Genomic DNA, 45,099 nt, shown 5'->3' with positions numbered 1-45,099 from the left:
ACCGCGTCATCTCCTCGGCGTTGTCTGTCTCGGGCCGCGTGACCTTCTTCGTCCACGAGTACGCCACCCCGCGGCGCGATCGGTTGGGATCGTCGCCGCGGCCCGGGTCGCGGTCTCGGGCCCTGGGGCCCGGGGTCAGCGGCGGTTGGCGGACTCGTCGGTCGACTCGGCGGCCTCGTCCTCGGCCAGGTCGTCGTCGAGGTCGATGAAGGCGTGCTCGTCCAGGCGGTCGACGACGCGGTCGCCCTGGTTCAGGGTGAAGGGGCCGGTGCCGTCGTTGTCCTCGTAGGTCTCCGGGTCCAGCGGGGTCTCCACCTCGGCGACGATGACGACGCCGTCGAGGGACTCGAGCTCCGGGATGTCCAGGGCGCCGAGGGAGCCGTCGCCGGCCTGCATCAGCTCCAGGACCGCCTCGCCGACGGTCTCGACCGCGGAGCCGTCGCCGTCGCCCGGGTTGGCGCGGCGGGCGGCCTCGGCCAGGCGGAGCAGGGCGGCGACGCTCGGGACGCGGTAGTCGCGGCGCTGGCGCACCGAGATGACCTGCGGGTGGGGGTCCTCGGCCTCGGTGCCGTCGACGCCGCCGATGCCCACGCCGAGCTGGCGGTCGGCCTCCTCCGGGTCGATGGCCTCGACGTCCCACGGGGTGACCTCGCCGAACTCGTCCAGCAGCAGCTCGTCGTAGCTGTTGGAGGCGTTGTTGAGCTCCACGTAGGCGCGCCACACCTCGTCGTCGTCGGCCCGCCCGTTGGCGGCCTTGACCGCGGCCAGATGCTCGCGGGCCGCCGCGATCACGCGCTCGAGCGCCGCTTCGAGCTCCGCGTGCCGGTCGGTCATGATGGGACTCCCCCTGAGGTCGTTGAAGCGTTAGGACTGCTGCAGGAACCTGTCGAGCACTCGCACGCCGAACTGTAGTCCCTCGACGGGAACGCGCTCGTCAATGCCATGGAACAACGCGCCGAAGTTCAGGTCGGCGGGCAGGCGCACCGGGGAGAACCCGAAGCAGCGGATGCCCAGCCTGGCGAACTGCTTGGCGTCGGTGCCGCCGCTGAGCATGTACGGCACCGGGATCGCCCCCGGGTCTTCGGCCCGCAGCGCCGCCGACATCGCCGCGACCAGGTCCCCGTCGAAGGTGGTCTCCAGGGCCGGCTGGCGGTGGATGTACTCCAGCTCGATGTCCGGCCCGACGATGCGCCGCAGCTCCTCCTCGAACAGCTCGGACTGCCCCGGCAGGGTCCGGCAGTCGATCGTGGCGGAGGCCCGGCCGGGGATCACGTTGTCCTTGTACCCGGCGGCGAGCCGGGTCGGGTTCGCGGTGTTGCGCAGCGTGGCACCGATGATCATCGCGATCGGCCCGATCTTGCCGACCGCGGCCTCGGGGTCGTCGGCGTCCAGCTCGATGCCGAGGACCTGCGAGACCTGCTCCAGGAACTCGCGCACGGTCGGGGTGAGCACGACCGGGAACCTGTGCCGGCCGACCCGCGCGACCGCCTCGGCCAGCGCGGTGACCGCGTTGTCGTCGTTGATCATCGAGCCGTGGCCGGGGCGGCCCTTGGCGTGCAGGCGCAGCCAGTCGATGCCCTTCTGGGCGGTCTCGATCAGGTAGAGGCGCTGGTCGCCGCCGACGCTGACCGAGAAGCCGCCAACCTCGCCGATCGCCTCGGTCACGCCGTCGAAGTGCCCTCGGTGGTGCTCGACGAGGTGCTGCGCGCCATAGGTGCTGCCCGCCTCCTCATCGGCGACGAAGGCCAGCACCACGTCGCGCGGGGGCTTGCGGCCTTCGCGCTGCATCTGCCGTACCAACGCCAGGACCATGGCGTCGAAGTCCTTCATGTCCACGGCCCCGCGCCCCCACAGGTAGCCGTCCTTGAGCTCGCCCGCGAACGGGTGCACGGACCACTCCGACGCGTCGGCGGGCACCACGTCGAGGTGGCCGTGGATCAGCAGCGCGTCGCGGGACGGGTCGGCGCCCTCGAACCGGGCCAGCACGCTCGCCCGCCCCGGCTCGCTCTCGACGATCTCGGGCTGGAGGCCGACCTCGGCGAGCTTCTCCGCCACGTATTCCGCGGCGACCCGCTCCCCGGCGCTGGTGTCCAGGTCGCCGGTGTTCGTGGTGTCGATGCGCAGCAGGTCGCGGCAGATGTCGATGACCTCGTCGGTGGCGTCCATGGAGAAGTCATATCAGGCCGGTCCGACAGTTTCCCGGGTGGTCCGGCGGCGGTTACCATGCGTGTTCGCCAGACCACACAAAACTTCACTACCCGAACCCGGCCGCGTAGCCCACCGAGGCCAGGACCACCCGCCCGGACTCCCGGCAGAACGGCGGTTCCTCGCCAGATCACCACATATGGGACTACTGGACAGGAACCTGCAGTTTCAAGCATTGGGCGCTCGGGTACCCCGCCCGCATGAGTGAGGCCCACCTGCCCCCGCTACCCCCGGTCCCGGGCGTGCCCGACGAGGAGTACGAACCGGCCGGCCGCAGCATGCTCGAGCTGCTCGACGAGGACCACGCGGCGCTGCGCCGGCTCTGCAACCGCGCGGCCACCGAGCCCGCCGCGTCCGACGTGCTGGTGGCGACGCTAGCCCGGCACCTGTCGGCGGAGGAGCAATACCTCTATCCGGCGATCCATTCGGTACTGCCGGCAGGCGCCGCCATCGCCGAACGGGAACTCGCCGCCGACGCGGAGCTGCTCCTCGCCCTGCGCCGCCTGCACACCCAGGCCGACGACAAGGCCCTGCGCTCCGTCGCCGACCACGTCCGCAAGCACACGCACCGCACCACGACCGAGCTCTTCCCGGCCCTGCGCGAACGCTGCACCGACAGCGAACTCGTCCGGCTGGGCAACCGCGTCGAGATCGCCCGCAGCGCCGCCCCCACCCGGCCACACCCGGGCACGCCGTCGACCCCGCCGCTCAACAAGGTCGTCGATCCGGCCCTCGGCGTCGTGGACAAGGTGATGGACGCGCTCTCCCGCCGTACCACCTGGGAAGAGGACCTCTGAACGGGCTCATGTTTGTCGATCGGCACATTGCGGTACCAGACCTTCATGGCAACCATCCTGTGGATCATTGCAGTGCTGATCGGCATCGCCGGTGTCGTCGCGCTCCTGCGCCGGCAAATTCTGTGGGGGATCATCCTCATCGTCGTGGCACTGCTGATCGGCCCGGGCGGCGTCAGCATCTTCAACGTGTAGGCCACGCGGGCGACCGGCCCCTCCAGCCGCCCGCGGCACCAGGCCCTCGACACCCGCCGCGCCGGGGTCCGCCGCGTGTCGACCCCCCGATTCGTCAAGATCGCCCCAGACCGTGTAACCTATCGCAGGGCCGTTGAGGCGGGGTCGAAAGACACCACGTACAATGGTTCAGCCGGTCGAAGTGGCGGAATGGCAGACGCGCTAGCTTGAGGTGCTAGTGCCCGTATAGGGCGTGGGGGTTCAAGTCCCCCCTTCGACACAAACCCATAGCATCCCTGCGTCGTTTGACGCACCTGTGTTCGAGCGCGTTCGAACACGCCACCCAAGCAGCTGTGCTGGATTCAGGTGGACGGCGGTGCCGTCCATGACCAGCATCGTGCCCGCACTCGTCCCGGCCTCCCCCGCCGACGCGGCGAGCGGTCAGGCAGCTTCGAGACGACCCGTCCGTGGCCCGCTGCCGCTGCCGACCTTCGCCGATCGGCGGACCCGTCAGACGGTCTACGCCCTGCCGGCGATCGACTGCAACGGCAGGCTTGCTGATCAGGCCATCGTCCGGGTGATGGGCTGGAAGCCCGGCACTCGGTACGCCATCCAGGAGCACGGCGGCCTGCTGGTCGTCGACGCCAACCCTCGGGGCGTCTTTACGGTCACCCGGCAGGGTCACCTGTACATTCCGGCCGTCGTCCGGCGCCGTTGCGCAATCTCGCCTGCCGATCGGCTGCTTATCGCCGCAGAGCCGGAGGAGCGGCGGCTGGTGATCCATCCGCCGGCCGCCCTCGACGTGATGATCGGCGATCGTCACCGCGCCGTGCTGGGCGGTGACGCCACATGACTGCCGCACGTGCGGACATTGACGCCGCCCTGCTGTTGCTGGACCGTCTCGGCGTCTCCCCCGCCGACCTGCATCAGGCCGCACGGGACCGTCGGCAGACACCCACGTTCTCCGAGTACGTCCCTGTGGTGGCTGACGCAGTGGGGACCGGCAGCCGTCGCGCCTACAGCTCCTACTGGAAGCGGCTGGTGGAGCATTGGGGAGACCGGCGCCTGGACGAGGTGACCCCGTCCGAGATCGAGCGCCTGGCTCAGCAGATCAAGGCGAACGTCGTGGCACGGCGCAACGCGCGCGGAGGCCGCAGCGCTGCGGAGCTGTTCATCGCCGCATTGCGCTGCCTCTACAAGCGAGCCGTCGCCGACGGGTACCTGAGCGCTGCCGATGACCCTGCCCAGAAGGTGGAGAAACCTCGTCGGCTGCCCAGCACCCGCCGAGCGATCGCCGATACGCGCCTGACGGAGATCAACCAGGTCGCGAGCACAACGGGCGCCGATCCGAACCTGGACACGCTGCTGTTGCGTCTGCACACCGAGACCGCTTGCCGCCGCGGCGGCGCGCTTGCGCTGTTACCGGCGGACCTTGACTCGGAGCAGTGCCTCATCTTGTTGAAGGAGAAGGGCGAGACAGTCAGGTGGCAGCCGGTCTCCCCCACGCTGATGGGCCACCTGCTGCGACACATCGAGGAACGCGAGGCTGCACCAGGTACTCCCGTTCTCCGCTACCGCGACGGCCGGCCGATCTCCCGGCGCCGATACGACCATCTCTGGGAACGCATCGGACGCGCACTCCCCTGGGTGACCACACAACAGATCAGCACCCACTGGCTGCGGCACACGACGCTGACATGGGTCGAACGCCAATTCGGCTACGCAGTCGCGCAGGCATACGCCGGTCACATGAGCGGTGACGCCAGCGTCACCGCAACCTACGTCCGGGCGACACTCCACGAAGTCGCCGCTGCGCTCGCAGCGCTCACCGGCGAGCCACATCCACTTGCCCCATCACTGGCACCGGACTCGGCCGCTGCAGGCCAGACGATCACCGTTCGAGAACGGTGACAATAATGGCGATTGCCGACCGGGCCGAACCCACAACCTTCCGATTACAAGTCGATGGGTCCGCCAATCCTGGGCCCCAGCGCTCCAAGGACGCACTCCTAGTGGCTAACCCTGGCCAACTTCACACGACGAGTCCCATCGTCAACACTTCGAGCCGACCTCTCCCGAGCGAAGGAGTCACCCGTCGATGACGCGCTACGCAGTTCACAACGACCGGCATGAACTCATCTGCTGCTGGGATGCGGGCTACGGCGAGACGGCGCGAACGGTCGCAGTCCTGCCGGCAACAGCCCACTTGCTGCAGAGGCTGGTGCTGGCCGAGGCTTTGAGCCGCCTGTCGCGACAACTGTGGCGCTGCTACACCCATCCCGCTTCAGCGTTGTCCAGCACGGCACCGAACACGGAAGGGTGGAGGCGCCAGCAGACCCGCGACTCCTTCTCCCTCGTTCCGAAGGCGATTCGAGAGCCGAACCTGCCCAACGATGACGGCACCCTGATCGTCTCCTATGACCTGGTCGAAGAGGCCGCTCACCTCGTCGGCCGCGCCCTGTGCGACATTGAGGACGCCGACCTGACCAGGGCAGTCATCGCTGACGTCGAGGTGGAGCTCGCCGCCGTGGAGCAGGCGGAGTGCGGTGACATCACCGGACGTGCCCAACAAGCAGTGACCATGACCCGTGAAGACGTGTCACCGGCACAGGTCGCTGCGGCGGACCGGCTCCTTGCTGAGCACACCCTGGGATCCGACGAGCTGTTCCTGCACTTTGACCCGACGGCAGCGGCCGTCGCCGCGGCCCACTGGCTCGCTGCCGCAGCGGCAGCCGTCGAAGACCTCGCCGACATCCCGGCGATAGCGGCCGTACGCGCGGCCGACAAGATCGAAGCTCTCCCCCACACCACGCCGACCGCCGTTCTGGAGATGATTGACGACGGGTGGACACCGGCGAACGCGGTTTTGTCGTTGGTGCAAGAGGCGATGGTCATCGCGGACGGCGAACTGCCGCTCGGCAGTGCTGCTGCCTACGCCATCATCGAAGCTGACGCTGACTCAGGAATCCCTGGCCGGCCGCCCGCACCGTCGGCGATCCGGCTGACCCCGCTCGATCCCCGACGGCCGGCCCGAGACCTCCTCGAAGACCTTCTCGCCGGCATCCGCGGATGCCGGCTGCTATACAACAAGTATCACGAGTCTGACTCCACAGCGGGAGCGGATCACGTCAGTGCCGATATCAGCATCGCCTTCCGGAAGGCCGTCCGCGCACAGGCCCACGCCCATCAGGACCGGCTCGCGTAGATGCGGTTGAGATTCGTTCCGCGTCGCACCAGATGCTGGCTAACTAGATTCTGACGCAGATCCATGTCAACGTTCCAATATGGCACGAACGCCACGACGGCAATCGACTTCGACAGCATGGCGTAAATCACGCCACGACTATCGGCAATACGGCCACTTGCCGCAAGGTTCACGATGATTCCCGCGCTGAACTGGATTTCCTCTTCAGGAGACACATCACATAACCCCGCATCGTGCAATGAACTGCACTGCAGCGAGCCGCGCGTCGCAACAAATCGACCGATCGGGCTGCCGCTAGCCCAATTCCCCAACCGACTCAAACCGAGCACCAGCTACTCGGTCATGACTACCATCGACGTCAACGGCCGGCTCGCCGATCGATCGCCTCTGCAAGCGCTTGCGTGGGCTCCAGGCCTATCCATTTCGATCCGCCTGATGGCTCCGCTCATCGTGATCGTCCCCGACGCGGCCAGCCAGGAGCACGTCACCAACCAGGGGCACATTCGGCTATCGGCATCGGTCCGGCACGTCCTCCAGATCACCAGCGGCGACAGGCTCTACATGACTGCTGCTACCGGGGCGGACCAGCTGACGATCTGCCCGCCGTCAGTACTCGATGAATTCGTCAAGCGCCTCCAGCAGGAAACCACCTGGACGTAAATGACATGGGAGTCCACAGACAGACACCGGCAACCATCGACCTCGAGACCGCCCGCGTCGTGCTGCAACAGCTCGGCATCACCGCCGAGACATTGGGCGCTGCCACTCGTCCTCGCGACGCACCGACCTTCACCGACTACATCGACCGCGTGTCGGACGCCGTCTCCGCTGGCACACGGCGCGCCTACACCAGCTACTGGAGGCGAATTCGAGACGCCTGGGGCGAGCGGCGACTGAACGAGCCGACGCCCTTGGAGATCAAACAGCTCGCCGAGCGGATCAAGAGCAACGCCCGCGTAAGAAGCAACTCCCGTGGCGGCCGTACAGCAGCAGAGCACACCATCGCAGCACTGCGATGCCTCTACAGCCATGCAGTCGCAGACGGGTACATCGCCGAAAGCGACAACCCGTCGGCTCGCGTTCCCAAACCTCGACGCCTTGCAAGCACACGACGAGCGTTGTCAGACGAGCAACTTGCTCAGATTGTCGGTGCAGCCAGCGTCACCGGCAACGATCCCGACCTCGACACACTCCTGCTGCGCCTTCACACCGAGACGGCATGCCGTCGAGGCGGGGCGCTCGCGCTTCGTCCGATCGATCTCGACCCCGTCCAGTGCCTGATCCGCCTTCACGAAAAGGGCGAGACACTTCGCTGGCAACCGGTTTCACCTACGCTCATGCATCACCTCGTCTTACACCACCAAGAGCGAGACACCAACGGCGACCGACACGGTCCATTACTGCGGTACCGCAACGGACAACCAATCACCACCCGCCGCTACGACTACCTTTGGCGGCGACTTGGCATGCATCTACCGTGGGTGGCAACACAGCAGGTGAGCACGCACTGGATCCGGCACACCACGCTGACGTGGGTCGAACGGCGTTTCGGCTACGGTATCGCCCGGGCCTTCGCCGGGCACAACGGCCGATCGGACGCGGGCACGACATCCACATACATCCGCGCCTACCTCGACGAGGTCGCCGAAGCGCTCGCAACATTGACCGGCGAACCGCATCCACTTGCACGCGCACCACGAAACACCTGAGGTGCAACGCGGCCGTCGCCGGGCGTCTGGCAACTCGTGCGACCGGGGCCCTCGCGGCGGCGACCGGACAGCCATACTGACTCGCACCGCCCATCGACGGCTACCGGGTGATTAACACGGCCTTGAACACGCCTGAGTCGCCTCGCTCCGGAATTCCCCGGTGTTGAGCTCACGTAATTCCCCAGGTGGTGGGCCTCGGGTGTAGTTCTACTTGGTGGTGGTCTTGGTTGTCGAGGCGGCGCGGCCGGGTCGTTTGTTGGGTCGGTAGCTGGGTCCGTTCATGAAGATCTGGTGGCTGGTGTTGATGAGCCGGTCGAGGAGTGACTCGGCGACGACGGGGTTGGGGAACAGTGGGTACCAGTCGGTGGGTGAACGGTTCGAGGTGGCGATGAGTGATCGTCCGGCTTGGGCGCGTTCGGAGATGAGTTCGTAGAGGTCGTCGGCTTGTTGTGCGGTGAGTTCGCGCATGGCGAAGTCGTCGAGGATGAGCAGGGCTGGGCGGGCGAGTTCGGCGAGGCGGCGGGGCCAGGTGCGGTCGGCGTGGCCGCCGGCGAGGTCGGCGAGGGCGCGGCTGGTTTTGATGAAGCGGACGTCGGCGCCGCGGCGGACGGCGAGGTGTCCGAGGGCTTGTGCGATGTGGGTTTTGCCGACGCCGACGGGTCCGTGCAGAACGACGGATTCGCCGGTCTGCAGCCAGCGCAGGGCGGCGAGGTCGCGGATCTGCGCGGCGGGGAGTTTCGGGCTGGCGGCGAAGTCGAACTCTTCCAGGGTGGTGTTGTGCTCGAACCGGGCGTGGCGCAGCCGTCGTTGCATGCCCATGCTCTCGCGGCGGGTGATTTCGTCGTGGCAGAGGACCTGCAGGAAGTCCAGATGGCCGAGTTCCCCGGCCTGGGCCTGGGCGAGGCGGGCGTCGAGGGAGTGCAGCATGCCGGACAGTTTCAACGCGCGGAGGCTGTCGCGCAGGGTGGTGTCGATGACGGTGCTGGTGCTGGTCATGAGGTCTCCTGCGGTGCGTAGATGAACTGGTGCAGGGCGATCATCAGGTTCACTCGGTCCCTGCTGGTCAGGTACGGAAATCCGTGCTGCTGCAGCGTTTCTGCGATGTCGCTGAACAGGCCGTGGGTGAATCGGGGGTCGTCGACGGGTGCCGGTAGCGGGTAGGCCCCGGAGGGTGTTACGGCTGCTGCGGTGGGGTCGTTCATGCCAGCGCCGCCGTGTCGGGCGTGGCCCGTTCGTCGTCCCCGCGGCCGTCGTGGTCGGTGGGCTCGCCGCTCGTGCTGGACAGGTCCACGCCGGTGTCGGCGTTCGTGGTGGGCAGGGGGATGACGTTCGCGAACAGCTGCGAAGGGCCGTGCAGGTGCGCAGCGGCGCCTCCGTCACCCGCGGCGGGCGGCGGCGGGTCGGTCTCGGCGCCGGCGGCGAGGATGCCTTTGACGGTGCGGTAGGACGGGTCCCCGACCGCGATCGCCCGGTGACACGCGGCCTCGAGGCGGGTCGGGGTGTGTTTGTCGGCGAGGCCGAGGACGCCTTGGGCGGCGCGGAGCCGGAACAGGGCGTTGACCTGCAGCAGCCCGGCGATGACTTCCTCGACGGCGGGGCCGATCTCGGCGGCGCGGGTCCGGCACCAGGTCGGGGTCCGCATTCGGAACGCGATCTTCTCCGGCGGGTAGTGGCTGAAGTCGGTCTGTTTGCCCTGCGGTTTCCGGCCGTGTGTGGCGATCAGCTGTCCATTGTGGAAGAACTGGACCACGGTCGGGGTGGAGCGGGCGTCGACGCGTTGGCCCAGATATCGCCACGGGATTGAGTAGATGGTTTTGCCGACCTTGGCGTGGATGTCCGGGCCGACCATCGCGGTGGACCACACGGCGAGAACGAACGGCTTGCCAGGTAACGGTTGCAGCGTCTCCGCCTCGACTGCGGCGAACACTGCTGCGGGCGCGGCACCGGACAACGGTCGGGACGCCCGCCTGCCGGCGACGTCCCGGCACCAGTCCACCGCCGCGGACTGCATCTGCGCGACGGACGTGAACTGCCGGCCGCGCCAGAACGAGTCCCGGACATACGGCATCGGCCGTTCCACCCGGGCCTTGTCCCGCGGCTTGCGGGACCGGGCCGGGTCGATCAGCACCCCGTAATACTCGGCGAGTTCCGCATACGAACGGTTGATCTTCGGGTCGTAGAGATCCGGTCGGTCGACGCCGGTGCGCAGGTTGTCCGGCACCAGACGGCGTGGGACGCCGCCGAAGAACGCGAACCCGGTCACATGCGCCGCGGTCCACGCGGCCTGGTCCATGACGAGCACCGGCCGGACGAACATGTGCCGGGAACACGCCAGGACCATCACGAACGCCCACACCCGCCTGCGCAGCCCCGAGACCGGGTCGACCCAGTAGCCGAGGTGCCCGTAGTCGATCTGGGCCTCCTCCCCGGGCGGGGTGTCAGCCTCGTCGCGCAGGACGACGACCTGGTCGCGGCGGACGTCCTCGGGCAGGTTTGCCGCGACATACCGCTTCAGCGACGCCACGCTCGCGCCGAGACCGTGCTCGTCGCGGAGCCGCTGATGGATCGTCGCCTGGGTGACGCCGACCTTGAGCATCGCCACGATGTAGTCGTGGTGCTTGCCGATCTCCGGCCAGGTCACCTGCCGCAACGTCGTGTCCGCGAGTTGCGGGAACCAGCGCATGACCAGCGCCGCCCACTCCGCCTGGGTCATCGCCGGACCGCCCGGCGCCAGTCCCGCCGCGACCGCCGGCGCCAGGTACTTACGGATGGTCTTGCGGTCCACGCCCAGCGATACGCCCACCTCGCTGATCGAGCGGCCCGCATACCAGTGGATGAAGATCTCGGTCACATCGACCACGTTGAACGTTCTCCTCGCCATCGGCTCCCTCATCCATCACCCGGACGAGGGAGGACGTTGCATGATCGCGAGGACCCACCACCACCAAACCGCTCGTCATCTCCGTGGGGAATAACGTGAGCGGCCGGGTGGGGAATTACGTGAGCGGCAGACCGCTACAGCTGGGGAATTACCTGAGCGCCGACAGGCATAACCATGAGGTCCGCATAAGGGGGTGTCTCACTTGGTGAGTTTGATGAGTCGGCGGTGGCAGATGAGGATGGCTGCCAGGTCGGCGAAGGCCTGAAAATGCTCGGCTTTGCGTTCGTAGCGGCGGACGAGTCGGCGGTTGTTGGTGAACCAGGACAAGCATGACTCGACGATCCACCGGTGCCGGCTTAGCCGCTCGGAGGACTCCACGCCCTTGCGGGCGATCCGGACCTTGATGCCACGGCGGTGGACCTCCGCCCGGATCGCTCTCTGGTCGTAGGCCTTATCCGCGTGCAGCTTCTCCAGCCGGTGCCGTGGGCGGCCACGCCGCCCGCGGACGGGCGTGAACGCGTCCAGCAGCGGGAACAGCACCTGCGCGTCCGGGGTGTTCGCAGCGGAGATCAGCACCTGCAGCGGTATCCCGCGACGGTCGCACAGGACATGGATCTTCGAGCCCGGTTTGCCGCGGTCGACCGGGTTTGGCCCGGTCAGATCCCCCTTTTCACAGCGCGGACGCTGATCGAGTCGACGATCGCCCGGGTCCAGTCGATCCCACCCGCCACTTGCAGCCGGTGCAGCAGCTCGTGATGGATCTGTTCCCACAGCCCGGATTTCGTCCACTCGGTGAACCGGCGGTGCACCGTCGGCCGGGACACCCCGAAGAACACGGCGGGCAGCTTCCGCCACGAACACCCCGCCTGGACCATGTACGCGATCGCTGCGAGGACCGCTCGGTCGTCCGCCCGGCGCTTGCCGCCGCCCTGAGGTCGTTTCGCAGCAACCGGAATCAACGGCCGCGCCACTGTCCACAGGTCGTCCGGCGCCCACGTTTGGATCATGTCCTCGACCACATCCGCCACAAACAGCAGATCATGCCCGAGGCCACGAACTCACCAACCGAGACACCCCCTAAGTGCCGTTATGCCGAGGTCGGCATAACGGCACGAACCCGCACTGAAGCGACCCTGTCGCGACCAGCAGGGCGCCGTCACGTTCGAGGGTCAGGCACCGGGTGTTGGCGCGCATCCGCATCGGCGCGACCAGCCGCCCGGCCGGTGCGAGCTGGTCGGTCCAGGCGGGCGGGACGTCCCACATTCTCTGGGGCTCTTGCTCGATTTTGGGGCGTCGACTTCCGCATTCCCGCAGCTCAAGTGGCCTCTTTGCCGATCCCAGCGAACGCAACAGGTGTGCTGCAAGTGCCTGCTGATCGTGCTGGCGTGGCGGTAGTCAGGGGGCTTGCTCTCAATGGCGTTGCGGATGGTGTCGAGTGTGCTGATGCCTTGGCGGAGGCGTCCGGATAGTTCCGGGGCGTGGCTCCAGCGGTCGGGGGTGGACAGTCCGCCCTGCGTGGCAGGATCGAGCCATGGACGAGAAGACCGAAGGGCAACTGCGTGTTATCCGCAAGGTCGTCGCGGTCTTGCAGGCAGCCGATATCTCAGCTTGGCTGTTCGGGGGTTGGGGACTCGCTGCGAGGATTGGCCGGATCACGCGTGAGCACGGCGACGTGGAGTTCTGGGTTGAGCGCGTTCACGCCGAGCGATCAAAGGCACTGCTCGTAAGGGCTGGCGCCACCGCTCTGACAACTCAGCCGCCCGAGGAGGCATGCGAGTTCGTGTTGGACGATGTTCCGTTAAGCACCGCTTACTTTGATCGGTGGCCAGACGGGTCGTTCAGTCAGCCCTTGGGGCGGTTCTCTGACTGGCTGTTCCCGCCGGGATCCTTCGGCGACGAGCCCGTGACGCTCGATGGCACGCCGGTATTGGCCATGAGCGTCTCCGGCATGCTCGCCATGAAGGAGCAGTTCCCGCACCTGCGCAACGGCCGGCCGTGGCGGCAGAAGGACATCGCCGACTTGGAGATACTCCGAGGGCTGGCTTCCGCGGAGAGGACCGACGGCCACATTGGAGCGGCCTGAGCCGCGCAGGGGCGGCTGGCGGGCAGTCCGCTGGTGTCGCGGCTGCGGCGGTGATCGCGGCGAGGGATGAGCAGATCGCGGTGCTGCAGGCGTCGACCTCTGGCTTCGGCGCGAAGAGTTCGCCGCCCGTCAACGCCCGAGGCGCTGACGGGCGGCAAGCACTCACCTGGGCGCCCGGCCCTTGGCGTTGAACTGCGTCATGAGTTCACGGTTGTTGGCGCGGGCCGCGGCGAGTTCCTCTTCGAGGTCTTCCATCTTCAACCGCAGATCCGCGTTAGTCTCCTCCAACGTGAGGATCTGCCGGTGGAGGTCCTCGACGTCGATGGACGAACCCAGCCCGGATCGGCTCCAGACCTCCTCTCCGATCGCTGCGGACAGCCGCTTCTCCAAGAGTGAGACGTGGTCGGCCAGGCGTTTGCACCGGTCCTGGCTGTTGGCGAGATCGGCTTGTAGCGAGGCCCGGCTCGCCGCCGGTCCGACAACGCTGTCCCGCGGTTCGCTCGCCGCGGCCTGGACCGCGGCCAGCAGATCACGGTGTTGGGGACGGTAGAAGAACGAGCGATCGACGCCCGCGCCCGGGCGATCGCCGAGATGCTGACCTCTGCGTCGCTGGCCGCGACTGTCTGGAGGGCTTTCGCGACGCGCTGGCGGCGTCGCTGGGAGTCCGCCCGCCGGCCGTCAGCCATCGCAGCGCTGCGGTCGTTGGGGGTGGTCATGCGGATTGCTCCGGTCGCAGGTCGGGCAGCGTCGGGCGAATGCCCCGGAATGCCGAGCACGACCTGCCGGGTCCGACGCACGATTGTGATCGCTTCCCGGATCTGGATGTGCTCGGCTTCGGTGAGGGAGTCCAGGTCCTCTTTGACGCTTCGGATCAGGCGGCGGACCCGGTCTATCTCTTGCTGCGAGTGGGCTTGACCCGTTTTGACGGACAGGGTCGATGTGGTGGTTCAGGCTACCTTGCCGAGCGGTGGTTCGATTCTGCTGGTTTCGTATGCGGTTGGGCTTTGGTAGCCGAGGCTGGAATGGCGGCGGCGGTGGGTGTTGTACCAGCCTTCGATGTATTCGAAGATCGCTTTGCGGACGGTGGTGCGGGTGGGCCAGGCCCGCCGGTGGACGAGTTCGGTCTTTGATGGTGGCGAAGAACGATTCGGCGACGGCGTTGTCCCAGCATTGCCCGCGTCGGCCGACGGACAACCTGACGCCGTGTCGTTTGGCGAGTTTGGCGCGCTGGGTGCTGGTGTACTGACCGGTTTCAACCAGTCGTTGCAACACCACTGTCCTGAGTGGACGATAACAGGTCGTTGAGCGCTTCGCCGGGCGTCCTCCACCCGAGCGCCTTGCGTGGCCGGCTGTTCAATGTTGCGGCAACCGCCTCGAGTTCGCCGGTGTTCCAGCGGGCCAGATCCGTGCCCTTCGGGAAGTACTGCCGGAGCAGTCCGTTGGTGTTCTCATTCGTGCCGCGCTGCCACGGACTGTGCGGGTCGGCGAAGTAGACCTGCACGCCGGTGTCGATCGTCAACCTCGCGTGCTGGGCGAGTTCTTTGCCGCGGTCCCAGGTCAGCGTGCGACGCAACTGCTCGGGCAGGGCGGTGATCGTCGCGGCGATCGCTTCGCGGACCGCTGCGGCGAGCTCAGCGTGGATGCGCGGCACGCCGTAAGTGCCCTTGGAGGCGTCGTGGATCGCGATGATCTCGGCGGTGAGGTCCCGGTCAGTACGGGCCCGAGCGGACACATGGCTGCGACGGTAGTAGGCGGACCGGGAGACCTGCAGCAGCTCACACGCACGCTTGACGTTGTGCTTGCCGGCCTGCTCCGCCTCGATGAACGGGTACACGTTCACCGGGTCTCCCGAACGAAGAAAGCCGTTGCCCGCTTGAGGATGTCGACGTCCTCCTGCAACCGGCGGTTCTCCCGCCGCAACCGGGCCAGCTCCGCCCGCTGATCCCATGATCGAAAGCGCGGTCTCGGTCTTGGCGAGCTTGGCCTGCAGGCGGGCGTTCTCCCGCTGCAGCCGGGCAAGTTCGGCGTTCTCGGCCTTCTTCGCTGCCCGTGCGGCCGCTTGACGGCGGTCCGTCAGGCCGGCCGCGGCTCCGGCGTCACGGGCCTTGCGCCGTGTCCAGAATGTGTGACCCGTACAGCCGTTCCCGGCGCAGGATCGCCCCGCGAGCCGCCGCATCCGGCGCCGCGTCGTACTCAGCCAGAATCCGCGTCTTGAACTCTGCGGTGAATGTCCGCCGCTGGGGCCGGGCGTCCGGATCCGGGCTCGAACTGGGTCTCGACGTCATGCTGATGATCTCTCCTCACAACCGTCCAGGAAGAGTATCCCCTGGTAGACGGGCTGTCTCACATCAGCGTGACAGGGAGGCTTCGCCTTCCATGCCCGCAGGAACGGATCGATCAACGCCCCTTGCCCGTCGGTGAGATCAGTCGAGTACGCCGCACGCCCCATAACCAGGCCCAACGCACCGCCGGCACCCGCGTATCCGCCGGCCCGCAACGTTCACAACATCGAGCGATCACGTAATACCCGAAAACCTCCTGAAGACCAATTCAATCTTCTAACCAGGCATATGTGCACTTATAGCCCTTTGAGGAGACGGCGTGCGTGCGCCAGACGCTGCATTGCCTCGTCGATGGCCGCCGCTGCCGCCGCGCTCTGGTCATTGCGTGGGCTTGACTCAGGGTGCGCCACCACGAACACCCCGCGGCCGTGCTCGCTGCGCAGGTACCCCTCCTCGATGAGCTTCCGCTGAGCTTGCAGGACGGTGCCGAGAGAGCGGATCTTGTACTCGCGTTGCAGATCGTTGATCGTAGGAATCTGCTCGTCAACGTCCCACTCCCGGCCTGCAAGCCTGCGGCGTAGCGCGTCGTACACCCGTTGCCACTCGGTTCTCTTCGCCATGGCACTATTTTTATCATGTTATCAGTAGGAGTGAAAGACATAGGAGATGATGTGTTGCGCCACCTGGTGCCGACGCGCCCCTGGGCGGGAAAGTGAACATCGACAGTCGCGGCGACCGGACGGCAAGACACCCGCGGTAGACCGCAGGTCAGACGTGTCGGCATCGACTTCGTTTACTCGTCGTCCGCGTCGTGAGGACCGCCGATGTCGCGGGTGAGGGTGTAGTGCCCGGGATAGTGCAGGGTGGTGATGGTGGCCTGTGGGGCGTCCGGCCACGGCCAGGGCCGCGTGGGCGGGGCGGGCACAGGGCTTTCGCCGTCGTCGCCGTCCCACAGCCGCCCGTACGCATCGGGGATGACACCCCAGCCCCAGTACGGCAGGGGACGCTTCGGCGTCACGCCGAGTACCTCGGCGGTGTCGATCTCGTCGCTGGCGACCGTGCAGCGGTGTCGCCAGTTGTCGCCGAGATCGAAGGTGTACCCCAACTCCTGACCCGGCTGCAGGACTTCGGCGAGGGTGACCACGTCGGCGTCCAGTTCCCGTTCGGGGTCTTCGTCTCCACCGCTGTGGCGGAACTCGGTGACGGTCTTGCCGAGGTGGGGTAGCTCGAACTGGTGCAGATGGCTGCGGTCCCACCATGCGAACGCGTCGTCGATCGCCTCGGCGAAGACGTGAAAGGTGTGTCGTGGCGACACGGCGAAGATCCTGCCCGGAGTAGGCCACAGTTCACCGGAGTTCCCGCCGCCGAGCAACTCGACCCGTACTGACCACCAAGGCATTCGTCGACCTGCCACGCCGCATGTACGTGAAGATGATCTCCCCGGAGATCCAGGTGATGGCCCCGAGGCTCCTGGCGAACTACCGGTCGCCGTTCAACGGCCGCTCCGGACGCGAGCTGCCGGTCGTGTCGGCGGGGCTGGCGATCACGAACTCGGAGACCGGGTGCGGGGCGTTCTCCATCCAGCCGTGGGTGCGGTTCGAGGTCTGCTCCAACGGCCTGGTCATCAGTTGAGAACCTGCTGCGCCGCGCGCACCTCGGCGGCCGACTGTCCGACGAGGACGGCGTCGTGGAGTGGTCGACCGAGACGAACACGAAGGCCCTGGAGCTGATCACCTCGCGGGCCACCGACGCGGTGCGGGCGTTCCTCGACGCGGACTATGTCGCGGAGATGCTCCGCGAGTTGGAGACGGCGGCGGGCACGGAGCTGAGGGAGCCGGACACGACGCTGAAGGTCGTCGGCAAGCAGCTGCGGTTCACCGAGGAGCAGCAGGACAACATCCTGGCGCACTTCATCCGCGGCGGTGACATCTCCGCCGGTGGCGTGATGCACGCGGTCACGTCGGTGGCGCAGACCCTCGCCGACGCCGACGCCGCCTTCGAGCTGGAAAGCGTCGCGATCCAGGCGATGCGCCTCGCCGCCACGCACGCCTAACTGCAGCGCCTTGCTCGGGCTGCCCTGAGCCGCTGCCCTGAGCCGCTGCCCTGCAGCCCTCTGCGCCCGGACCACCGGCTGGTGGTCGGGCGCAGCCACATCCAACCCGCTTCCGTTCCGCTCGCGAAGTAAGAAGTCGCGTCCATGCTCCTCACCCCGTACCACCGTCATAATTCCTGGCCCGGCGTCCAGCCCGGAGTGCAACGGTGAACTGCAACCCGATCGTCCCGAGTCGCTTGGGTGGACCGCCCGCCGAGATGGCCCGCGCCACCTGCGGCCGGATCCTCAACACCTACCGCGGGCCCGGCGGGAGCGTCTCCCACCTGCACCCGGTCAGCCCTCGCGGCTACGACCACCGCCCGGTCCCCGTCCCCGCCGACCAGCTCACCGGGGTCTGCGCCGAGCTACGCAACCGCGGTGTCCGTGACGTCCTGATCGTCTGCTGCGACGGGCTGAGCGGGTTCACCGAGGCGATCGAGGCGACCTGGCCCCTCGCGACCGTCTAGACGTGCCTGGTGCACCTGATCCGGGCGGCGATGCGGATCGTGTCCTACGGCGACCGCAAGAAGGTCGCCGCCGCTCTCAAGCCGGTCTATGCCGCTCCGACGGTCGAGGCCGCCGACGCCGAGCTGCTCGCCTTCACCCAGTCGGCGTTGGGCCGCAAATACCCGGCCGCGGCGATGACCTGGCGCAACGCCTGGGACCGGTTCATCCCGTTCCTGGCGTTCCCCCGGAACTACGGAAGATCATCTACACGACGAACGCGATCGAGTCGTTGAACTACCAACTCCGGAAGATCATCAAGAATCGCGGGTACTTCCCGACCGACGACCTCGACGCCATCAACGCCACCATCGACGCGGTCCACAGGCCACTCGACACCATCAACACCGACATAATTTAGATCAACTTACACAGACAACTTGGCTCTGGTGCAGAAACGGGGGTCTGTCAACTTGACAAGCCCGTCTCCCGTCGAAGCGCTCCAAGGCACTGGCGGGGTGGGTAAGACCCAGCTCGCTGCCGAATACCTGCACCGCCACCGTGACGACTACGACCTCATCGTTTGGCTCAATGCCGAACGCATCGAACTGGTCCCGGCCAGCTCGCCGCTCTCGCTCCCACCTTGAACGTCCCGATCACCGACGACACCGCATCCGCGAAGGCAGTCATCACCGCCCTCGACACCACCACCCTGGCGTGGTTGCTGGTCTAAGACAACGCCAACCAACCCGACGATCTCCCTGCCTGGCTCCCCCACTCCGGCGCCGGGCACGTGATCGTCACCTCCCGCCAGACCGGGTTCGACGCCCTCGGCGCCCGCCTGGACATCGACGTGCTCACACCCACCGAAGCCATCACCCTGCTCCGCACCCGCCTGCCGGCCATCGACGACCACCTCGCCGGCCAAATCATCGAAGCGTTGGGACGGCTCCCGCTGGCGGTTGAGCAGGCCGCGGCCTACCTCGCAGAAACCGGCACCCCGCCCGACTACCTCACCCTCCTGCACACCCAAAGCGAAGCCTTGCTCGACCAGGGCTACGCCCGCGGCTACGAACACACCGTTGTCGGCGTGGATGGTCGAGCAGCTCGTGGTACACGGTGGCTGGCGCCTTGTCGACGAATTCTGTGCTGTTCAGCAGCGCCCGCACCGTGTCCCGGTCGGCCGCCGACAGCTCCCGCGGCTACGTGCGGGTGGACACCGGCCTCATGCCGCTGGGCGAAGCGGAGACGCGGATACGGACCATCGAGTGGGCGGTGGTGGAGAGCGCAACCCGCGACGTCCCGATGGCAGACCTCCGCCGGTACCTCGCCGACCGCGGGCAGACGGTGCTTTCCGAGGCGCGGCCAAACCGGTGACACACGCCCCGTTACGCCCGCGGGCCGCCTGTCAGATGCTTGCCCAGCTCGCCGATGGTGGGCGCGGACAGCAGCGTAGCGATATCGAGAGTCACCCCGAACTCCCTCTCGATATCGTCGTTCACCTGAAGGATCTGCAGCGACGTGAGGCCGAGGGTGAGCACGTCGTCATCGGCGGTAGCCTGCGCGAAACCCTTGTCGCGAACGAGCCGGACAAGCCGCTCGACCTCGCCGCCCCTGCCCGGTGCCGGTTCGTTCACCCCGTCACCACGCAACGGGAGAACAGGGCCGAGTTCATGCAAGGACTCAAATCCGGTACGAAAGTGGCGCTCACCCGACGACGGCCACTATTCATAGCATCAGACCTCCGGGCGCCAGCGTGACACGTTTCGGCAGGTGAAACATCTGGCCGGAATACTACAGGAGTCGCCCATAGGTATCAAGATGCTTGAATATGGGCGATATCACTGATAACTCGACTTTCGAGGTTATGCGGCGGCGAGTGCCCATGCGTGCTGCACCTGACGGATTTCCGTGTTGGTGGGTTGAGCTGGGCGAGAGCTCATAAAACGAGCGGCGATGATGGCGTGTCGCAGGGTGGTGAGCATGTCGGCGAATGACGGGTCAGTGTTTTCCGGGTACCACGGTGCGGACAGGCGACGCTGGGTGACGATCTCGGGTTTGTGGCCGTGCAGGGCGTACCAGACGACGACGAGGGTGTAGACGTATATGCCGAACGCCCAGGTGCGTTCCACCGCTTGGGGGACCCGGTTGCGGGCCTGGCCGACGCCCCCGAGGCGACGCTGCGCGCGCCGTGGAGGCACTCAGGGCCGCTTGCGTACGGACCAGATGACGTCGATCGGCCACCGGCTCGTCCACTCCGCCGGCCGGTCACCGAACGTGGTCCGGGCACCCTCAGCCGGCGGCTCCTCGACGAGCCGCTCGACCACGAGGTCGTGCTCACCGAACAGGCGAACCCACTCCCCGTAACCCAGCACGAAATCCACGGCCTCGGCCGCCACCTGCCGGGTGTGCAGCCCGAAATACCCCCGCTGCAGCTGCGTGGTGAGTGTCCGCGCCTCATGATCCCAGCACATCGCGAACAGCGGCGAGTTGGTGCAGAAGGCGAGCTGCCCGCCGGGCCGCAACACCCGGGCCAGCTCGGGCACAGTGCGGTACGGGTCGGCCCACGACATCCCGCCGTAGTCGGACAGGACCACGTCGAACGAACCGGCGGCGAACGGCAGCGCGTGCGCGTCGGCCTGCACGAGTGCCGGCGAGTCGGCGTCGCCGCGGGCGTCCCCGGCGGCGTGGCGCAGCTGAGCCAGCGAGATGTCCAGGGCGATCACCCGGCCGCCGCGCCGGGCCAGGGACCGCGCCCAGTGCGCGGCCCCGCAGCCCAGCTCCAGCACATCGCGGCCCGCGACAGGATCCAGCACGCGCAGCTCCGCCTCCGGGCGGCGCCACAGCCCCCAGGCCTCAGCGGCCGCACCGAGCATCACCCCGTGCTTGCGCTGATACCCGTCGCTCCACGCGTCCCAGGTGCGCCGGTTGCGGCGGGCCAGCTCACCCGCCGCGCGGGACGTGCTGATCACCCGGCGCCGCCGGACGCCTCGGGTTCGTAGATGACCGGGAAGTCGGCGTGTGCGAGGGGTTCGAACGCCTTGATGCCGCGCTCCGCGATCGTCGGTGACGGCACACCCATGTAGATCGCGTCGGCCGGGAAGAACGACGGACGGTACACCCAGCGTGGCCTCGTGCCGACGTTGGCGCCGGTGCCGTGCACCACCCAGCTGCAGTGCGCGATGACATCGCCAGGCTCGAATGTCAGCTCGTCGGACAACTCGCACGAACGCAACCGCGGCGCGAGCCGGTACGCCTCATCCAGGTCGACACACGCACCACCCCGCCACAGCGGCCCGAGCTTGTGCGAACCCGTCATGTACTGCACCGCGCCCTGATCCGGCGCCACATGGTCCAACGGGATCCAGAAGTAGATCCACGAGCGGTCGGTCGGGTTCTTGTCCTGGTGCCAGCCCAGCGGCTGCCCCCGGTCGCCGCGCTGGCTCAGCGGCAGCTTGACGAGCAGGATGTCGTCGAAGAACCGCGTCCCGCTGTTCCGGCCGAGCAGCAGCGACGCGTTGCGGCCGAGCTGTCGCGAGTGGACCACGGTGTGGAACAGATCGTCGATCTCCGACGGGCTGCGGAAGGACTGCGACGCCGGCGACGTCTCGAAGTCGAAGCCGAGCCGCTCCTCGTTGGCGTCGCCTCCGGGACCCATGAGCTGCTGCGCCTGCTGCAGCAGCGAACCGACCAGATCAGGGTCGATCAGTCTTGGCAGACGGATCCAGCCGTTCTCCCAGAACTGCTCGACCTCGTCCGGGGTGACCTCCCGGATACCCGGGACATCGGTACCGACAGCCGCGGCGGTGTCCGCGGCGAATGAACTGCTCATGGCGATTCCCCTGCGTGTCGTCGTCTTCGTCGCCGGCCGAGCCGGACGCTCAGAACTCCCGATGCGGTCCCTGCTGTGCCTTGTACTCCGGGTACACCCCGAACAGCCGGCGCAGCCCGAACCTGGTCTCCTCAAACGTCCAGAAGTCGTCCCGCTCGATCGACTCCGCCAGGTCCCAGGGGCGGTACCGGCCGATGAGCCCGCCCATCACCCGGAACACCTGGCCGGTGACCCAGCCGGCGTCGGCCGAAGCGAGGTACGCCGACAGGGTGGCGGCGTGCTGCGGTGAACTGGCGTCACCGGCGTCATGGGACTCGGTGGTGCTGGCGCCGACATGCCGGGCCATCCGGCCCCGCACATTGGCCGCGTTGACCGCGTTGACCGTCACGGCGTACGGATACATCTCGTGCGCCAGCTCCAGCGTCATGGCCGCGATCGCGCCCTTCGCGGCGGAGTGCGTCACACCCAGATCGGGCCGCCCGACAAGGCCGGTGGCGGCAGTGTAGGTGACCAGGGCACACGGCGACCCGGCCCGCTCCTCGCTGTTCGCACGCCACCGCCGGCAGGCCGCCGCGGCGACGAGGTACGTGTGCGTGGCATGGGATTCCAGGACGTTTCGCCAGTCGTCGATCGTCGTCTCCCACACCGGGCTGGTGCGAAGCGTGCCGGCAGCGGCGAGAACGGCGTCGACATTGCCGTGCGCCGCGAACAGGTCCTCGAACATCGACTCGACCTGATCCGGGTCGGTGACGTCGCAGAACCGGCCCTCGATGCCTCCCCGGTCACCGGCCTGGGCCGCGAGCCGCTTCGCCACGTCGGCGGCCACCGCCACGTCTTGGCCGACACCGTCGACACTCGTGCCGTTGTCGGCGACGACCACCGTCGCGCCGAGCTGCGCGGCCTGGACAGCGACGGCGGAGCCGATGTCACCGGCGCCTCCCGTCACCAGGATGACGCGTCCTTCGAGATCGACCGGTACGGACAGCGGCGACATCTTCATCCGTTATCACTGCACCTTTCTGAGACTGTGGCAGGTGGGCAGGAGCGTCACGGCTGCGCCGGGATCTCCACGGAGCCGTCGGTCCGGTACCACGTCTGCGCGCGGTAGGCGCCGAAACTCAGGCTGCGCGCGGCGAGACGCTCCCCCTCGGTGACGATCCCGGCGTGGTGGGCGATGTCGCTGTCGAAGAGGATGAGCGTGCCGGCCGCGCCAACCACCGCGACCCTGTGCTCGTGCAGCCCCTGCGGCAGCACCCGCGCGTCGTCGTCGCTCGGCACGACATTGCGGTCGCGGTTGTCACGCTGCAGATCCCGGGTCAGCAGATGCGACCCGGGCACGCAGTGGAACGGGCCGTTCGCCAGCCCCACATCGGTCAGATACACGAAAGATTTGAGGTGACGCATCTTGTCGTAGTGCAGCTGCTGCACCCGGGTACTGCTGCCCACCACGTCAAGAATCGCGTAGATGGTCCGGCTGAAGATGTACCCCTCCCCGAAGAACCCGCGCACCACGGACTCCAGCTCGGGCCGGGCGAACGCGCCGGCCAGGACCGGAAACGCCGAACCGTCCACATCGGACCGCTCCATGCGGACCGACTGACCAAGCGAATAATCCTCGTGGTGCGCCCACGGCGGAGTGCGCTCGAACAGCTCATGGCACTCCCGTGCCGCCGTCGTGATCTCCTCGGGGCTCAGATAGCCCGGTACGAGGACCACACCGTCCTGCTCCAGCACGTCCAGAATCTTCTGGACCTCATGGATGGCGGCATGCTGGATCGTCTGGTCCTGCTGTGTCGTCATGTCGATCCTCCGTTGCAGTGTCGCCGGCGCTCAGGTGCCGGCCAAACGTTCGATCACCGGGCGGACGAGATCCAGGTGCACGTCGCGGAACACGTAGTAGCTGATGCCGGTACGCGAACGGCGCTCCACCAGCATGTCCTCGAGCTCCTGCGCGTCGCGCCCCAGCAGGTGCTCCGGGGTCTGCCCGGCAGTGCCGGCACTCACCCCGCTCGCCGCGGCGTACTCGTCGAGCTGCCGCTGAGCGTCGGCGCCGGTGCCGGCCCGCACGACGAGGATGTGCAGTTCGACCTCGCCGGCCCGGTCGCCGAGGTGCTGACGCACCACGGCGGCCTTGCGTTCCGTCGACTCCAGTGACGCATCGACGGCGACCTCCCGGGCCGTCGATCCCGCCGACATGCTGCGGGAAAAGCTGACGATGTCCGCGGTGCGCGCCGCGAGCCGCAGCATCCGCTCGCCGCCCGCACCGACCAGCAGCGGCACCCGCGGACCGGCCAGCCCCTGCAAGTCCCGCACCGTGTAGTGCTTGCCCTCGAAGACGAACGGCTCGGCGGACCAGGTCTTACGGACGACCTCAATGGCCTCGGCGAGGCGGTCCACACGCAGCGGCCCGGGATCCATGGCCAGACCCAGCTGATGATAGTCGGCCTCCTTCCACCCGGCACCGATCCCCAGCTCGAACCGGCCGTCCGAGAGCATCGCCAGCGTCGTCGCGTCGCGGGCCAGCAGCGCCGGATGCTGCAGGTCGTTGGTGTGCACCAGCGTGGTCACGGTCAGCCCGGTCCGAGCGGCGGCGTCCGCGAGCGCCACGAACGGTGCGTACTGCGGAGATGTGTGCAGGGGCATGTGCAGCGCGCTGCAGCCGCCGTCCTCGGCCCGGCCGAGCAGCTCGAGCCAGGCTTCACGGGAAGGGGCGCCCTTGGTGAGCACGCCGAACCGGAACGGTCGTCGGGGTGGGTTCACAGCCGCCTCGTCTCGATAGACAGGTCCGCCGGCAACGCCGGCCCGGGATCGGCACCGGCCGGACGTAGCAGGTCCGCCGGTAGTTCCAAGCCGGCGTCGTGGAGCTCGCGCAGCAACGACCAGCGGGTCAGACCGTTGGCCGACAGGGTGTCCCAGGCGGTCGCGCCCCACCGCTCCCGGTAGCCGAGCAGCCGGGCCGGTCCCGGCCGCACGGCTGCATAGGCGGCCGCGAGATGATGTGCCGCCACCCAAGACGCGCAGACCGCAGGCACCGACGGAGGGCTGATCGCCCGCACGGCGCCGATCGTGCCGCCGTCGAGACGGCCGGGTTCGACCAGCGCCACGACCCCGATCCGCACACCGTGCGCGCCCGCCAGGTGCGCCGCGGTCACCGCCTCGGCCGCAGCCACGTCGCCGACGGTGACGATGGTCGCGTCGAAGCCGGCCGCACCCGGCGACCCGAGCAGGACCGCCTGGCCGCCTGGGTCCGGCAGATTCGGCAGCGGCTGCTTGGAGCAGCTCAGTGCCGCGACGACGTCACGCTGGTCGAGCAGGTCGTCCAGCCGGGCCCTGGCCGACGCGGCGCCGATCGGGAAGACCATGCGCACCGGGCAGTGACCGGCCCGGGCCAGCAGGACACCCGCGAGGTCGGTGTTCTGATGCGTCGGCGAGTTGCCCCAGCCGAGGCTGGTGAGCACCACGGTGAGGGGCGGCCGGCCGGCGGGCGGACGGGCGGTCAGCACCTTCAGGTACTGGGCGAGCTGCGTGGCCAGCAGCGGCGCGAACGCCTCGTAGGACACCACCGCCGCGGGTGTGCCCGCCTCGGTGAGTCCCCATGCCCAGGCGGAACACAGCTCCTCGGCGAGGACCTCCGTCACCAGCCCGGCGGCGAGACAGCGGTCGAGCCGGTTCGAGGCACCCTCGTCGGGTGACAGCACGCGAACCTCCCGCTCCACCAGCACCCGGTCGACCTCACCCATCGGCATGGCGGCCGCCGCGGACCCGGCGGCGGGCCGGCGGGCGACCTCCGATCGGGCGCGAACCGGCCCGGGGTCACCGGCGGCGGGCAGGTGCGTGCGGATGCGCTGCGCCAGCCCCCGCACCGACGCCCCGGCGGCGCCGGCCCCGTCGACCACCGGCGGATCGTTGAGCGACCCGAGCCAGCGCCGCACATCGCCGAGCAGCACTGGGTCTGCGAGGTCGAGCCCGGCCGGCTTGTGCGCGTGATGGCCGCTGAACGGCCGGCCGCCCAGCTCGGCCGGGGCCGGCCAGCCCTTCTCGGTGACGCTGAGCCAGACGACCGGTTCGCCGGACGCGGCCCGGTCCCAGGCCTGCCGGGCCGCCTCCGCCGCCTCGTCGCCGCGGTCGCCGCTGACCAGGACGTGGTGACCCATCCCCGCTAGCACTCGTTGCAGGCGCTGGGGGCTGAACCGGGCGGTCGAACCCATCCGGGCACCGTTGACGTTCACGACCGGCAGCCAGCACGACCCGCGGGCCGGAGGCAGCACGTCGTGGTGCGCGAACGCCGCCAGCGCCGCCGGCGTTTCGCATTCACCGTCGCCGATCACCACGGCGACGCGCAGACCCGGCCGGCCCGCGGCGATACCCTGCCCCACGCCCAGCGCCGGACCCAGCTCGCCACCGAGGTACGGCACGTCCGGCTCCCCCACCGCCTCCGACGGGTCTCCGCCCGGCGCTCCGTAGCGGCGGATGGCGGCACCGATCGCAGCCGGATCATGGCCGGCGCGCACCGCCTGATGCGCGAAGGTGAAACCACCAGCATGCCCGGTGCCGACGACGAGCAGGAAACCTTCGTCGCCGCCCTCCTGGGCCAGATGCGCGGCCGCCCAGGCGATGCCCGGATTGCAGCCCCAGTGCCCAGCCGCGCGGGAGCGCAGCGGCTCGCCGGGCGGTGGCCAGCTCAGCCCGGTCGCATGGCTGAACGCCAGCAGGCACACTGCCCGCCAGTAGTCGGCGGCCGCGCCGTCGGGGATGCGCGGCTCCGGTTGAGCCATGACACGGTGGATTGTGGTCACCCGGCGCCGCCTCCCCCGCGCCGGGCGACGATGACGTCGGTGTGTTCCACGGTGGCGAACCCCTCGTCCGGCACGATCTGCCGGAGCCGCCGGTCCAGTTCCCGGCGGAACTGTTCCAGCCGGTTGCCGAGCAGGTCTGGGGACGCGTACGAGGTCGACAGCTGCTGGCCGATCACGTCGTCGACCGTGAGCAGCCGTGTCGTGGTGAAGCGGCACTGGCCGACGGCGTTGAACGCGGAATCGGCCAGGACCTGCTCGTGGGTGAGCTTCGGATGGCTGTAGGTGCCGCCGCCGGCCCGGCGCTGCAGCCCGAGGAACTCGGTGATCACCTCGCGGGTTACCTCGACCCACTCCCCCTGCAGCTCCCCGTCGCGCGACCAGATGCTGGCCGACCCGGACAGCAACGCGATCCCGCCGGCGGCCTCGATGACCCGGTCGAGAAAGGCCAGCACGCCGGCGCGATCCATCCAGTGAAACGATGCGCCCATGGTGCACAGCCGAATCGGTGGCAGGTCGTCCGCGCGGAGATTTTCCGCCCGGCTCACCACCCAGCGCACATCACCGGTGAGCTCGGCGGGCTGGCGCCGGGTGCCCTCCAACACCATCTCCACGTCCGGATCCACCGCCCAGACCCGGCAACCGGCCCGGGCCAGCGGCACGGCCAGTTGACCGGTGCCGCAGCCGAGGTCCAGGACCGGGACACCGGCGCTGAGGTCGAACTCGTCCACGAGATGCTCGATGGACTCCGCTGGGTACGGCGGGCGGTACCGGGCGTAGTACGCGGCGGTACCGGCGAAGAGTTTCAGGTCGTATGCGGTGGTGTCGCGCCCGGTCATGTGACGTCGCCTTTCCTGCGATCCTTCAGAAAGAGCACCAGATCGGACATTCTCGCCGAGATCGCCGTGGTGGACCGCGCTTCCCGGATCATCGCCAGCGCGTGGCGGCGATCGGCGGGCGACAGAACGTCGAGTTGCAGGCCCTCGCGTTCGAGCAGGGCGTGCAGATTGGCGGGCACTTGATACGGCCGACGGTCCCGCGGCAGGTGCAGCCAGGCGAACGGTGGCAGCGAACCCGACGCGCCGACGACGGCGGGCGGACGGGACTGCCGACGCACCACGACAGCGGCGGTCGCGCCCGGCGCGTCCGAGGTGAGCCGCACCCGCGCCCGGGTGACCCGGACCACCAGGTGGGCCAGCTGCGGCGCGACCATGATGTCGCGGCCTGCCCATTGCTCGCGGCGGCCGGCGACGAGCGCGGTGGCCTCCGCCGGGACACGGCCGGCGGCCTGCAGCTGCCTGGTCAGCTCAGTGAGCCTGGCCGGGGCCGCGCCGTCACCGCGGACCGGACGCGTCTGCAGCCCGGCGAGCTCCGGGGCCTGTTGGTCGGCCCGCAGGTCGTCGCCGACGACCACGGCCAGGCCCGGGTCGACCTGCTCCTGCTCCACCAGCCTTGCCCAGAACCGCGGGTCGTCCTTGACCATGCCGTAGCCGCACGACTCGGCGACGGTGTCGATGTGCTGGGCCAGCACGGCGGGCAGCGGCGGGGTGCCCGGCCCGGCGTTCGTGGCGAGGACCACGCGCCAGCCCGACCCGGCCGCGGCGTCCAGCAGTTCCTCGGCGCCGGGCAGCACGACGGTGTCGCCGGGATCGGCGGCAAGCTCCGCGGCGACTGCGGCGACCGCCTTCGGAGGCAGCGTTTCGAACGTGCGCAGGCACGCGGCGACGTCCGGCGCGGTGTGCACCGCGGCGCGGATCACCGGTTCGGGCCGTTCGTCGCCGCCGGCCCGGGCCGCCGCGACGACCCGGCCGGCTAGACCGGGCCGGGTCCGGGTGATGAGCGTGCCGCCGGCATCGACGATGAGCACAGGCCTTCGCTCAGACATCGACGAGATCCAATCGCAGGTCGGCATGCAGATCCCCGCCCCATCCGGGCGCGGTTGGCACAGGCAGCGTTCCCGCCGGTGCGGCGCCCGGCCCGTCGGACCCGCCCGGCAGCGGCGCGCCGGCCAGGTGCAGGCTGCGCCGCGGCTCGAGCAGCAGGTGGAACTCCAGCACGTCGATCGGCGCACCGGTCACCGCCAGATGCAGCGCGGGCAGCAGACCGCCGCCGTGCGGAGCACACCGCGCCCCGGCGGCCCGCGCCGCGTGCACGATGCCGAGCAGGCTCACGAGACCGCCGCAGAACACAGCGTCGGGCTGCCACACGTCAACCCGGCCCTCACGCAACTGCACCGTGTCGGCGCCGCCGTAGCAGTGCTCCCCGGCGGCGTGCGCGACGCCGAACTCACCGGGCCGCGCGCGGTCGATCTCGTCAGGGTGGTACGGCTCCTCCACCCACGCCAACCCACCGGCCACCGGCGCGCACGCAGCCCGGACCCGGTCCGCCGGCCAGGCGCCATGGAAGTCGACAGCCAGCCGGCCGGGACCACGCCGCCGCACGAAATCGACGGTGACGTCGACAAGGTCGTCGCCGAGCACCGCCGGGTCCCACTTCTGCACGGTGTACGTGCCGGCCACCTCGTCCATGACAGCCGCGATCCGCGCCGCGTCGCCGCGCACACCGAAGCACGTCGCGTATGCTGGCATGGGTCCGGCCACGGCCGCCGGAGCGAGCAGCCGCCACACCGGCAGTCCGGCCCGTTTGGCCGCCAGGTCCCACAGCGCAAGCTCAACCGCACCGACCGCGACGGCAAGCAGACCGGTGTGCGCATGCCGGGTCGCACGGCGCAGCAGCCGGCCGAACCAGGCCGGATCCGCCGTGCCCGGCAACGGCAGCGCCGCACCCACCACGGCGGGCACCTGCCGGGCGACCGACACGTGGATCGGCCCCCAGAAACCCCAGCGATCACCGTCGCTCACGCCGACCAGCCACCCGCGGACCGGATCGGTCCGCGCATCGGCCCGGACAGCGGCAGCGTGAACCTCCGGCGGCGGGGCAGGCAGATCGAACTCGGCCAGCGCGACCCGGACGATCGGCACCGCCGTGTCGACAGCCCGTTCCGAGGCGGCACCGAGACCGACGACGTCACGAACCGGAATCACACCCGCGGTCCCGCCACCGGCCGGTCGGCGAACCGCGAATACCACAGCGGCCGGTAGTTCTCCCAGGAACGCGGGGCCAGACCGGTCGGCTCGAACACGGTCTCCAACGCGCCGCGCAGGCGCAGGAAGTAGCCGAGGTCCTCCGCGTCGCGGTGCCGCGCCCGCCGCATGTACTCGTTGTGCGCCTGATAGACCTGAATCCGCGGGAAGGTGCCGACGTGCGGCGCCAGGAACGACACACCCCGTACCGCGCTGTCATACGAGTCCAGACCGGCGACGTAGGTGAAGTCGGCAAGGATGTCCAGATCCCGGCAGTCGTCCATGATCTCGGCGGAGCGCTGCAGTGTCAGTGACGCCTTCGTGTCCTTCAGCAACAGTTGCCGGCGCTCGAAGCACTCCAGTGTCAAGGTCAGGTGGAACGGGCCGCACTCCTCACGCAGCCGGGCCAGGTCGTCGCGGTCCCGCAGGACCGACGACAGCAGGTGCAGCCGGCCCTGGAAGCCGAACCGGTCGGCGGCCCGCCGCAGCGACGACATGTGCTCGATGGCCATGGCCGGGTAGTGGAAGCAGCCGCTGCAGACGGTGATGACCTCGGCGTGGCTTAGGTCCGGCCAGTCATTGTCCGCCTGCAGCCACTCGAGCAGCTCGGCGAGCTGATCCTCGGACGTCAGGGTGTCGTCGGACGCGTCCTCGATGACATTGGGGCAGAACATGCAGCCCGTGCACCGCGACCGCGAGTGGGTGTTGAGCGTGATCGAGTTCCCGCCCGCCCGCAGATAGGTCAGCACGACATCGTCGTTCTCCAGCGCGACGACGTCGGCGACCGGCTCTCCCTCGAACCGCAGCGCACCGTCGGCGACCTCGAACCGGGAGTGCTCGTTGTCGAAGGGCAGGATGATCTGCCAGACCTCGTCAGAGCCGGCGGGCTGCAACTGCATGCGCGCCCGCGGGTAGTCCTGCAGCGGGCGGGCGCCCTCTGCATTGGCGGCGATCAGCATGACGTCCATGAACGGCACGTCGAACTGCTCGGACAACGCGCGCAGCCGTTCCACCGCCGGCCGCATCGCCATACTGGTCACCTTCCGCCTCCGATCGTCACGGCTTCTTCGATGTCGTCCACACCCGGGCGCTCCACCAGGGAGATGGCACCGAGGTCGATCACGACGCCTTCCAGATGACCGCCCGCGAACCGCGCGCTGCCCTTGACAGCGAACAGCTCCGCGTCGACGGCTGACACCAGCATGCGGTAGGCGTTGCGCGCGTCGGCCGGATCGAGCACGCACGGCTTCGACGTCGCCAGCGCGAAGCTGACCGGCCGCGGCGACGACGCCTTCATGTCCCGGGCCAGCACGTTGACCTTCTGGGTGAACGCCTCGTGGCTGGTCCCGGCTGCGGCGATGATCACCTCGTCACCGCCGAACGTGCCGCAGATGTGGAAGCCGACCTCCTTGAGCTCCGTCGCAGCCCACTCGACCGTCAGCGCACCCACCGTCCGCATGCACGCGTTCCCGGCGAGGTGCCCGAAGCTGTAGGGGTCCACAGCGCGCCGCTCCATCACGTACTCCCGAAGACCGTCGACATCGCCGATCGCGATGTGCAACTCGTCCGCGGCAAGCGTCGGCAGCAGATCGATCAGATGCTGCTCGAACGACGGATAGGCGACAAGTGAGGTCAGCGGATCGCAATAGAGCACGCCGGTCTCCCCGGCCTCGGGGGTCTGGCCGTAGCGGAGGTACCTGGTCTCATAACCGTTTGTCACGCCATCTCTCCTGGCCATCCGTCCAACGCGGGATTGCTTGCCCGTACGCCGAGGCGCTGCAGCGAGCCGAGGAGCGCAACCGCAGCATCGACGCGATCCCGCGGATCTGCCACATCCACAGGCAGCATGCCGAGACGCTCGACGAGCTTCTCGGCCCAGAGGTTCTCCTTGACCGACAGGCCTGGAACGAGCGGGGTGTGATAGTCCGACTGCCACAGCAGCAGCACCGCACGGTCGTTGCGCAGCCGCACCTCGTCGAGGGTGCGCCGATGCAGTTTGCGCGCGGTCGTGGAGTCCATGCCGACGTGGTCCCAGCCGGAGTCCGGATCCTCGAAGTCGTCGACCCGGATACCGAGGCGCTCCGCGTCCTGCCACACCGGCATGGTCTCGTCGGTCATCGAGAACACCGAGAGCATGAAGTGACCGGTGTACTCGCTGGTCAGGAAGTCATGCGTCAGCTCGTAGTCCTCGGGCGCCTCACCCGGGTACCCCACCATGAACGAGCAGCGGTACTTGACCGGCCCGTCCGACAGTGCCTCGTGCGCCGTCCGGTTGTGCTCGGCGCGCACCTGCTTGTGCATCAGGTCCAGCGATTTCGGGCTCATGGACTCGAAACCGATCGACAGCGTGGCGCAGTGCGCATCGGCGAACTGCTGCACTGTGTCACGACCGGTCAGGACGTTCGCGCGGGTGTAGGCCTCCCAGGTGACGTCGACGGCCGGCAACAGGTCCAGCAGTTCCCGCATCCGCCGCGGCGGCACGGTGAAGGTCGAGTCCATGGCCCGGATGTGCCGGGCCCCGTTGACCTCGCGGTAGCGGGCCCAGTCCGCCGCGATCTTCCCGGCCGACTTGTACCGCCACTTCGGCGACGCCATCGGAAACGAACAGAACCGGCACGAGAACGGGCAACCGCGCATCGACTCGTACGGCACCACCGTTCGCTGCAGCGTGCCGAACCCGGGCGACGGGTGCTCCTCCAGGTCGATGTAGTGAAACGCCGTCTGCCGGTATGTCCCGGGCCCGGTGCGCACGACCAGATTCGGCACCTCATCGAGGTCACCGCCGTCGTCCAGCGCCCGCAGCAGCAGCGGGATCGCCGCCTCGCCGTCACCGCGCACGATGATGTCCACGTCAGGGTACTGGTGCATGATGCGGTCGAACTTGAGGTTGCTGTACTGCCCGCCGAGCACCACCGTCGCCCCGCCGAAACGCTCGCCGATCCAGGCCAAGGCCCGGCCGAGGGTCCGATTGTCGCAGATGAACGTCGTCGACAGGAACACCACATCGTGCCGGCCGGCCGGGTCGCGCTGCAGTTCCCAGACGTCGAGCAGGTCGAACACCTCGAACGGGCGCTGCGCGGCGAGGAGAATCGACTCCAGCGTGTAGGACGTCAGGTGCGGCACCGCACCGCGTTTCGGCCGCAGCAGTGGGTGAACGCCGGTGCTGTCGTGGTATCGCAGGTCGGTCAGGCGCAGCCCGCTGAGGGGGTGCGTGGAGTATTCCGAGGCCAGCGGATACGTCGCGCCACGGTCGAACATCGTCCCGTGGTAGTACGTGCTGTTCTTGAAGTACGGCCCCTCACCGGCGAGAACCAGGACGGACCGCATCGTCGTCGCGTGATGCGCGCGTGTCTTCAAAACTCACCAACTTCGTCGGTCTTCGCCCCCCGGTATGGGATTGCCACCGTCTCCGACGACGCGTCACCGGTTCGTGGGGAACGACATCACAGCGTCGTCACTACGATCGTCATCGACCGGCGATCCGTCACGTTTGCCCGCGTAGACCCGAGCGCCCGGAATGAACAACGGACACGACGGACGTCGAAAATGCGGCATCCGGAGCGCACCAACCCCCGGCAGATCCCCGTCGACTCCCCGTGTGGCGCCTCGGCAGTGCGATGAGGCGTTCCGCTCCAGCACCTTCAGAAAACCCGGTGACGTCGATGAATGTCAACCCCCATACGAGGAACAAAATCGGCGCCAATGCCACTTGGCACCAACCGCAAACCTTCCGCACCTGGCTTGCGAGCAGCCGCGGATCCCCGTATACGACCGGCGCGAGCATCGCGCGGCCGCGGCGGCACGGGCGCCCGGGATCGGCGCCGGGGGTCACGGGCGCACCAGTCCGTGCCATCCGGATCCCCGGCTTCGTGAATACACTGAGCACTGATGCGCGTCCGGGCGCGGACGTCATCCCGGGGTACCATCGATCGACTGCAATCAAACCGATGCGTTCGGTGTCACCGCGCCGATCGATCGCCGACGTTCCCCGGCATCCCCTGACCGTGCCATTCACCGGCATCGCTGAGGAGTGACATGACAACGTCCACTGCCGACGACACGACACTGCGTCTGGTCCAGATCTCCGACACGCACCTGTCACGCTGGGACGGCCCGCTGCGGCGCAACTTCCGCGCGATCGCGGCGTTCGTGAATGACACGCTGTCACCGAATCTCGTCGTCCACGCCGGCGACTCGGTGCTGTCCAATCCCGACGCCGAGGACGACTTCCGCGCGGCCAAGGACCTGCTCGGCCTCATCCGGGCCCCGATGCTGTTCATCCCGGGCAATCACGACGTCGGGGAACCCTACGAGCACACATGGTGGACGGCGACGGACGAACGCGTGGCCCGGTTCCGTCGCCACTTCGGCCCGGCCCAGTGGCTGCACTGGTTCGGCGACGTGGCCCTCATCGGCATCAACAGCCAGGTCTTCGGCACCGGACTGGCCGAGGAACAGCACCAGTGGCAGTGGCTTTCCAACATCGCAGCCGAGGTCGAAGGGCGTGCGATCATCCTGTTCCTGCACAAGTCCCTCTGGACCGGATACTGCGGCAGCGACGGCCGGCAAGGCGCCGTCGACCCGGCCGACCGGGATCGCATCCTGCACATCCTGAGCGGGTCACGACTGCTCGGCGTCTCCAACGGCGACGTGCACCGATATCGCAAGACCTGGCTGGGCGAACAGTTCGAGATCTGGGGACCGTCGACCGCCTTCCTCGTGCACCGCGAGGAGACGCAGAAGCTGCCGACCGGGCTGGAGCAGTTGGGCGTCGTCCTGTTCGAGGTCACCGGCGAGCAAGTGAAGACCACCTTTCAGACGACACCCGGCCTCGAGGAGGTCGAAACCGGCGGGTTCCCCGAGTCCGCACTCCTCCGCGCCGAGCTCCGGGCCGCGATGGAGCTGGCCGAGGCCGACCCGCACGCTGACGCCGCCGGGAAACCGTCCGCCGCGCCGACCCGCGCAGACCATCGTCGCCGGTCACCATGCGGAACCCGTGCAGGGGTGGACACGTTGCCAGAGATCGACAAAGCTTGATGCGGTGACAGCTCCACGCCGCACGTCTGCGCTTCACGTCGAAGTGTCGATTTTGGCAGCCACGGCTCACGGGGAGAAACCATGATTGTGATAGGCCTCGCGGTCGGCCTGCGCCACGACGCATCGGCCGCCCTCGTGGAGGATGGGCAGCTCGTCGCGCTCGCCGAGGAGGAACGCTTCATCCGCCTCAGGCACGCGAAGGAACAGGTGCCCGTCGAGGCAACCGCCTACAGCCTGACCACGGCCGGCATCACACTGTCCGATGTGGACGTCTTCGCGACAAGCTGGCTGTCCGACGCCTCCGCCGACGTCCAGCTCGACATGGTCGGCGGCCTGCTGGCGCACCCGTATTTCGCCGGCGCCCGGCCGCCCCGATGCGAGCAGGTGACACACCCCATCGCGCACGCCGCCGCGGCCTGCCACACCTCCGGCTTCGACGAGGCCGCGATCACCAGCACCGACGGTGTCGGGGACCGCATCGCGACACTGCTCGCCCACGGGCGAGCGGGCACGATCGAGGTGAAACGGCACTGGCCGATCAGCGAGTCGCTGGGAATGTTCTACCTCGGGCTGACCCGCTACCTCGGCTTCAAGTGGGGCCAGGAGGGCAAGGTCATGGGCCTGGCCTCCTACGGCACGCCGGACGAGAGCTGGATGCCCTTCGCACCGCACGACGACGGCGGTTATCACACCGGCCTGGCCCCCCTCGGACAGGAGCAGCCGAACTACGGCCCGCCGCTGATCCAGGCGTGGATCGCCCGCCTGAAGGAGCGCTACGGAGCCGCCCATCCGGAACGGTTCCGGTACAACGCCGACACTGCGCGGCTCGAGCCCGACGTCGACACCGGCGCCGCCGCACGCGCGGTCGCAGCGACGGGCCAGCACGTGCTCGAACAGGCACTCCTGCACATCGTCGAACACGCGGTCCGCGATTCCGGTTGCCACAACGTCGCGCTCGCCGGCGGCGTCGGCCTCAACTGCACCGCCAACGGACTGATCGCTCAGTCGCCGTACGTCGACAAGCTCGTCGTCTTCCCCGCCAGCGGCGACGGAGGCACCAGCGCCGGCGCGGCCCTGGCCATCGCGGCCGCAGCCGGCGAACGGAGCGGCCAGGCGCTCGCCTCGGCGGAGCTCGGCCCGGAGTTCACCGACGATCAGATCCGCGACGCGCTGCACGCCCGAGCGGTGCCCTACACCGTCGTCGACGACATCGCCGACACGGTCGCCGAACTCATCACCGACGGTCAGGTCGTCGGCTGGTTCCAGGGCCGGGCCGAGTTCGGACTCCGTGCCCTCGGGCAACGATCCATCCTCGCCTCGCCGCTAAAGTGCCCGATGCACCACCGCGTCAACTCCGTCAAACGCCGTGAGCAATGGCGACCACTCGCCCCCAGCATGTCCGCAGCGGCCGCCGAGAAGTACCTGATCAACCCCGGACCGTCGCGATTCATGCTGGCCGCCTGCCAGGTGCGCGAAGAGATGCGCGACGAGATCCGGCCGTCGTCCACGTCGACGGCTCATGCCGGCCGCAGGTGCTCGACGAGGAATCCCCGGCCCCGTACCGCCGGCTGCTGGACCGCCTGGCCACCCGCGGCCACCCGCAGATCGTCATGAACACCTCATTCAACCTCGCCAACGAGCCGATCGTGCACTCACCGCTCGACGCGCTGCGCTCGTTCTACGGCTCCGGCCTCGACGGCCTCGCCATCGGATCGATGCTGGTGCGCAAGCCGACCGGACACGGCACCGAATGAGCCAGCCGGAACCGGCCGCTGCTGACGCCACCGGACCACCCGCCGACGCACACGTCCACAGCGAGTGTTCCTGGGACGCGCCGTACGCGTCGATGGAACAGGCGTGCCGTCGCGCCGCCGAGCTCGGCCTGCCGTCGATCGCGCTCACCGACCACGCGGACTTCACCCCGCGCCGCATCGCCGACGCCGCAAAACCACAGGAGTGGAAGCGGCCGATGATCGCCGACCGGGTGCTCACCCCGCCGCCGCTGGACGTCGCCCGGTACCTGCGGAGCATCGAAGCCTGCCGGGAACGATTCCCCGGCCTGCGCATCGTGTCCGGAATCGAACTCGGCGAACCGCACCGTCACCGGCAGCGCGCTGCCGAAGTGCTCGACGGCACCGGCTTCGAACGCATCCTGGCCTCCGTGCACACGCTGCCGGGCGCCACCGGCGCCACGACCGTCGACGCAGCATTCGAGGCCGAACCTCCGCACCAGGTCGTCCGGCGGTACCTCGCCGAGGTGCACCGCCTGACGCTGGCCTTCACCGGCTTCCACGTCCTCGCCCACATCAACTACGCCGCCCGGTTCTGGCCCCAGGCGGCGGGCGAACACCTCGTGACGGACTTCGAGGAAGACTACCGCGCCGTCTTCGCCGTCCTTGCCGCCACCGGCAAGGTGCTCGAGGTGAACACCAATGTCCGGTTCGACCAGCACCTGCTGCGGTGGTGGCGGCTCGAGGGCGGCCAGGCGATCGCCTTCGGCAGCGATGCCCACCGCCCTGAGCAGATCGCCCGCGGCTTCGCCGAAGCGTCCACGCTCGCGGCGACAGCCGGATTCCTGCCCTCCGGCGGCCCCGGCGATCTGTGGATGCGCCGCTGATGGCCGCCGTGGCCGTCCTGACGGCGACGAACCCGGCAGCACTTGACGCGGCCGGCGACGTCATCGACGCCGGCGGCATCGTCGCGATGCCGACCCGGCGGTGGTACATGCTGTGCGCCGACTCCGGCAACGAGCACGCGTGCGGCAGCATCTTCGCCGGCAAGGGCCGCCCCATGACCAAACCCCTGGCACTGGTCCTGCCCACCGACGAGGCGGTCACCGACCGGTTCGTCCTGTCACCGGCCGCCCGGCGGCTCGCCGATCGGCTCTGGCCGGGCGACCTGGCCCTGCGGTTGCCGTGGCGGCGCCCCGACGACGCCGGACGCCGCCCGTGGCTCGGCGCCGGTCCCCCGCTGGTCACCCGCGAGCCGGGACTGCTCGGTGCGCTCGCCGGCCGGGTCCGCAACCCGATCGCCGCGGCGGTCGTCAGCCGCAGCGACGGCCGGACGCCCGAGCAACGCGCACCGGCCCTCAGCGCCGCCGCCGTGCTGGCCTTCGCCGACGCCTACGCCGCGCCGATCGACCTGCTCGTGGACGGCGGCGTGTGCCCGCTCGGCATCGGGCTGACCGTCGTGGACTGCACCGCCGAACCCGTCGTCGTACGGGCCGGTGCCGTGCACGAACGGGCCGTCGAGGCGGCGCTGCGCGACCCCTGATCGATCGTCCACCAGTTCGTCCGCTTCGCCGGTCGGTCGCCGAACGTGGTCCAGGCACCGCCGCGCTCCACGATCGCGGCCACGAGATCCGAGCATGTGGCGAGCACGCCCGGAGGCGCTCTCACATCGCCAGCAGCCCGGCGTCGCCATGGACGACCGGCGCGAGTACCTCGTCCCGGAGACGCACAAAGCGTTCGGTGTCGGCGTCGGCATCCATCACACACCGGTCCGTGCGCACCCGGATCGCCAACGAACGACGCGACTCCGCAGATCGGTTCGGCCCGCTCGCGTGCAGCATGTCGCGGTGATGCATGGCGAAGCCGCCGGCCGGGACCACCGCCGCCGCCTCGCTCCAGTGGAATCCCTCCGGCAGCGCCAGACCGGTCCGTTCGGGGTCCAGGTCGGTCTGGAAGAGGTCCGCACGGCCGAGTGGGCCGAGACGCTGGGATCCGGGCACATAGCGCAGCGGTGACGCATCAGCCGACACAGCCGACAGCGCGAGCCACACGGTGAAGATGTCACCGTGCCAGTACGGCGCGAAGGGGCCGTCCTGATGCCAGCCAATGTTTCCGACCGGCGCCTCATCAGTCGGACGCTTGATGAACAGGTCCACGGCCCACACCTGCAGCGCCCGCGCCCCCGTCACCGCGGCCACCAGCGACCAGACACCCGGATGCATGACCAGCCTTCGCAGCACATGGCTGCAGTTGTGCGGCTCGGCGATCTTCACGAGCCGCTGCGGCCCGTCGCCCCGCTCCCGCTCCCGCTCCCGCAGTTTCGGCGCCATGCCGGTGTCGGACTCACCCGCGGCAACGGCCTCCGCCGCCGCCGTCGACTCGTCGAGGAGGTCCTGTGGGACGACTGGTGGCGTCAAACAGAATCCATCGTCTCGATAGTGCCGGCGGAGCACTTCCACGTCGATGACATCACGCATGAGTGATTCCTTCGCAGAATAGCGTCACGCTACAGCAGCGGCATCCGAGTCACACTGCCCAGTGTTGAGGCGTGACGGGCGGGCACAGCACCGATCGGCGCCGGACCGGCACACCGACGCGCAGTCCGATGTCCCCAGCGCCCTAACAACGGTAACATTGATCATCATGAAGCGCTGACCGGGATCGACTTCCATCAGTTGCCGATCCGCGAGGAGCGCGCACCGTGCCGCCCATCCAGATCGTTGAGGGGCGCCGTGACGACATCCGCCGACGGCCAGCCGTCCGCCGCATGACGGACGACCGGGTCGATTCAGTCGCGAGACGGCTTCTGCCAGTACCAGATCTCGGTGTCCGGCAACTGCTCGGAGAAGACTCCCTCGGGCGACTCGGTGTGCAGCAGCGACCGCAGGTCGCGCTCGAACTCGTCGCGCCGCTCGCCGAAGAGGTGCGGGGCCGAATCGGAACGGGAGAAGACCCACGCGACGATGTCGTCCGGGCTGCGGTCGACCACAGCACCGGACGGCACATGCAGACGCTGGTACCCCACGAACCCGGCACCCTCGATGATCGCGCGTTCGCCGCTCTGGGTGCCGTGCTGCAGGACGCCCTGCCCGGCCCGGCGCACCTCACCCAGGTAGGTCCGCACCACGGACGCGATCGCCGCGAACGGCGGCGCCGGATGCGGCAGCGGGGCCGGGTCGGCCCGGGGCTCCTTCAGGTCGCTCAGGTGAGCGAAGTACCCACCCGGCTCGATCATCTCGAACGCGGCCGCGGCGACCCGCTCCCGGTCCGTCCAGTGGAACGACTGGGCGAAGAGCACCGCGCGGAGGACACCGAGCCCGGCCGGAAGGTCCTCGGCGCGCGCCTCGCTCCGGCTCGCGTTCTGCACACCGAGCCGCTCGGCCCGCCGCTGCGCCTCGACCAGCATGTCCGGATCGGGATCGACGCCGACCATCTCGGCGAAGTACGGCGCCAGCGCGAGCGTCGCCAGCCCGGGTCCGCAGCCGACGTCCAGGAGCCGGCCTTGACCGCGCTGGCCGAGCTTGTCGGCGAGCAGCTCCGCATATCCTGGCGCGTATGGCAACCGGCCCTGTTCGTAGTAGGCGGCGCTATCGTTGAACAGGGTCTGATCCCACTGCCAACCTTCGGGCATCTCCACTCCAATATGGGTTTGGGCTAATTGAGTCTTTTCCAACCTCATCCGCGCCGCTCTTCGATGTGTTGAAGGACGAGGATGGCGGCGGTCAGTGCGGTGGCTTGCTGTGGGCAGCAGCGCAGCCTGCGTAGCAGACGCCAGGTCTTGAGGGTGGCGTTGGCGCGTTCGCCGATGCCGCGGATCTGGTTGTGGCTGTGGTTGCAGTCCCGCATCCGGGAGAGCAGGTCGCGGCCGTAGTGCGGGACGCCGACAGCGCCGCCGGCGCCGCGGTAGGCCTTGTCGGCCAGGGTTGCGACCGCGGCAGCGGTGAGCGCGGCGATGATGCCGTGGGCGCGGGCGGCGGTCGGGTCGTGGGTCGCGCCGGGCAGGGCCGGTGACAGCCAGACGAGTCGGCCGTGCGGGTCGGCGAGGACCTGCACGTTCACGCCATGGCGTTTGTGCTTGCCGGAGTAGTGGGGGCGGTCTTTGCCCCGGCACTACCGAATAGTTACGAGGCAAATGCGCGTTCATGCTGTATCGGCTATTGACGGAAGGTGATGTTGGCCGGTGCGCTGCGTTTGACACCGATATCGAGGTTTGTGAGGATGCAAGGTAAGTGCGCGACCACGTACGGGGGGCGCTGTGGGTGATGTCGGCGCAGCGCGAAGTTCGCTGCCCAATCGTGCTTTCCGTGGCATCATCAACCGCGAGCGGCAGCGGCGGGAGGCGGCCGGTCAGCTGGTCCTGCTCGCGCGTCAGGCGGGTGGCGTTCTCGTCGGTGGGACGCTCGCCCTGCATGTTCTTTGTGGCCTGGCGCCGGTGGCCTTCATGGTGGGCATCGGCATCGCACTGCAGCACCTGGCTGCGGGTGGCGACCTCGACGCCGCCGGGCGCTGGCTCGGCTTGGCGCTCGGCGCGTTCATCCTGCAGCAGTGCCTCGCACCGCTGCAGCTGCTTGCGTCCAAGGAGATCGCCCGGCGGATCGACCACTATTGCCTGACGCGTTTGGTCAGCTTTGTACTGCTGGACGCGCCGCTGGCGGTGATCGAGCGTTCCGACGTCGCTGACCGGCTGAGCATGGTCGGTGAGGTCTTCGAGCAGTGGACGTTCACACCCGGGGCGGCGACCGAGGGCGGCCTGGCGCTGGTGGCGCGGTATACGCAGCTGTGCGGTGCGGTCGTCATCCTGGCTGTCACCTCCGGCCCGTGGGCGGCTGTGACGGCCGCCGTCATCGCTCTGATCATTCGCCGTGGCCGTTCCGAGGCATTCTTCCACTGGGGCCGGCTCAACAAGCAGTTCACGCCGCTGAACCGGCGTGCCACGTATGTGCGGGAGCTGGCCACGAGCACGCGTGCCGCCAAGGACATCCGCACCCTCGGCCTCGTCAGCTGGGTGGGCGACCGGTACACCGCCGAGGCGGGCGGACTGCACCGCACGCTGTGGTACTGGCGGCGCCGATTGTACGGCCGGCCGTTCGTGCTCTACACCGTCCTGGCTATGGTGGGTGCCGCCACGGCCCTGGTCATCGTGTCCCGGACAGCGGGCGGGGGTGCGCCGGATCCGGCGGAGGTCGGCGCGACGGTCATGGCGGTGCAGGCGCTCGCGCTGTGCGCGCGGTTCGGCATCGTGTTCCAGGAGTCTGACATCAAGATGGTGTTCGGGCGTGTCGCCTGGGAGGCGCTGCTGGAGATCGATCAGATCGCCCGCGATGCCATCGCCGAGCAACGGCGGTCCGGGGCGAGGGCCGGCACCGGCGTGCGGGTCGAGCGGGCCCGTTCCGGCATCCGCTTCTGCGGTGTCCACTTCGGTTACCGGCCCGACCAGCCGGTCATCGACGGGCTCGACCTGGAGCTGCGGGCCGGCACGTCGACCGCGATCGTCGGCGTCAACGGGGCCGGCAAGACGACCCTGGTGAAGCTGCTGGCAGGGCTGTATCGCCCGGACGCCGGCGTCGTCACCGTGGACGGCCACGATCTGCGCGACGTTGACCCGGCGGCGTGGACCAATGCGATCGCGGTGACGTTCCAGGACTTCATCCGCTATGAGACGAGCCTGCGTGACAACGTCGCGATGAGCGCGATCGGTCACCGCGACGACAGCGCCGGCATCCTCGCGGAGCTGGAGCGGGTCGGGCTGGGCGATCTGACGGCCGGTCTGCCGGCAGGGCTGGAGACCCCGCTGACCCGCGCGCTGCCCGGTGGTCGTGAGCTCTCCGGCGGGCAGTGGCAGCGCCTTGCCATGGCCCGGTCGTTGTTCGCCGTGCGGCACGGCGCTTCGGTGCTGGTGCTGGACGAGCCGACCTCGCAGCTCGACGCCCGCGGCGAGGCGGAGTTCTACGACCGGTTCCTGGACCTCACCCGCGGTGTCACCAGTGTGATCATCTCGCACCGGTTCTCGTCCGTGCGCCGCGCCGACCGCATCGTCGTGCTCGACGGCGGCCGGGTCACGGAGTCCGGCAGCCACAACGAGCTGGTTGCGGAGGGCGGCATCTACGCGCGCATGTTCGCTGTGCAGGCGCGCCGCTTCGAGCATGCCGGCGCCGAGGGTGGACCGGCCGGGAGGGGACCGGACCTTGACTGAGACGCTGTACGGCCTGCGGTACATGTTCGTGCTGGGCTGGCGGCTGGACCGCGGGCGTCTGCTGGCCGGTGCCGGGATGCTGCTGCTGGCGGCGCTGGCCACACCTGCGGTGGCGGTGAGCCTCGGCTGGCTTGTCGACGGCGTGGCGGCCGGGCAGCCCGACCTCGCCGTGCGGTGGGCCGTGGTGGCTGCCGGCGCGCTCGGTATCGAGCTGACGCTGGACAACTTCGCCCACATCTACTACTTCGAGCTGTCCGAGCTGACCGATGAGCAGCTCAACCGCGACCTGATCCGGCTCGTCAACGGCACGAGCCGGCTGGACCGCCGCGACGACCCCGCGTTCGGTGACCGGATCGACCTGCTGCGCCAGGATGTGCTGCAGATGCGCATGACGGTCCAGTCGGGTCTTCAGCTCGGCGCGATCGTGGCCCAGGTGCTGTTCACGACCGTTCTGCTGGCCACGCTTTCGCCGGTGCTGCTGGTGCTGCCGATCGTCGCGCTCGCGCCGATCTTTCTCGGCCAACGGGCCGAGCAGATTCTGCAGGTCACCCGCGAGGAGCAGTCGCCGACGACCCGCTCCATCCGGCACCTGCGGCTGCTGACCACAAATCCGGCCAGCCACAAGGAGATTCAGATCGCGGGGAGTGCGGCGTATTTCGTCGCCCAGCAGGACCGGCTTCTGGGGGCCTACGGGTCTGCGATGCGCCGTGCGCAGGGCAGGCATGCGTTGCTGATGGCGGGTGGGCAGGTGCTGTTCGCCCTAGCGTACGTCGGCTCGGTGCTGTGGGTCTACACGATGGGCCGCCGCGGTGAGGCCAGCATCGGAGACGTCGTGCTGGTCGTGTCGCTGGCGACGCAGATCGGCGCGCAGATGGCCAGTGGCCTGGACCTGCTGGGTGTGGTGCACCGCTCTGCCGCCGGCGTGCGCCGTTTCTTCGCGCTCGAGCGGGAGAACAGTGCGGGGGCCGGCCCCGCGATGGACACACCGGCTCCGGCGTCCGTCGGTGACGGCATCTGCCTGGAGGCCGTCGGATTCACGTATCCCGGCGCAGCCGCGGAGACGCTGCACGACGTCGACCTGCGGTTGCCGGCGGGTCGCTCGGTAGCCCTCGTCGGGGAGAACGGCGCGGGCAAGAGCACTCTCATCGCGCTGCTGCTCGGGCTGTATGCGCCGACCCGGGGCAGGCTGCTGGTCAACGGAGTCGACCTTGCCGAGGTGTCGCCCGAGCTGTGGCGGACGCGGGTCGCAGCACTGTTCCAGGACTTCGCGAAGGTCGAGTTGTCGTTGCAGCACAGCGTCGGCATCGGCAATCTGCCGGAGGTGGAGTCGCGTGAGGCTGTCGGCGTCGCCGTCGAGCGGGCCGGCGCCGATGTGCTCGCCGAGCGCGTGGGCGGCCCGGACGCGCTGCTGGGGATGGCTTACGGCGACGGGCAGGATCTGTCCGGCGGGCAGTGGCAGCGTGTCGGTTTCGCCCGCACGCTGATGCGGACGAGGCCGCTGTTGCTCGCTCTGGACGAGCCGGCTTCCGCGCTGGACGCCATGGCGGAGCAGCGGCTTGTCGACGCGTACCAGGCGATGGCGAAGGAGGTGGCGGTAATGGTCGGCGGCGTGACGCTGTTCGTCACGCACCGGCTGTCGACGGTGCGCCTGGCCGACCTTGTCGTAGTGCTCGACGGCGGCCGCATCGTCGAGCAGGGCACGCACGACGAGCTGGTGGCGCTGGACGGCCGGTATGCGCAGTTGTACGCGAGTCAGGCCCGTGCCTATGCGGACTGATTGCGGAAAAAATGACGGCGCGAACTAAGCCATTGTCGTGTGTCGATGGATGAGATTCGCGGCCCAGTTTCATGGTCAGCGTGGCGGTGCTAGGGTGATCGTGGACTTTCAAGTGCACTCCGGGCGTCGAACCGTCCCGTGAGGCATCCGGGTCTTCGGCAACCATTTCGCCACTATTCGTGAGCAGGATTGTGTCGTTCGGCATTCCCGCAGGGGGATTTCAAAGTCGATCAGGACTTGTTGATCAACGTTTGAGGGCTGCGGCCAGCACCGGCAGGATCCGCATCCGGTCCGCGGCGATGCTCTCGGTCAGGCGCTTGACCTGGGAGACCCGCGCCAGACGGAACAGACCGAGGACCAGGTTGCGTAGGATCGCCATGGTGTGCGGGCCGTTGCCGATGTACGCGCCCTGCTGGTCCTCGCCGAAGACCACGTCGCCTGGCCAGTGGACGAGATTCTCGATGCCCCACTGGCCTGGAGTGTTGCGGGGTTGAGTCCGGGATGAGCTGATGGCGGCGTGGCAGCACGCCGCGGTACCCGCCGCGGGCGACACCACCGCCGCGGCCCGCCTCGCCGAGGCGTACACCGGCTGGGACACCGCGATCGACGCGATCGACGAAACCCGCAGCAAGCAGATGGCCATGCCCGGGCTGAAAGAACCGGCGAAGAAGGCCCTGGCCACTCTGGACGGGGAATGGGCCGGCCTGATCGCGCACCGCGACTACCCGATGATCGGGCTGGACAACAACCGAGCCGAACGCGCGATCCGTGGCCCCGTCGTCACC

The 45,099-nt window shown here is 68.8% G+C and carries 47 protein-coding genes, 1 tRNA gene and 4 pseudogenes; 21 read left to right on the top strand and 31 right to left on the bottom strand.

Annotated features, from left to right (window positions below):
• Positions 1–135: 135 nt before the first annotated feature.
• Positions 136–834 (bottom strand): hypothetical protein, encoded by a 699-nt coding sequence (locus AB0M46_RS37645; protein WP_363344214.1) that lies wholly within the window; start codon positions 832–834, stop codon positions 136–138.
• Between the two features lie 30 nt (positions 835–864).
• Positions 865–2,166 carry a M20/M25/M40 family metallo-hydrolase gene (locus AB0M46_RS37640; protein WP_363344212.1) on the bottom strand — a complete coding sequence of 434 codons (1,302 nt, stop codon included), beginning with the start codon at positions 2,164–2,166 and terminating at the stop codon, positions 865–867.
• Between the two features lie 239 nt (positions 2,167–2,405).
• On the opposite strand from AB0M46_RS37640, the gene AB0M46_RS37635 reads away from it, so the two are divergent.
• From AB0M46_RS37635 to AB0M46_RS37610, 6 genes are all read left to right on the top strand, one after another.
• Positions 2,406–3,002 carry a hemerythrin domain-containing protein gene (locus tag AB0M46_RS37635; RefSeq protein ID WP_363344210.1) on the top strand — a complete coding sequence of 199 codons (597 nt, stop codon included), beginning with the start codon at positions 2,406–2,408 and terminating at the stop codon, positions 3,000–3,002.
• Positions 3,003–3,047: 45 nt separating this feature from the next.
• Entirely contained in the window at positions 3,048–3,194 is a 147-nt protein-coding gene (locus tag AB0M46_RS37630) for a GPGG-motif small membrane protein (protein WP_344616877.1), read from the top strand.
• 175 nt (positions 3,195–3,369) lie between these two features.
• Positions 3,370–3,453: transfer RNA gene (locus AB0M46_RS37625), tRNA-Leu, on the top strand.
• A 105-nt stretch (positions 3,454–3,558) separates the two neighbouring features.
• Entirely contained in the window at positions 3,559–4,026 is a 468-nt protein-coding gene (locus AB0M46_RS37620) for an AbrB/MazE/SpoVT family DNA-binding domain-containing protein (RefSeq protein ID WP_363344208.1), read from the top strand.
• Positions 4,023–5,084, top strand: coding sequence for a site-specific integrase (locus tag AB0M46_RS37615; RefSeq protein WP_363344206.1), 1,062 nt, complete (start codon positions 4,023–4,025; stop codon positions 5,082–5,084). The genes AB0M46_RS37620 and AB0M46_RS37615 overlap by 4 nt, the downstream gene beginning before the upstream one ends.
• Positions 5,085–5,271: 187 nt before the next feature.
• Complete coding sequence (locus AB0M46_RS37610) at positions 5,272–6,378, top strand: hypothetical protein (RefSeq protein ID WP_363344204.1); 1,107 nt, start codon at positions 5,272–5,274, stop codon at positions 6,376–6,378.
• On the opposite strand, the gene AB0M46_RS37605 is transcribed toward AB0M46_RS37610, so the two are convergent.
• Entirely contained in the window at positions 6,360–6,593 is a 234-nt protein-coding gene (locus AB0M46_RS37605) for a hypothetical protein (protein WP_363344202.1), read from the bottom strand. The two genes, AB0M46_RS37610 and AB0M46_RS37605, sit on opposite strands and share 19 nt — an antisense overlap.
• 127 nt (positions 6,594–6,720) lie before the next feature.
• Between AB0M46_RS37605 and AB0M46_RS37600 the strand changes: the two genes are divergently transcribed.
• Both AB0M46_RS37600 and AB0M46_RS37595 read left to right on the top strand, forming a co-directional pair.
• Complete coding sequence (locus tag AB0M46_RS37600; RefSeq protein WP_363344200.1) at positions 6,721–7,038, top strand: hypothetical protein; 318 nt, start codon at positions 6,721–6,723, stop codon at positions 7,036–7,038.
• 59 nt (positions 7,039–7,097) lie between these two features.
• Complete coding sequence (locus tag AB0M46_RS37595; RefSeq protein ID WP_363344198.1) at positions 7,098–8,087, top strand: site-specific integrase; 990 nt, start codon at positions 7,098–7,100, stop codon at positions 8,085–8,087.
• A gap of 207 nt (positions 8,088–8,294) precedes the next feature.
• On the opposite strand, the gene istB is transcribed toward AB0M46_RS37595, so the two are convergent.
• The 5 genes and pseudogenes from istB to AB0M46_RS37570 all read right to left on the bottom strand — a co-directional run bounded on the left by istB (position 8,295) and on the right by AB0M46_RS37570 (position 12,231).
• Positions 8,295–9,083: an IS21-like element helper ATPase IstB gene (gene istB / locus AB0M46_RS37590; RefSeq protein ID WP_363344196.1), complete on the bottom strand. Its 789-nt coding sequence runs from the start codon at positions 9,081–9,083 to the stop codon at positions 8,295–8,297.
• Positions 9,080–9,289 carry a hypothetical protein gene (locus tag AB0M46_RS37585; protein WP_363344194.1) on the bottom strand — a complete coding sequence of 70 codons (210 nt, stop codon included), beginning with the start codon at positions 9,287–9,289 and terminating at the stop codon, positions 9,080–9,082. The genes istB and AB0M46_RS37585 overlap by 4 nt, the downstream gene beginning before the upstream one ends.
• A 203-nt stretch (positions 9,290–9,492) precedes the next feature.
• Positions 9,493–10,947 (bottom strand): annotated as a pseudogene (istA, locus tag AB0M46_RS37580) (IS21 family transposase); the annotation flags it as partial.
• 219 nt (positions 10,948–11,166) lie between these two features.
• Positions 11,167–11,975 (bottom strand): IS5 family transposase gene (locus tag AB0M46_RS37575; protein ID WP_363344218.1). Its coding sequence is split into 2 segments (ribosomal slippage): positions 11,167–11,637 and positions 11,640–11,975, totalling 807 coding nucleotides; the frame shifts between segments, so codons are not numbered across the junction.
• A gap of 70 nt (positions 11,976–12,045) precedes the next feature.
• Positions 12,046–12,231: a hypothetical protein gene (locus AB0M46_RS37570; RefSeq protein WP_363344192.1), complete on the bottom strand. Its 186-nt coding sequence runs from the start codon at positions 12,229–12,231 to the stop codon at positions 12,046–12,048.
• A gap of 268 nt (positions 12,232–12,499) precedes the next feature.
• On the opposite strand from AB0M46_RS37570, the gene AB0M46_RS37565 reads away from it, so the two are divergent.
• The gene (locus AB0M46_RS37565) at positions 12,500–13,051 is read left to right on the top strand and encodes a hypothetical protein (protein WP_363344190.1); all 552 of its coding nucleotides are present in this window, start codon (positions 12,500–12,502) and stop codon (positions 13,049–13,051) included.
• A gap of 162 nt (positions 13,052–13,213) precedes the next feature.
• Here AB0M46_RS37565 and AB0M46_RS37560 read toward each other — a convergent pair whose 3' ends face one another.
• The 5 genes from AB0M46_RS37560 to AB0M46_RS37540 form a co-directional block, all read right to left on the bottom strand.
• Positions 13,214–13,441, bottom strand: a complete 228-nt coding sequence (locus tag AB0M46_RS37560) for a hypothetical protein (protein WP_363344188.1) — start codon at positions 13,439–13,441, stop codon at positions 13,214–13,216.
• Between the two features lie 557 nt (positions 13,442–13,998).
• Positions 13,999–14,379 carry an IS3 family transposase gene (locus tag AB0M46_RS37555; protein WP_363344186.1) on the bottom strand — a complete coding sequence of 127 codons (381 nt, stop codon included), beginning with the start codon at positions 14,377–14,379 and terminating at the stop codon, positions 13,999–14,001.
• The gene (locus AB0M46_RS37550; RefSeq protein WP_363344216.1) at positions 14,304–14,999 is read right to left on the bottom strand and encodes an IS30 family transposase; all 696 of its coding nucleotides are present in this window, start codon (positions 14,997–14,999) and stop codon (positions 14,304–14,306) included. The genes AB0M46_RS37555 and AB0M46_RS37550 overlap by 76 nt, the downstream gene beginning before the upstream one ends.
• A 630-nt stretch (positions 15,000–15,629) precedes the next feature.
• On the bottom strand, positions 15,630–15,953 hold the full coding sequence (locus AB0M46_RS37545; protein WP_363344184.1) for a GntR family transcriptional regulator: 324 nt from the start codon (positions 15,951–15,953) through the stop codon (positions 15,630–15,632).
• A 173-nt stretch (positions 15,954–16,126) separates the two neighbouring features.
• Complete coding sequence (locus AB0M46_RS37540; protein WP_363344182.1) at positions 16,127–16,648, bottom strand: hypothetical protein; 522 nt, start codon at positions 16,646–16,648, stop codon at positions 16,127–16,129.
• A gap of 104 nt (positions 16,649–16,752) precedes the next feature.
• Between AB0M46_RS37540 and AB0M46_RS37535 the strand changes: the two genes are divergently transcribed.
• The 5 genes and pseudogenes from AB0M46_RS37535 (at position 16,753) to AB0M46_RS37515 (ending at position 19,246) form a co-directional block, all read left to right on the top strand.
• Positions 16,753–16,965: a hypothetical protein gene (locus AB0M46_RS37535; RefSeq protein ID WP_363344180.1), complete on the top strand. Its 213-nt coding sequence runs from the start codon at positions 16,753–16,755 to the stop codon at positions 16,963–16,965.
• 55 nt (positions 16,966–17,020) lie between these two features.
• Positions 17,021–17,386, top strand: coding sequence for a hypothetical protein (locus AB0M46_RS37530; RefSeq protein WP_363344178.1), 366 nt, complete (start codon positions 17,021–17,023; stop codon positions 17,384–17,386).
• 257 nt (positions 17,387–17,643) lie between these two features.
• A pseudogene (locus AB0M46_RS37525) lies at positions 17,644–18,290 on the top strand (transposase).
• A gap of 97 nt (positions 18,291–18,387) precedes the next feature.
• Entirely contained in the window at positions 18,388–18,516 is a 129-nt protein-coding gene (locus AB0M46_RS37520; RefSeq protein WP_363344176.1) for a hypothetical protein, read from the top strand.
• A 484-nt stretch (positions 18,517–19,000) separates the two neighbouring features.
• Positions 19,001–19,246, top strand: a complete 246-nt coding sequence (locus AB0M46_RS37515; RefSeq protein ID WP_363344174.1) for a hypothetical protein — start codon at positions 19,001–19,003, stop codon at positions 19,244–19,246.
• Between the two features lie 11 nt (positions 19,247–19,257).
• Here the strand turns inward: AB0M46_RS37515 and AB0M46_RS37510 are convergent, their stop codons facing one another.
• The 14 genes from AB0M46_RS37510 to AB0M46_RS37445 all read right to left on the bottom strand — a co-directional run bounded on the left by AB0M46_RS37510 (position 19,258) and on the right by AB0M46_RS37445 (position 32,904).
• Positions 19,258–19,506 (bottom strand): acyl carrier protein, encoded by a 249-nt coding sequence (locus AB0M46_RS37510; RefSeq protein ID WP_363344172.1) that lies wholly within the window; start codon positions 19,504–19,506, stop codon positions 19,258–19,260.
• Positions 19,507–19,734: 228 nt separating this feature from the next.
• On the bottom strand, positions 19,735–20,001 hold the full coding sequence (locus AB0M46_RS37505) for a hypothetical protein (RefSeq protein WP_363344170.1): 267 nt from the start codon (positions 19,999–20,001) through the stop codon (positions 19,735–19,737).
• A gap of 69 nt (positions 20,002–20,070) precedes the next feature.
• Positions 20,071–20,841, bottom strand: coding sequence for a class I SAM-dependent methyltransferase (locus AB0M46_RS37500; protein WP_363344168.1), 771 nt, complete (start codon positions 20,839–20,841; stop codon positions 20,071–20,073).
• Positions 20,838–21,701 carry a phytanoyl-CoA dioxygenase family protein gene (locus AB0M46_RS37495; RefSeq protein WP_363344166.1) on the bottom strand — a complete coding sequence of 288 codons (864 nt, stop codon included), beginning with the start codon at positions 21,699–21,701 and terminating at the stop codon, positions 20,838–20,840. Before AB0M46_RS37495 ends, AB0M46_RS37500 begins: the two co-directional genes overlap by 4 nt.
• A 49-nt stretch (positions 21,702–21,750) precedes the next feature.
• Positions 21,751–22,701 carry an SDR family oxidoreductase gene (locus tag AB0M46_RS37490; RefSeq protein WP_363344164.1) on the bottom strand — a complete coding sequence of 317 codons (951 nt, stop codon included), beginning with the start codon at positions 22,699–22,701 and terminating at the stop codon, positions 21,751–21,753.
• Positions 22,702–22,748: 47 nt separating this feature from the next.
• Positions 22,749–23,501, bottom strand: coding sequence for a phytanoyl-CoA dioxygenase family protein (locus tag AB0M46_RS37485; protein ID WP_363344162.1), 753 nt, complete (start codon positions 23,499–23,501; stop codon positions 22,749–22,751).
• A 30-nt stretch (positions 23,502–23,531) separates the two neighbouring features.
• A complete protein-coding gene (locus tag AB0M46_RS37480) occupies positions 23,532–24,461 on the bottom strand; it encodes a TIGR03621 family F420-dependent LLM class oxidoreductase (RefSeq protein ID WP_363344160.1) in 930 nt (309 codons plus the stop codon).
• Positions 24,458–26,476, bottom strand: coding sequence for a hypothetical protein (locus tag AB0M46_RS37475; protein ID WP_363344158.1), 2,019 nt, complete (start codon positions 26,474–26,476; stop codon positions 24,458–24,460). Before AB0M46_RS37475 ends, AB0M46_RS37480 begins: the two co-directional genes overlap by 4 nt.
• A gap of 17 nt (positions 26,477–26,493) precedes the next feature.
• A complete protein-coding gene (locus AB0M46_RS37470; RefSeq protein ID WP_363344156.1) occupies positions 26,494–27,333 on the bottom strand; it encodes a class I SAM-dependent methyltransferase in 840 nt (279 codons plus the stop codon).
• A complete protein-coding gene (locus AB0M46_RS37465) occupies positions 27,330–28,379 on the bottom strand; it encodes an HAD family hydrolase (protein WP_363344154.1) in 1,050 nt (349 codons plus the stop codon). The genes AB0M46_RS37470 and AB0M46_RS37465 overlap by 4 nt, the downstream gene beginning before the upstream one ends.
• Positions 28,372–29,538 (bottom strand): enolase C-terminal domain-like protein, encoded by a 1,167-nt coding sequence (locus AB0M46_RS37460; protein WP_363344152.1) that lies wholly within the window; start codon positions 29,536–29,538, stop codon positions 28,372–28,374. The genes AB0M46_RS37465 and AB0M46_RS37460 overlap by 8 nt, the downstream gene beginning before the upstream one ends.
• Complete coding sequence (locus AB0M46_RS37455) at positions 29,535–30,608, bottom strand: hypothetical protein (RefSeq protein WP_363344150.1); 1,074 nt, start codon at positions 30,606–30,608, stop codon at positions 29,535–29,537. Before AB0M46_RS37455 ends, AB0M46_RS37460 begins: the two co-directional genes overlap by 4 nt.
• Before the next feature lie 5 nt (positions 30,609–30,613).
• Positions 30,614–31,231, bottom strand: coding sequence for a hypothetical protein (locus AB0M46_RS37450; RefSeq protein ID WP_363344148.1), 618 nt, complete (start codon positions 31,229–31,231; stop codon positions 30,614–30,616).
• A gap of 62 nt (positions 31,232–31,293) precedes the next feature.
• A complete protein-coding gene (locus AB0M46_RS37445) occupies positions 31,294–32,904 on the bottom strand; it encodes a radical SAM protein (RefSeq protein ID WP_363344146.1) in 1,611 nt (536 codons plus the stop codon).
• 708 nt (positions 32,905–33,612) lie between these two features.
• Between AB0M46_RS37445 and AB0M46_RS37440 the strand changes: the two genes are divergently transcribed.
• The 4 genes and pseudogenes from AB0M46_RS37440 to AB0M46_RS37425 all read left to right on the top strand — a co-directional run bounded on the left by AB0M46_RS37440 (position 33,613) and on the right by AB0M46_RS37425 (position 37,887).
• Complete coding sequence (locus AB0M46_RS37440; protein ID WP_363344144.1) at positions 33,613–34,614, top strand: metallophosphoesterase; 1,002 nt, start codon at positions 33,613–33,615, stop codon at positions 34,612–34,614.
• An 81-nt stretch (positions 34,615–34,695) separates the two neighbouring features.
• Positions 34,696–36,368, top strand: a pseudogene (locus AB0M46_RS37435) (carbamoyltransferase C-terminal domain-containing protein).
• Complete coding sequence (locus AB0M46_RS37430; RefSeq protein WP_363344142.1) at positions 36,365–37,231, top strand: PHP domain-containing protein; 867 nt, start codon at positions 36,365–36,367, stop codon at positions 37,229–37,231. Before AB0M46_RS37435 ends, AB0M46_RS37430 begins: the two are co-directional and overlap by 4 nt.
• On the top strand, positions 37,231–37,887 hold the full coding sequence (locus AB0M46_RS37425) for a Sua5/YciO/YrdC/YwlC family protein (protein ID WP_363344140.1): 657 nt from the start codon (positions 37,231–37,233) through the stop codon (positions 37,885–37,887). Before AB0M46_RS37430 ends, AB0M46_RS37425 begins: the two co-directional genes overlap by 1 nt.
• 121 nt (positions 37,888–38,008) lie before the next feature.
• Here AB0M46_RS37425 and AB0M46_RS37420 read toward each other — a convergent pair whose 3' ends face one another.
• The 3 genes and pseudogenes from AB0M46_RS37420 to AB0M46_RS37410 all read right to left on the bottom strand — a co-directional run.
• Entirely contained in the window at positions 38,009–38,821 is an 813-nt protein-coding gene (locus AB0M46_RS37420; RefSeq protein WP_363344138.1) for a phytanoyl-CoA dioxygenase family protein, read from the bottom strand.
• 311 nt (positions 38,822–39,132) lie between these two features.
• The gene (locus AB0M46_RS37415; protein ID WP_363344136.1) at positions 39,133–39,975 is read right to left on the bottom strand and encodes a class I SAM-dependent methyltransferase; all 843 of its coding nucleotides are present in this window, start codon (positions 39,973–39,975) and stop codon (positions 39,133–39,135) included.
• 44 nt (positions 39,976–40,019) lie between these two features.
• A pseudogene (locus AB0M46_RS37410) lies at positions 40,020–40,442 on the bottom strand (transposase family protein); the annotation flags it as partial.
• Between the two features lie 157 nt (positions 40,443–40,599).
• On the opposite strand from AB0M46_RS37410, the gene AB0M46_RS37405 reads away from it, so the two are divergent.
• Both AB0M46_RS37405 and AB0M46_RS37400 read left to right on the top strand, forming a co-directional pair.
• Positions 40,600–42,537 (top strand): ABC transporter ATP-binding protein, encoded by a 1,938-nt coding sequence (locus AB0M46_RS37405; protein WP_363344134.1) that lies wholly within the window; start codon positions 40,600–40,602, stop codon positions 42,535–42,537.
• 22 nt (positions 42,538–42,559) lie between these two features.
• The gene (locus AB0M46_RS37400) at positions 42,560–44,314 is read left to right on the top strand and encodes an ABC transporter ATP-binding protein (protein ID WP_363344132.1); all 1,755 of its coding nucleotides are present in this window, start codon (positions 42,560–42,562) and stop codon (positions 44,312–44,314) included.
• A gap of 244 nt (positions 44,315–44,558) precedes the next feature.
• Here AB0M46_RS37400 and AB0M46_RS37395 read toward each other — a convergent pair whose 3' ends face one another.
• Positions 44,559–44,747 (bottom strand): hypothetical protein, encoded by a 189-nt coding sequence (locus AB0M46_RS37395; protein ID WP_363344130.1) that lies wholly within the window; start codon positions 44,745–44,747, stop codon positions 44,559–44,561.
• A gap of 76 nt (positions 44,748–44,823) precedes the next feature.
• On the opposite strand from AB0M46_RS37395, the gene AB0M46_RS37390 reads away from it, so the two are divergent.
• A partial coding sequence (locus tag AB0M46_RS37390; RefSeq protein ID WP_363344129.1) for a transposase occupies positions 44,824–45,099 on the top strand: 276 nt, incomplete at its 3' end.

Origin of the sequence: Dactylosporangium sp. NPDC051485 (assembly GCF_040682015.1) — a bacterium.
Classification (GTDB): Bacteria; Actinomycetota; Actinomycetes; order Mycobacteriales; family Micromonosporaceae; genus Dactylosporangium.
The sequence above is the reverse complement of the archived record's forward strand: the minus strand, read 5'-3'. Positions and strand labels throughout refer to the sequence as shown.

Excerpts from the sequence above, each read along its gene's own strand:
- AB0M46_RS37645 (WP_363344214.1), bottom strand. The coding sequence starts at position 834 with ATGACCGACCGGCACGCGGAGCTCGAAGCGGCGCTCGAGCGCGTGATC.
- AB0M46_RS37640 (WP_363344212.1), bottom strand. The coding sequence starts at position 2,166 with ATGGACGCCACCGACGAGGTCATCGACATCTGCCGCGACCTGCTGCGC.
- AB0M46_RS37635 (WP_363344210.1), top strand. The coding sequence starts at position 2,406 with ATGAGTGAGGCCCACCTGCCCCCGCTACCCCCGGTCCCGGGCGTGCCC.
- AB0M46_RS37630 (WP_344616877.1), top strand. The coding sequence starts at position 3,048 with ATGGCAACCATCCTGTGGATCATTGCAGTGCTGATCGGCATCGCCGGT.
- AB0M46_RS37620 (WP_363344208.1), top strand. The coding sequence starts at position 3,559 with ATGACCAGCATCGTGCCCGCACTCGTCCCGGCCTCCCCCGCCGACGCG.
- AB0M46_RS37615 (WP_363344206.1), top strand. The coding sequence starts at position 4,023 with ATGACTGCCGCACGTGCGGACATTGACGCCGCCCTGCTGTTGCTGGAC.
- AB0M46_RS37610 (WP_363344204.1), top strand. The coding sequence starts at position 5,272 with ATGACGCGCTACGCAGTTCACAACGACCGGCATGAACTCATCTGCTGC.
- AB0M46_RS37600 (WP_363344200.1), top strand. The coding sequence starts at position 6,721 with ATGACTACCATCGACGTCAACGGCCGGCTCGCCGATCGATCGCCTCTG.
- istB (WP_363344196.1), bottom strand. The coding sequence starts at position 9,083 with ATGACCAGCACCAGCACCGTCATCGACACCACCCTGCGCGACAGCCTC.
- AB0M46_RS37585 (WP_363344194.1), bottom strand. The coding sequence starts at position 9,289 with ATGAACGACCCCACCGCAGCAGCCGTAACACCCTCCGGGGCCTACCCG.
- AB0M46_RS37570 (WP_363344192.1), bottom strand. The coding sequence starts at position 12,231 with ATGTGGGACGTCCCGCCCGCCTGGACCGACCAGCTCGCACCGGCCGGG.
- AB0M46_RS37565 (WP_363344190.1), top strand. The coding sequence starts at position 12,500 with ATGGACGAGAAGACCGAAGGGCAACTGCGTGTTATCCGCAAGGTCGTC.
- AB0M46_RS37550 (WP_363344216.1), bottom strand. The coding sequence starts at position 14,999 with ATGGGATCAGCGGGCGGAGCTGGCCCGGTTGCGGCGGGAGAACCGCCG.
- AB0M46_RS37545 (WP_363344184.1), bottom strand. The coding sequence starts at position 15,953 with ATGGCGAAGAGAACCGAGTGGCAACGGGTGTACGACGCGCTACGCCGC.
- AB0M46_RS37535 (WP_363344180.1), top strand. The coding sequence starts at position 16,753 with ATGTACGTGAAGATGATCTCCCCGGAGATCCAGGTGATGGCCCCGAGG.
- AB0M46_RS37495 (WP_363344166.1), bottom strand. The coding sequence starts at position 21,701 with ATGAGCAGTTCATTCGCCGCGGACACCGCCGCGGCTGTCGGTACCGAT.
- AB0M46_RS37490 (WP_363344164.1), bottom strand. The coding sequence starts at position 22,701 with ATGAAGATGTCGCCGCTGTCCGTACCGGTCGATCTCGAAGGACGCGTC.
- AB0M46_RS37485 (WP_363344162.1), bottom strand. The coding sequence starts at position 23,501 with ATGACGACACAGCAGGACCAGACGATCCAGCATGCCGCCATCCATGAG.
- AB0M46_RS37475 (WP_363344158.1), bottom strand. The coding sequence starts at position 26,476 with ATGGCTCAACCGGAGCCGCGCATCCCCGACGGCGCGGCCGCCGACTAC.
- AB0M46_RS37470 (WP_363344156.1), bottom strand. The coding sequence starts at position 27,333 with ATGACCGGGCGCGACACCACCGCATACGACCTGAAACTCTTCGCCGGT.
- AB0M46_RS37465 (WP_363344154.1), bottom strand. The coding sequence starts at position 28,379 with ATGTCTGAGCGAAGGCCTGTGCTCATCGTCGATGCCGGCGGCACGCTC.
- AB0M46_RS37455 (WP_363344150.1), bottom strand. The coding sequence starts at position 30,608 with ATGGCGATGCGGCCGGCGGTGGAACGGCTGCGCGCGTTGTCCGAGCAG.
- AB0M46_RS37445 (WP_363344146.1), bottom strand. The coding sequence starts at position 32,904 with ATGCGGTCCGTCCTGGTTCTCGCCGGTGAGGGGCCGTACTTCAAGAAC.
- AB0M46_RS37440 (WP_363344144.1), top strand. The coding sequence starts at position 33,613 with ATGACAACGTCCACTGCCGACGACACGACACTGCGTCTGGTCCAGATC.
- AB0M46_RS37430 (WP_363344142.1), top strand. The coding sequence starts at position 36,365 with ATGAGCCAGCCGGAACCGGCCGCTGCTGACGCCACCGGACCACCCGCC.
- AB0M46_RS37425 (WP_363344140.1), top strand. The coding sequence starts at position 37,231 with ATGGCCGCCGTGGCCGTCCTGACGGCGACGAACCCGGCAGCACTTGAC.
- AB0M46_RS37420 (WP_363344138.1), bottom strand. The coding sequence starts at position 38,821 with ATGCGTGATGTCATCGACGTGGAAGTGCTCCGCCGGCACTATCGAGAC.
- AB0M46_RS37415 (WP_363344136.1), bottom strand. The coding sequence starts at position 39,975 with ATGCCCGAAGGTTGGCAGTGGGATCAGACCCTGTTCAACGATAGCGCC.
- AB0M46_RS37400 (WP_363344132.1), top strand. The coding sequence starts at position 42,560 with ATGTTCGTGCTGGGCTGGCGGCTGGACCGCGGGCGTCTGCTGGCCGGT.